The sequence below is a fragment of the Streptomyces sp. R818 genome, from assembly GCF_056172735.1.
The window spans coordinates 311,869-357,126 of the sequence record NZ_JAOCNE010000001.1 but is presented as its reverse complement, the minus strand read 5'-3'; the positions used below and the strand labels follow the sequence as shown (position 1 = coordinate 357,126).

General features: G+C 71.2%; 36 protein-coding genes, 2 pseudogenes and 2 riboswitches. Of the genes and pseudogenes, 25 read left to right on the top strand and 13 right to left on the bottom strand.

The features are described 5' to 3' along the window. A pseudogene (glgP, locus tag N5I75_RS01535) lies at positions 1–2,308 on the top strand (alpha-glucan family phosphorylase); the annotation flags it as partial. A 55-nt stretch (positions 2,309–2,363) separates the two neighbouring features. Here the strand turns inward: glgP and N5I75_RS01530 are convergent. The 5 genes from N5I75_RS01530 to glgX all read right to left on the bottom strand — a co-directional run bounded on the left by N5I75_RS01530 (position 2,364) and on the right by glgX (position 13,275). Next, a complete protein-coding gene (locus N5I75_RS01530) occupies positions 2,364–3,929 on the bottom strand; it encodes a M4 family metallopeptidase (protein WP_476673437.1) in 1,566 nt (521 codons plus the stop codon). 291 nt (positions 3,930–4,220) lie between these two features. Then, positions 4,221–6,305 (bottom strand): M4 family metallopeptidase, encoded by a 2,085-nt coding sequence (locus tag N5I75_RS01525; protein ID WP_476673435.1) that lies wholly within the window; start codon positions 6,303–6,305, stop codon positions 4,221–4,223. A gap of 648 nt (positions 6,306–6,953) precedes the next feature. Beyond that, positions 6,954–8,882 (bottom strand): ABC transporter ATP-binding protein, encoded by a 1,929-nt coding sequence (locus N5I75_RS01520; RefSeq protein ID WP_476673433.1) that lies wholly within the window; start codon positions 8,880–8,882, stop codon positions 6,954–6,956. After that, positions 8,879–10,705, bottom strand: a complete 1,827-nt coding sequence (locus tag N5I75_RS01515) for an ABC transporter ATP-binding protein (RefSeq protein ID WP_476673431.1) — start codon at positions 10,703–10,705, stop codon at positions 8,879–8,881. Before N5I75_RS01515 ends, N5I75_RS01520 begins: the two co-directional genes overlap by 4 nt. Before the next feature lie 272 nt (positions 10,706–10,977). Next, the gene (gene glgX / locus N5I75_RS01510) at positions 10,978–13,275 is read right to left on the bottom strand and encodes a glycogen debranching protein GlgX (protein WP_476673429.1); all 2,298 of its coding nucleotides are present in this window, start codon (positions 13,273–13,275) and stop codon (positions 10,978–10,980) included. 152 nt (positions 13,276–13,427) lie between these two features. On the opposite strand from glgX, the gene N5I75_RS01505 reads away from it, so the two are divergent. From N5I75_RS01505 to N5I75_RS01480, 6 genes are all read left to right on the top strand, one after another. Continuing rightward, the gene (locus N5I75_RS01505) at positions 13,428–14,648 is read left to right on the top strand and encodes a L,D-transpeptidase (protein WP_476673427.1); all 1,221 of its coding nucleotides are present in this window, start codon (positions 13,428–13,430) and stop codon (positions 14,646–14,648) included. Between the two features lie 167 nt (positions 14,649–14,815). Beyond that, on the top strand, positions 14,816–16,006 hold the full coding sequence (locus tag N5I75_RS01500; protein WP_476673425.1) for a L,D-transpeptidase: 1,191 nt from the start codon (positions 14,816–14,818) through the stop codon (positions 16,004–16,006). A 43-nt stretch (positions 16,007–16,049) separates the two neighbouring features. Then, on the top strand, positions 16,050–16,817 hold the full coding sequence (locus N5I75_RS01495; protein ID WP_476673423.1) for an enoyl-CoA hydratase/isomerase family protein: 768 nt from the start codon (positions 16,050–16,052) through the stop codon (positions 16,815–16,817). Positions 16,818–17,090: 273 nt separating this feature from the next. Next, positions 17,091–17,594 (top strand): ATP-binding protein, encoded by a 504-nt coding sequence (locus N5I75_RS01490; protein ID WP_476673421.1) that lies wholly within the window; start codon positions 17,091–17,093, stop codon positions 17,592–17,594. Between the two features lie 307 nt (positions 17,595–17,901). Next, entirely contained in the window at positions 17,902–18,690 is a 789-nt protein-coding gene (locus N5I75_RS01485) for a polysaccharide deacetylase family protein (RefSeq protein WP_476673419.1), read from the top strand. Then, on the top strand, positions 18,687–19,931 hold the full coding sequence (locus N5I75_RS01480; protein ID WP_476673417.1) for a YncE family protein: 1,245 nt from the start codon (positions 18,687–18,689) through the stop codon (positions 19,929–19,931). Before N5I75_RS01485 ends, N5I75_RS01480 begins: the two co-directional genes overlap by 4 nt. A 10-nt stretch (positions 19,932–19,941) precedes the next feature. On the opposite strand, the gene N5I75_RS01475 is transcribed toward N5I75_RS01480, so the two are convergent. Next, positions 19,942–20,580: a GNAT family N-acetyltransferase gene (locus N5I75_RS01475; RefSeq protein ID WP_476673415.1), complete on the bottom strand. Its 639-nt coding sequence runs from the start codon at positions 20,578–20,580 to the stop codon at positions 19,942–19,944. Positions 20,581–20,632: 52 nt separating this feature from the next. On the opposite strand from N5I75_RS01475, the gene N5I75_RS01470 reads away from it, so the two are divergent. From N5I75_RS01470 to N5I75_RS01460, 3 genes are all read left to right on the top strand, one after another. After that, on the top strand, positions 20,633–21,547 hold the full coding sequence (locus N5I75_RS01470) for a MerR family transcriptional regulator (protein WP_476673413.1): 915 nt from the start codon (positions 20,633–20,635) through the stop codon (positions 21,545–21,547). A gap of 57 nt (positions 21,548–21,604) precedes the next feature. Further along, on the top strand, positions 21,605–21,820 hold the full coding sequence (locus N5I75_RS01465) for an EF-hand domain-containing protein (RefSeq protein ID WP_476673411.1): 216 nt from the start codon (positions 21,605–21,607) through the stop codon (positions 21,818–21,820). Between the two features lie 133 nt (positions 21,821–21,953). Beyond that, entirely contained in the window at positions 21,954–22,640 is a 687-nt protein-coding gene (locus N5I75_RS01460; protein WP_476673409.1) for an NADPH-dependent F420 reductase, read from the top strand. 31 nt (positions 22,641–22,671) lie between these two features. On the opposite strand, the gene N5I75_RS01455 is transcribed toward N5I75_RS01460, so the two are convergent. Next, a complete protein-coding gene (locus N5I75_RS01455) occupies positions 22,672–23,223 on the bottom strand; it encodes a glycoside hydrolase family 25 protein (protein WP_476673407.1) in 552 nt (183 codons plus the stop codon). A 261-nt stretch (positions 23,224–23,484) separates the two neighbouring features. Here N5I75_RS01455 and N5I75_RS01450 point away from each other — a divergent pair, with 261 nt between their 5' ends. Beyond that, positions 23,485–24,435 carry a L,D-transpeptidase gene (locus N5I75_RS01450; protein ID WP_476673845.1) on the top strand — a complete coding sequence of 317 codons (951 nt, stop codon included), beginning with the start codon at positions 23,485–23,487 and terminating at the stop codon, positions 24,433–24,435. Between the two features lie 25 nt (positions 24,436–24,460). Here N5I75_RS01450 and N5I75_RS01445 read toward each other — a convergent pair whose 3' ends face one another. The 4 genes from N5I75_RS01445 to gcvT form a co-directional block, all read right to left on the bottom strand. Then, complete coding sequence (locus tag N5I75_RS01445; protein ID WP_476673405.1) at positions 24,461–25,831, bottom strand: L-serine ammonia-lyase; 1,371 nt, start codon at positions 25,829–25,831, stop codon at positions 24,461–24,463. A 159-nt stretch (positions 25,832–25,990) separates the two neighbouring features. Further along, positions 25,991–27,256: a serine hydroxymethyltransferase gene (gene glyA, locus N5I75_RS01440; RefSeq protein ID WP_476673403.1), complete on the bottom strand. Its 1,266-nt coding sequence runs from the start codon at positions 27,254–27,256 to the stop codon at positions 25,991–25,993. Between the two features lie 5 nt (positions 27,257–27,261). Then, positions 27,262–27,642, bottom strand: coding sequence for a glycine cleavage system protein GcvH (gcvH, locus tag N5I75_RS01435; protein WP_398209016.1), 381 nt, complete (start codon positions 27,640–27,642; stop codon positions 27,262–27,264). Between the two features lie 76 nt (positions 27,643–27,718). Continuing rightward, on the bottom strand, positions 27,719–28,843 hold the full coding sequence (gene gcvT, locus N5I75_RS01430) for a glycine cleavage system aminomethyltransferase GcvT (RefSeq protein WP_476673401.1): 1,125 nt from the start codon (positions 28,841–28,843) through the stop codon (positions 27,719–27,721). 52 nt (positions 28,844–28,895) lie between these two features. Then, a riboswitch (glycine riboswitch) is annotated at positions 28,896–29,014 on the bottom strand. After that, a riboswitch (glycine riboswitch) is annotated at positions 29,015–29,130 on the bottom strand. It lies immediately after the preceding riboswitch. A 162-nt stretch (positions 29,131–29,292) separates the two neighbouring features. On the opposite strand from gcvT, the gene N5I75_RS01425 reads away from it, so the two are divergent. The 12 genes from N5I75_RS01425 (at position 29,293) to N5I75_RS01370 (ending at position 43,293) form a co-directional block, all read left to right on the top strand. Continuing rightward, a complete protein-coding gene (locus N5I75_RS01425; protein ID WP_476673843.1) occupies positions 29,293–29,862 on the top strand; it encodes an AAA family ATPase in 570 nt (189 codons plus the stop codon). Between the two features lie 103 nt (positions 29,863–29,965). Then, positions 29,966–30,766, top strand: a complete 801-nt coding sequence (locus N5I75_RS01420; protein WP_476673399.1) for an enhanced serine sensitivity protein SseB — start codon at positions 29,966–29,968, stop codon at positions 30,764–30,766. Between the two features lie 120 nt (positions 30,767–30,886). After that, positions 30,887–31,696, top strand: a complete 810-nt coding sequence (locus N5I75_RS01415; protein WP_476673397.1) for an enhanced serine sensitivity protein SseB C-terminal domain-containing protein — start codon at positions 30,887–30,889, stop codon at positions 31,694–31,696. Positions 31,697–31,996: 300 nt separating this feature from the next. Then, the gene (locus N5I75_RS01410; protein WP_476673395.1) at positions 31,997–33,001 is read left to right on the top strand and encodes an ABC transporter permease; all 1,005 of its coding nucleotides are present in this window, start codon (positions 31,997–31,999) and stop codon (positions 32,999–33,001) included. A 114-nt stretch (positions 33,002–33,115) separates the two neighbouring features. After that, positions 33,116–34,885 carry an ABC transporter substrate-binding protein gene (locus N5I75_RS01405; RefSeq protein ID WP_476673393.1) on the top strand — a complete coding sequence of 590 codons (1,770 nt, stop codon included), beginning with the start codon at positions 33,116–33,118 and terminating at the stop codon, positions 34,883–34,885. A gap of 148 nt (positions 34,886–35,033) precedes the next feature. Further along, on the top strand, positions 35,034–36,035 hold the full coding sequence (locus N5I75_RS01400) for an ABC transporter permease (protein WP_476673391.1): 1,002 nt from the start codon (positions 35,034–35,036) through the stop codon (positions 36,033–36,035). After that, complete coding sequence (locus tag N5I75_RS01395) at positions 36,032–37,132, top strand: ABC transporter ATP-binding protein (protein ID WP_476673389.1); 1,101 nt, start codon at positions 36,032–36,034, stop codon at positions 37,130–37,132. The genes N5I75_RS01400 and N5I75_RS01395 overlap by 4 nt, the downstream gene beginning before the upstream one ends. Positions 37,133–37,152: 20 nt before the next feature. Next, positions 37,153–38,568 (top strand): ABC transporter ATP-binding protein, encoded by a 1,416-nt coding sequence (locus N5I75_RS01390; RefSeq protein ID WP_476673387.1) that lies wholly within the window; start codon positions 37,153–37,155, stop codon positions 38,566–38,568. Between the two features lie 533 nt (positions 38,569–39,101). After that, positions 39,102–40,496 carry a M1 family metallopeptidase gene (locus tag N5I75_RS01385; RefSeq protein ID WP_476673385.1) on the top strand — a complete coding sequence of 465 codons (1,395 nt, stop codon included), beginning with the start codon at positions 39,102–39,104 and terminating at the stop codon, positions 40,494–40,496. Between the two features lie 72 nt (positions 40,497–40,568). Beyond that, positions 40,569–41,240 (top strand): trimeric intracellular cation channel family protein, encoded by a 672-nt coding sequence (locus N5I75_RS01380; RefSeq protein WP_476673383.1) that lies wholly within the window; start codon positions 40,569–40,571, stop codon positions 41,238–41,240. Between the two features lie 82 nt (positions 41,241–41,322). Then, positions 41,323–42,195 carry a thioesterase family protein gene (locus tag N5I75_RS01375; protein ID WP_476673381.1) on the top strand — a complete coding sequence of 291 codons (873 nt, stop codon included), beginning with the start codon at positions 41,323–41,325 and terminating at the stop codon, positions 42,193–42,195. Positions 42,196–42,327: 132 nt separating this feature from the next. Next, on the top strand, positions 42,328–43,293 hold the full coding sequence (locus N5I75_RS01370) for a helix-turn-helix transcriptional regulator (protein WP_476673380.1): 966 nt from the start codon (positions 42,328–42,330) through the stop codon (positions 43,291–43,293). Here the strand turns inward: N5I75_RS01370 and N5I75_RS01365 are convergent. Continuing rightward, positions 43,265–43,768, bottom strand: a pseudogene (locus tag N5I75_RS01365) (alpha/beta fold hydrolase); the annotation flags it as partial. The gene N5I75_RS01370 and the pseudogene N5I75_RS01365 overlap by 29 nt on opposite strands. 128 nt (positions 43,769–43,896) lie before the next feature. Further along, on the bottom strand, positions 43,897–44,520 hold the full coding sequence (locus N5I75_RS01360) for a TetR family transcriptional regulator (protein ID WP_476673378.1): 624 nt from the start codon (positions 44,518–44,520) through the stop codon (positions 43,897–43,899). 115 nt (positions 44,521–44,635) lie between these two features. On the opposite strand from N5I75_RS01360, the gene N5I75_RS01355 reads away from it, so the two are divergent. Both N5I75_RS01355 and N5I75_RS01350 read left to right on the top strand, forming a co-directional pair. Then, complete coding sequence (locus tag N5I75_RS01355; protein ID WP_476673377.1) at positions 44,636–44,800, top strand: hypothetical protein; 165 nt, start codon at positions 44,636–44,638, stop codon at positions 44,798–44,800. A gap of 206 nt (positions 44,801–45,006) precedes the next feature. Beyond that, positions 45,007–45,225: a DUF4190 domain-containing protein gene (locus tag N5I75_RS01350; protein WP_476673841.1), complete on the top strand. Its 219-nt coding sequence runs from the start codon at positions 45,007–45,009 to the stop codon at positions 45,223–45,225. Positions 45,226–45,258 lie beyond the last annotated feature (33 nt).

Sequence of the window (45,258 nt, the reverse complement as noted above, 5' to 3'; positions counted from 1 at the left end):
CCCGCCGCCGTCGCCTACTTCTCGCCCGAGTTCGGCATCACGGCCGCGCTGCCGCAGTACTCCGGCGGCCTCGGCATCCTCGCGGGCGACCACCTCAAGGCCGCAAGCGATCTCGGGGGTGCCGCTGATCGGCGTAGGGCTGCTCTACCGGCACGGGTACTTCCGGCAGTCGCTGTCGAGGGACGGCTGGCAGCAGGAGACGTACCCCGTCACCGACCCGAACGAGCTGCCGTTGTCCTTACTCTGCGAGCCCGACGGCAGCCCCACCCACATCGCGCTCGCGCTGCCCGGCGGGCGCCGGCTGCTCGCGCGCGTGTGGCAGGCGCAGGTCGGCCGGGTGCCGCTGCTCCTCCTCGACTCCGACGTGGAGGAGAACGACGCGCACGAGCGCGAGGTGACCGACCGGCTCTACGGGGGCGGCAGCGAGCACCGGCTGCTCCAGGAGATGCTGCTCGGCATCGGCGGCGTACGGGCGGTGCGCGCGTACTGCCGTCTCACCGGGCACCCCGCGCCCGAGGTGTTCCACACCAACGAGGGGCACGCCGGGTTCCTCGGCGTGGAGCGCATCGCCGAACTGAGCGCCGACGGGCTGGACTTCGACGCCGCGATCGAGGCGGTCCGCGCCGGGACCGTCTTCACCACGCACACGCCCGTGCCCGCCGGGATCGACCGCTTCGACCGCGAGCTGGTCGCCCGGCACTTCGGCGGCGCCGCCGAACTTCCCGCGCTCGATGTGAACCGCATCCTCGGCCTCGGCATGGAGACGTACCCGGGCGGCGACCCGAACGTCTTCAACATGGCGGTGATGGGGCTCAGGCTCGCCCAGCGCGCCAACGGCGTCTCCACCCTGCACGGCTCGGTCAGCCGGGGCATGTTCGCGGGTCTGTGGCCCGGGTTCGACCCGGAGGAGGTGCCGATCGCCTCCGTGACGAACGGGGTGCACGCGCCGACCTGGGTCGCGCCCGAGGTCTACCGGCTCGGCGCCCGCCAGATCGGCGAGCGGCGCACCGAGGACGCCCTGTCGGTCGGCGGCTCGGACCGCTGGGACGCGGTCGGCGAGATCCCCGACCGGGACATCTGGGAGCTGCGGCGCGAGCTGCGCGGCCAGCTCGTGGAGGAGGTGCGCACCCGGCTCGCCGCGTCCTGGCGCCAGCGCGGCGCGTCCGGCGCCGAGCTGGGCTGGATCGACTCGGTCCTCGACCCGGACGTCCTCACCATCGGCTTCGCCCGGCGCGTCCCCTCGTACAAGCGGCTCACGCTGATGCTGCGCGACCCCGACCGGCTGATGCGGCTGCTGCTCGACGAGGAGCGGCCCGTGCAGATCGTCGTCGCGGGCAAGGCGCACCCGGCCGACGACAGCGGCAAGCGCCTCGTCCAGGAGCTGGTGCGGTTCACGGACGACCCGCGCGTGCGCCACCGCATCGTGTTCCTGCCCGACTACGGCATGGCGATGGCCCAGAAGCTCTACCCGGGCTGCGACATCTGGCTCAACAACCCGCTGCGGCCGCTGGAGGCGTGCGGCACGTCCGGGATGAAGGCGGCGCTCAACGGCTGCCTCAACCTCTCGGTCCTGGACGGCTGGTGGGACGAATGGTTCGAGCCGGACTTCGGCTGGGCCATCCCCACCGCCGACGGCACGGCCACCGACGAGCACCGCCGCGACGACCTGGAGGCCGCCGCGCTCTACGACCTCCTGGAGCGCCGGGTCGCGCCCCGCTTCTACGAGCGCGGGCCCGAGGGGCTGCCGGACCGCTGGATCGAGATGGTCCGCCAGACCCTGACCCACCTGGGTCCGAAGGTCCTCGCGGGCCGCATGGTCCGCGAGTACGTCGAGAAGCTGTACGCGCCCGCCGCCCGCGCCGACCGGGCGCTCACCCCGGACGCGGCCCGGGAGCTCGCGGCGTGGAAGGCGCGGGTCCGCGCGGCCTGGCCCCGGGTCGCCGTCGACCACGTCGAGGCGGAGACGGCCACGGCGGCGGAGCTGGGCGCGACCCTCTCCCTGCACGTCCGCGTCGCCCTCGGCGACCTCGGCCCCGAGGACGTGGAGGTGCAGGCGGTCGCGGGCCGCGTCGACGCCGAGGACCGCATCGCCGACGCCTACACGGTCCCGCTCAAACCGGTCGCGGGCCCCGACACGGAGAACCGCTGGTCCTACGAGGGCCCCCTCTCCCTGGACCGCACGGGCCCCTACGGCTACACGGTCCGCATCCTCCCGTCCCACCGCCTGCTGGCGTCGGCGGCGGAGGCGGGCCTTGTGGCGGTGCCGTCGGAGGCGGTGGGGGAGGGCGCAGGAGTGCTCATGCGGTGACACGCGACGGCGCCCGGACCGCGCGGGTCCGGGCGCCGTCGCGTGCAGGGCGGGGTTACTTGACGTTCACGGCCGTCCAGGCCGCGGCCACGGCCTTGTACTCGGCCGAGGAGGTGCCGTACAGGGCGCCGGCCGCGCTCAGGGTGGCGGTGCGGGCCTTCGCGTAGTTGGTGGTCGACGTGAAGTACGTCGTCAGGGCCTTGAACCAGATCTTCTCGGCCTTGGCGCGGCCGATGCCGGTGACGGTGGAGCCGTCGGAGGTGGGCGAGTCGTAGGAGACGCCGTTGATGGTCTTCTTTCCGCTGCCCTCGCTGAGCAGGTAGAAGAAGTGGTTGGCGATGCCCGAGGAGTAGTGGACGTCGACGTTGCCGGCGCCGGACTTCCAGGCGTCGAGCGAGGCGCCGTCCTTGCTGGGCTTGTCCATGTAGCGCAGCGGGGTGCCGTCGCCGTTGATGTTGATCTTCTCGCCGATGAGGTAGTCGCCCGGGTCGGACGCGTTGTTGGCGTAGAACTCGACCGAGGTGCCGAAGATGTCGGACGTCGCCTCGTTCAGGCCGCCGGACTCACCGCTGTAGACGAGGCCCGCGGTCGCCGAGGTGACGCCGTGGCTCATCTCGTGCGCGGCCACGTCGAGCGAGGTGAGCGGGTTCTTGTTGCCCGTGCCGTCGCCGTAGGTCATGCAGAAGCAGCTGTCGTCCCAGAACGCGTTGACGTAGGCGTTGCCGTAGTGGACGCGGGAGTAGGCGCCCTTGCCGTCGCCCTTGATGCCGTTGCGGCCCTGCACGTTCTTGTAGTAGTCCCAGGTCACCTGGGCGCCGTAGGCGGCGTCGACGCCGGCGGTCGCGGCGTCGGTGGTCGTGCCGTTGCCCCACACGTCGTCGGCGTCGGTGAACAGGGTGCCCTTGCCGGACGAGCCGTTCTTGAGGTTGTACGTGGAGTGGCCGCCGCGGGTCGCGTCCGTGAGGGAGTAGGTCGAGCCGGACTTGGTGGTGCCGATTGTGACGGTGCCGCTGTAGCGCGACTTGCCGGTGCCGGTCTGGACCGTGTCGAACTCGAAGATCTTCTTGCCGGTCGCCGCGTCGGTGACGACGTGCAGCTTGCTCGGCGTGCCGTCCTCGTGCGTACTGGCGACGACCTTCTCGTACGCGAGTCTCGGCGTGCCGCTCGCGGCCCAGACGACCTTGCGGGCGCCGGACGGGGCGGCCTTGAGGGTGGCGCCGGCGGTGGCCACGTCGAGGGACTTGGCGGTGGCGCGGGTGACGCCCTCGCGGACGCCGGACTTCGACTCGTGGACGACCAGGTCGCCGCCGAGGACGGGCAGCCCGTCGTAGGTCCGCTCGTAGCGGGTGTGGGTGGTGCCGTCGCGGTCCTTGACCACGTCGCGGACGACGAGCTTCTCCTTCGAGCCGAGCTTCAGCTCCTTCGCCGTCTCGGCGGTCTTCGCGCTCGCGTCCTGCACGAGACCGGCGCGGGCCGATGCGCTCAGGGCCAGGGGCGTGGCCGAGGGGGCCGCGGGCTGGGCGGCGGCGCCGGTGGCGGTGAACGTTCCGGCGACCAGGGCGCCGGCGGCGACGGCGGTGGCGAGGGAGAGAGCGGTGCGGCGGGATATGTGGGAGGTCACGAAGAAAGCTCCTTGCAAGCGAAGTGGGGGAGCGAGCTTTGCCGTGCAGATGGTGCGTGTGGTGCATGTGACGCTGTCGGTGCGGGGAAACTCTGGCAGTTGAGAGCTGTACATGTCATGTACGTGATCGCAGGTTGGCCGGAATTCGTTCGTTGAGCGAAAACTGACTCCCGTATTGCGAACAGCATGTGAACGGATTCGCGCGCGGGAAACAAGGAGGAAACGTGAACGGGCGCGCCGTCCCCGGGAGTTGATTCACCGGGGGCGGCGCGCCCAGACCGTGCGGCCCGTTTACGGGAACGTCAGCTTGAACTGGTTGATGTAGCCGGTGTCCGCCGCGCCGAGGTCCTTGACCTGGAGTTTCCAGGTGCCGTTGGCGGTCTCGGTGGAGGCGTTGACCGTGTACGTGGTCTGGATGTTCGGGGTCGGGTCGTACGTCGACGAGTGCAGCCGGTACGCCCTCCCGCTCGGGCCGATCAGGTCGACCTGGAGGTCACCGCTCCACGTGTGCACGATGTCGACGCCGACCTTCAGCGTGGACGGCGCGTTGCCGCTGATGCCGGAGACCGTGAGGGACGAACTGACCGCCGCGCCCGGGTAGTCCGGGATGTTGTAGTTGGCGTCGTTGGTGAACACCTTGCCGGTGCCCGGGTCGCCGCCGCCGGAGCGGGCGCCGACGTTGATCGCCGCGAACGCGTCCTGGACCGCCTTGTACTCGGTGGACGTCGTCCCGTACAGCTCACCGGCGGCCGCGAGGGCACCGGTGCGGGCGCCCGCGTAGTTGGTGGTCGAGGTGAACTTCGTGGTCAGCGCCTTGTACCAGATCAGCGCCGCCTTGTCGCGGCCGATGCCGGTGACGGGCAGGCCGTCGGAGGTCGGGGAGTCGTAGCTCGTCCCGTTGACGACCTTCGCGCCGCTGCCCTCGCTGAGCAGGTAGAAGAAGTGGTTGGCCGGGCCCGACGAGTAGTGCACGTCGACGCTGCCGATACCGGAGTACCAGGAGTCCTTCGACGCGCCGTCCTTGCTGGGCTTGTCCATGTAGCGCAGCGGGGTGCCGTTGCCGTTGATGTTGATCTTCTCGCCGACGAGGTAGTCGCCCGGGTCGGACGTGTTGTTGGCGTAGAACTCGACGGCCGCGGCGAAGATGTCGGAGGTCGCCTCGTTCAGACCGCCGGACTCACCGCTGTAGTTGAGGCCGGCGGTGTTCGAGGTGACGCCGTGCGTCATCTCGTGCGCGGCCACGTCCAGGGAGGTCAGCGGCTTGCTGTTGCCGCTGCCGTCGCCGTAGGTCATGCAGAAGCAGCTGTCGTCCCAGAACGCGTTCACGTAGTTGTTGCCGTAGTGGACCCGGCTGTACGCGCCGACGCCGTTGCCCTTGATGCCGCTGCGGCCGTGCACGTTCTTGTAGTAGTCCCAGGTCAGCGCCGCGCCGTAGTGCGCGTCGGCGGCGGCCGTCTCGGTGTTGCTCGCGCTGCCGTTGCCCCACACGTCGTCCGGGCCCGAGAAGAGGGTGCCGGTCCCCGAGGTGCCGCGGTTCAGGTTGTACGTCTTGTGGTTGCCGCGCGCGGTGTCGGTCAGCGTGTACGACGATCCGGACTGCGCGGTGCCGAGCGTGACGGTCCCGCTGTACTGGGTGTTGCCGGTGCCGTTCTCGATGCCCTGCCACTCGTGCAGCTTCTTGCCGGTCGCCGCGTCGGTGATGACGTGCAGCTCGTTCGGCGTGCCGTCCTCCTGGAGGCCGCCGACGACGGTCTCGTACGCGAGGGTGGGCTGCCCCTTGGCCGCGCCCTGGCCCAGCCAGACGACCTTGCGCGGCGCCCGGTCGGCCTCGGTCTTCTTCGAACCGTCGGCCCTGGCGAGGGTCAGCGCCTGCGACTCGGCCGCGGCCGGCTTCACGTCGGCCGTCGTGTCCACGCCCTTGAGCTGGGCCTTCGACGCCTTCGTGACGCCCTGCTCGGCGCCCGCCTTCGTCTTCTCGACGATCAAATCACCGCCCAGTACGGGCAGTCCCGCGTAGGTGCGCTCGTAGCGGGTGTGGGTCGTACCGTCCTGGTCCTGCAGCACGTCCCGGACGACGAGCTTCTCCTGGGCGCCCAGGCCGAGCTTCTTCGCGGTGTCGGCCTTCGCCTTGGTGGTGTTCGCCGCGCGCAGCAGCTCCGCGCGCTTGGCGGGGGAGAGCTTCGCGGGCAGGGCGCCCGGGTCGGCGCCGCGCGTGGCGTTCGCCGTGATGGCCGTCGCGGCCTGCGCCGTGTCCGCGCCCGCGCCGGCGGAGGCCGGGCCCGACTGGAACGCGACGGCCAGCAGGGCGGTGACGGCACCGACGGCCGCGGCTGCCGTGGCCCGGCGTCTGTGGGAGGTGGAGGAGGTGCTTCTCAACGCTGACTCCTTCTGCGCGGCCGCATGTGGGTGTGCGGCCAGTGAGGACCGGGCGGCGGGTGGCCGGCCGGGCAGAACGCAGTGCAGGCAGTGCGGGGCTAGCGGGCTAGCGGGGCTAGTGGGCTAGCGGTTAACTCGGCCTGGCCGCGATCTTGCTGTGGGGCAGCTGTGCGGTGGCCGAGGGGAAGAGTGGCAGGAGAACGCGGGTGCTGTCAGGAGCGCGTCAACAGGTTGGCCGGAAATGGTTCGGTGCGCGGGGGTGGTTGTTCGATATGCGGGGTGGGTGTGGGGCGCGGGCCCGGCGGGTTCGGGGGTGTGTTCGGGTGGGGCGGGGTCGTGGTGACCCTGGCTGGGATCGGCCTCCCGTGGCCGTAAATCGCCGGTCCGTGACGCACACCAGCCCCGGGGCTCCGCCCCGGCCCCCGCTCCTCAATCGCCGGAGGGGCTTAACACGCCCAGGGGCGCGCGGAACTGCGCGACGAGCCACGACGGCTCCGCACCCGGCGATGGCGCCCGGCCCGGGGCTCCGCCCCGCCCCCGCTCCTCAATCGCCGGAGGGGCTTAACACGCCCAGGGGCGCGGGGAACTGCGCGACCAGCCACGACGGCGCCGCACCCGGCAACGCTGCTCCGTCCCGGACCCCGCTCCTCAGTCGCCGGAGAGGCTATCGACCAGGCTCTCCCGCCACGCCCTGTGCAGCTCCGCGAACTGGCCCGTGCCTGCGATCAGTTCTGACGGGGGGCCGTCCTCCGCCACCCTCCCGTGTTCCATCACCAGGACCCGGTCCGCGATCTCCACCGTGGAGAGGCGGTGGGCGATCACCACCGCGGTGCGGCCGCGCAGGACCGTGTGCATGGCGCGCTGCACCGCGCGTTCGCCGGGGATGTCCAGGGAGCTGGTCGCCTCGTCCAGGATGAGGACCGCCGGGTCCGCGAGGAGCGCCCGCGCGAAGGCGACCAACTGGCGCTGGCCCGCCGAGATGCGGCCGCCGCGCTTGCGCACATCCGTGTCGTAGCCGTCGGGGAGCGCCGTGATGAAGTCGTGGGCGCCGATTGCCTTCGCGGCCTGTTCGATCTCCTCGCGGGTCGCTTCGGGGCGGCCGATCGCGATGTTCTCGGCGACCGTGCCGGAGAACAGGAACGCCTCCTGGGTCACCATGACGACCCCGCGCCGCAGCTCGGCGTGGGAGAGGTCGCGCAGGTCGACGCCGTCGAGGAGGACCCGCCCGTGCGAGGGGTCGTAGAAGCGGGCGAGGAGCTTGGCCAGGGTGGACTTGCCCGCGCCCGTCGAGCCGACCACGGCGACCGTCTGGCCGGCGGGCAGCACGAGGTCGAAGCGGGGGAGCACCTCGCCGCCCGTGCGGTAGCCGAACGAGACGTCGTCGAAGCGCACTTCGCGGCCGGGGCGGCCCTCGCGCGGGGCGGGCAGCGAGCGCGGCGACGCGGGCTCGGGCACCGACGGGGTCTGTTCGAGCAGGCCCGCGATCTTCTTGAGGGACGCGGCGGCCGATTCGTAGGAGTTGAGGAACATCGCCAGTCGGTCGATGGGGTCGTAGAGGCGGCGGATGTAGAGCACCGCCGCCGCCAGGACGCCGAGCGCGAGGGTGCCGCCCGCGACCCGGTAGGCGCCCCACAGGACCATGCCCGCGACCGCCGTGTTGGCGAGGAGGCGGGAGCCCACGACGTAGCGCGCCATCTCCAGGAGGGCCGTGCCGTTGGAGCGTTCGTGGCGGTGGTTGAGGACCGCGAAGTGGTCGTCGTTGGCCTGCTCGCGGCGGAACGCGCGGACCGGGCGGATGCCGTTCATCGTCTCGACGAACTTGACGATGACCGCCGCGATCGCCGAGGACCGCTGCCCGTACGCGCGCGCGGCGCGCCGCCGGTAGCTCTGGATGAGGAAGGACAGCGGGACGAAGGAGAGCGCGGCGACCGCGCCGATGCCGAGGTCGAGCCAGAGCAGCGTCACCGTGATGTACAGCGAGGCGAGCACGACGTTGACCAGCTCTTGCAGGCCCTCGGAGAGCAGTTCGCGCAGGCTCTCGACGTCCGTCGTGGCGCGGGAGATGACGCGGCCCGAGGTGTAGCGGTCGTGGAAGTCGACGCTGAGCGCCTGCGCGTGGCGGAAGATGCGGTCGCGCAGGTCGAGCAGGACGTTCTGGCTGACGCGGGCGGAGAACTGGATGTACGCGTACTGGAACGCGGCCGAGCAGCACGCGGTCAGCAGGAAGCCCGCGCCGACCGCGATCAGCGGCCCGTAGTCGTGGTCCCGGATCGCGGGCACCGCGCGGTCGATGGCGTAGGCGACGAGCAGCGGCCCGGACTGCACGGCCGCCTGCTGGAGCAGCAGCGCGAGGACGGTGAGCCAGACGCCGCGGTGGTGGGGTGACAGGAGCGAGCGCAGCAGACGGCCGGTCGCGCCCTTCGACGTGGGGAGGTCGTCCTGGTCGAAGGGGTCGGTGGCGGAGCGGGGGCGCACCGCCTCGTCCGGCGCGTCCGCCTCGTCCGGCGCGTTCGGCGCGTCCGGCTCGTCGGGGCCGCCCGGTTCCCTCGTCGCTTCGGTGTTCGTGGTCGTCGTCATGCGTGCGCCGTCTCTTCCCTGTCGCCCGCGGTCTCGCCCGACATCAGGTGCCGGTACTCCGCGCTGGTGCGCAGCAGTTCGTGGTGGGTGCCGACCGCGGTGACGCGGCCCTCGGAGAGCAGGGCGACCCGGTCGGCGAGCAGCACCGTGGAGGGGCGGTGCGCGACGACGAGGGCGGTGCTGTCCGCGAGGACCCGCCGCAGCGCCGCCTCGACGGCGGCCTCGGTGTGCACGTCGAGCGCGGACAGCGGGTCGTCCAGGATGAGGAAGCGGGGCTCGCCGACGACCGAGCGGGCGAGCGCGAGCCGCTGCCGCTGGCCGCCGGAGAGGCTCAGTCCCTGCTCGCCGACCTCGGTGTCGATCCCGTCCGGCAGGCGGCGTACGAAGTCGGCCTGGGCGACGCCGAGCGCCCGGTCCACCTGGTCTGCGGTGGCGTCGACGGCGCCCATAAGGACGTTCTCCGCGACCGTCGCGGAGAAGAGGGTCGGCTCCTCGAACGCCATCGAGACCAGGGTGCGCAGCTCCTCGCGCGGGATCGCGGTGATGTCGCGCCCGTCGAGCGTGACGCGGCCCGCCGTGACGTCGTACAGGCGCGGCACCAGCGCGGTCAGCGTCGTCTTGCCGCTGCCGGTCGCGCCGACCAGGGCCATGGTCTCGCCGGAGCGGACGTGCAGGTCGATGTGGCGGAGCGTCGGCTCGGAGTCCTCGGCGGCGTCCGGGTAGCGGAAGGCGACGCCCTCGAACCGCAGCCCGTCCGGGCCCTGTTCGCCGGCCCCGCCCCGGGCGTCCTCGGCGGGGCGCACGCGCGGGTCCTCCTCGGGCTCGTCCATGACCTCGAAGTAGCGGCGGGTCGCCGTCGCCGCCTCCTGGCTCATGGCGAGCAGGAAGCCGATGGACTCGATGGGCCAGCGCAGCGCGAGCGCCGTCGACAGGAACGCGACGAGCGTGCCCGCGGACAGGTCGCCGTCCGCGACCTGCACCGTGCCGATGACGAGGGCCGCGCCGAGCGCCACCTCGGGAAGCAGCGTGATCACGGCGAGGATGCCCGCGAGGAGGCGCGCCTTGACCAGCTCGGTGCCGCGCAGGGTGCGCGAGAGCTCCTTGAAGGCGCGGGCCTGGCTGCGGTGGCGGCCGAACCCCTTGATGATCCGGATGCCGAGCACCGACTCCTCGACGACCGTCGTTAGATCGCCGACCTGGTCCTGGGCGCGGCGCGACGCCTCCGCGTACCCGTGCTCGAACCGGTAGCAGACCGCTATCAGCGGCACGGCCGGGGCGAGCAGGACGAGGCCGAGGCCCCAGTCCTGCGCCACGAGCAGGGCGAGCCCGGCGGCGATCGTCACCCCGTTCACGATCAGGAACGTCAGCGGGAAGGCGAGGAACATCCGCACGACCATGAGGTCCGTCGTGGCGCGCGACAGCAACTGGCCCGACGCCCACCGGTCGTGGAAGGAGACCGGCAGCCGCTGGAGGTGCCGGTACAGGCCGGCGCGCATCGCCGCCTCGACGCCCGCGAGCGGCCGGGCCACCAGCCAGCGCCGCAGCCCGAACAGGAGCGCCTCCGCGACGCCGAGCGCGAGCAGCACGCCCGCGCCGAGCCACACGCCGCCCGGATCGCGGTCGGTGACCGGGCCGTCGACGATCCACTTCAGCACCAGCGGGAACACGAGCCCCAGACAGGACGCCACCACCGCTATCACCGCGGCGCTCGCCCAGCGGGCCCGCACCGGCCTTACGTACGGCCACAGGCGCAGCAAGGTTCGCGCCGCGCCGGGTCGACTTGTCCGGCCTTGATCCGTGGTAGCTGCATCCTTAGTCGCCATCAGGGGTGAGACTACGGTTCGCCACTGACATCGCCCAGTGAGTTTTCGACGCGGCTGGGGCCCGACCACTCCCCTCGCTTCAGCGTCCAGGTTTCGTCGTGACTGGTCGCGCAGTCCCCCGCGCCTTGGAACGCACCCCATGAAGCTGCGGCGAAGCCGCATGCTCCAGGGGCGCGGGGAACTGCGCGAGCAACCACGACGTGACCCGCACCCGCCGACGAACCCCACCCGGCAGACGCCCCGGCGACCCCCAAACCCGGCAGACGCAACGGCTACCCCCGCACCCGCAGCAACACCACCGTCCGCGCCCCCACCCCGATCGTCGCCCCCGCGTCATGCACCACCCCGGGCGCGGAACCCTGCTCCTCCACCCCCGTGTCGACGACCACCTCGTACCCGGCGCCGGCCCACGGCTCCCCGGGCAGGACGAACTCCCCGGCCTCGGCCCCCGCGTGCAGGATCACCAGGAAGCTGTCGTCGAGCACCCGCTCACCCCGCGCGTCCCGGCCGGGGATGTCCCGGCCCGACAGGTACATCCCGAGCGTCGCGGCCGGCGCGAACCAGTCGCCCTCCGTCATCTCCGTACCGCGCGACGTGAACCAGGCCAGGTCCCGCAGCCCGTCCGCCGACCGGGGCCGGCCCGAGAAGAAGGCGCGACGGCGGAGCACCGGATGCGCGTGGCGCAGGGCGATCAGCCGGGAGGTCAGATCGAACAGCGCCCGCCAGCCCGGCTGCTCCAGCAACGACCAGTCGACCCAGCTGATCTCGCTGTCCTGGCAGTACGCGTTGTTGTTGCCGCGCTGGGTGCGCCCGAACTCGTCCCCGGCGACCAGCATCGGCACCCCGGTCGACAGCAGCAGCGTCGTCAGCATGTTGCGCAACTGCCGCCGCCGCAGCGCCCGTACGGACTCCTCCTCGCTCTCCCCCTCCGTCCCGCAGTTCCAGGACCGGTTGTCGTTCGTCCCGTCCCGGTTGCCCTCCCCGTTCGCCTCGTTGTGCTTGCGGTCGTAGCTGACGAGGTCGCGCAGGGTGAAACCGTCGTGCGCGGTGATGAAGTTGACCGAGGCGTAGGGGCGCCGGCCGCCCCACGCGTACAGGTCGCTGGAGCCGGACAGGCGGTACCCGAGGTCCCGGACGTCGGGGAGCGCCCCGCGCCAGAAGTCCCGTACGGCGTTGCGGTAGCGGTCGTTCCACTCGGCCCAGAGCGGGGGGAACGCGCCGACCTGGTAACCGCCGTTGCCGACGTCCCACGGCTCCGCGATCAGCTTGACCCGGCGCAGGACCGGGTCCTGCGCGATGACCGCGAGGAACGGGGAGAGCATGTCGACGTCGTGCATGGAGCGGGCCAGCGCCGCCGCGAGGTCGAAGCGGAAGCCGTCGACGCCCATCTCCGTCACCCAGTACCGCAGGGAGTCGGTGATGAGGCGGAGGACCTGCGGCTGGACGACGTGCAGGGTGTTGCCGCACCCCGTGTAGTCGGCGTAGCGGCGGGCGTCGTCCTGGAGGCGGTAGTAGCCGCGGTTGTCGATCCCCTTGAGGGAGAGCATCGGGCCCATCTCGCCCGCCTCCGCCGTGTGGTTGTAGACCACGTCGAGGATGACCTCGATCCCGGCGTCGTGCAGCGCCCGCACCATCCGCCGGAACTCGCCGACCTGCTGTCCGGCCGTCCCGCTCGCCGCGTACGCCGCGTGCGGCGCGAAGTAGCCGATCGAGTTGTAGCCCCAGTAGTTCTTCATGCCCCTGCGCAACAGGTGGTCCTCGTGCGCGAACTGGTGCACCGGCAGCAGCTCCACCGCCGTCACCCCGAGCCGCGTCAGGTGCTCGATCGCCGCCGGGTGCGCGAGGCCCGCGTACGTGCCGCGCAGCTCCCGCGGTATCCCGGGGTGCTCGCGCGTGAAGCCGCGTACGTGCAGCTCGTAGATGACCGAGTCCGCCCAGGGTGTCTTCGGGCGGCGGTCGTCCTGCCACTCGTCGTCGGGCGCGTCGTCGTGGACCACGACGCCTTTGGGGACGTACGGGGCCGAGTCCCGGTCGTCGCGCACGGTGTCGGCCACGTGCTGCTGCGGCCAGTCGCGGACGTGCCCGTACACCTCGGGCGGCAACCTGAAGTCACCGTCGACGGCGCGCGCGTACGGGTCGAGGAGGAGTTTCGCCGGGTTCCAGCGGGCGCCGGTCCACGGGTCCCAGCGGCCGTGCACCCGGAACCCGTACCGCTGTCCGGGGCGGACGCCGGGGACGAAGCCGTGCCAGACCTCGTCGGTGGACTCGGCGAGCGGGGAGCGCCGCTCGCGTCCTTCGGCGTCGAAGAGGCACAGCTCGACGGATTCGGCGCCGCCCGCCCACAGGGCGAAGTTGGTCCCGGCGACGCCGTCGGGGCCGACCCGGTAGCGGGCGCCGAGGGGGACGGGCGCGCCGGGCCAGACCGGCTCCACGGGGGGAGTGCGCCCGCGCTCCCGCTCCGGGCGGTACGCGGAGGCGCGCACGGGTGGCCCGCCGTTGCCGTTCCGGCCGTTCGGCACACCGGTCCGCACGCCGGTCTGCACTGCCTCCTGCTCGGGTGCGCTCGACACCTGACAGCCTCCCGCGGCTCCATGAAGGATGGGCGGCGGGGCGCCGCCCGGCGTCCCTGCCGCGCATCGCCCCTGATCCCCTCCTGTCTGTTCTGCCCAGAGCACGGGTCGCACTCACGTTTCCCCGGCGGGGTGAGCGTCGTTGGCCCGGCGTGGACACAGCTGTGAGGCGCGCGCGGCGCGCAGGGGCGACACTGGCCGCCGTACTGGCATGGGCGGCACTGGCCGGCGGGCTCGCCGGATGCAAGGCGGGCGCGGTCTTCGGCAAGCCGCGCTCACCCGCGGAGCTGATCCGGGTCACCCCGGACGACCGGGGCAAGGAGGTGAGGACGGACACGCGGCTGATGGTCGAGGTCCCCACGGGCCGCCTCGAGTCGGTGAAGGTCGTCAAGGTGCAGGACGCGCAGGAGGAGCCGGTGCCGGGGCGCATCGAGGCGGGCGGCGCGCTCTGGCGTCCGACGGGGCCCGACGCGGACCGGCTCGCGCTCGCCGCGAAGTACACGGTCGACGCGGTCGCGGTCGACGGCGAAGGACGCCGCGTGGCCCGGCACACGACGTTCACGACGGCCGTGCCCGGCGAGCGCTTCATCGGCTACGTGACACCGGAGAACCGCGCCACGGTGGGCACCGGCATGATCGTGAAGCTGGACTTCAACCGGCGGATCGAGGACCGCGCGGCCGTCGAGCGCGCCGTGCAGGTCACCTCCGTGCCCCCGGTGGAGATCGCCCCGCACTGGTTCGGCCGGACGCGGCTCGACTTCCGGCCCGAGCGGTACTGGCGCCCCGGCACGAAGGTGACCGTCGCCCTCGACCTGCGGGACGTGGAGGCGGCGCCCGGCGCCTACGGCCTGCAGCGCAAGTCGTTCTCGTTCACCGTCGGGCGCAGCCAGGTCAGTCTGGTCGACGCGGCGAAACACACGATGGAGGTCCGCAGGGACGGCCGGCTCCTCGACACCCTGCCGATCACCGCGGGGGCGCCGGGCTCGACCACGTACAACGGCAGGATGGTCGTCAGCGAGATGCTCGACGTGACCCGCATGGACAGCCGCACGGTCGGCTTCGGCGGCGAGTACGACATCCCCGATGTGCCGCACGCGATCCGGCTCACCGACTCCGGCACGTTCCTGCACGGGAACTACTGGTCGGGCGGCGTCTTCGGGTCCAGCAACGTGAGCCACGGCTGTGTCGGTCTGCGCGATGTGAAGGGCGGCGGCGCGCTCACCCCGGCGGGCTGGTTCTTCGACCGCACCCTCATCGGCGACGTCGTCGAGGTGGTGCACAGCGCTGACAAGAAAGTGGCTGCTGACAACGGGCTCGGGGGCTGGAACATGGAATGGCAGGAGTGGAAGGACGGGGCCGCGGCGCGCTGGTAGCCGCGAAGGCGCTGAAAGGGGGTCGGCCGCCCGGGTGTTGGGACTAAACGGTGACATTAGCGGGGATCCGTTTTCCCAGGTCGGGCGGTTAATCTTGCGCAGTGCGCGCGCAGACGCGCAGGAGTGCGGGCCTTGGGACCGAGGCCGTGCGAGGGGAGAGAAACATCTTGAACGGGCGACGACCGATATCGGCGGCTCTGCTGGGGGCGGCACTGCTGCTTGTCACCGCGTGCGGTGGCGGGGGGGATACGGGGAACGAGGGCAAGGGGAAGTCCGACAAGGCCGCCGAGGCGAACAAGGCGTCGCAGGCCGTGGTGACCGTCGCGCCGAAGGACGGCGCCGGTGACGTCGCCACCAGCGGCGCGCTGAAGATAACCGCCGGCAACGGCAGGCTGACCGAGGTGAAGGTCGCCGACTCCAAGGGGAACGCGATAGCCGGGTCCATATCCGGCTCCACCACTTGGACCCCCGCGCACCACCTCGCCGCGTCGACGAAGTACCGGGTGCACGCGGTCGCGAAGGACAAGGACGGTCGCGAGTCGGCCAAGGACACCACCTTCACCACCCTCACCCCGAAGAACACCTTCGTCGGCATGTTCACCCCGGAGGACGGTTCGAAGGTCGGCGTCGGGATGCCGTTCTCGATCCGCTTCACCCGCGGTATCACCCACCCCGAGGACGTCGAGAAGGCCATCACGGTCAAGACGGAGCCCGCCGTCCCGGTCGAGCCGCACTGGTTCGGCAACGACCGCATCGACTTCCGCCCGGAGAAGTACTGGGCCTCGGGCACCAAGGTCACCGTCAAGCTCAACCTCGACGGCGTCGAGGGCCGCCCCGGCGTCTACGGCAAGCAGGTCCGCACGGTGAACTTCACCATCGGCCGCAGCCAGGTCTCCACGGTCGACGCGAAGACGCACATGATGACCGTCAGGCGCGACGGCAAGACCATCAAGAAGGTCCCGGTCACGACCGGCAAGGCGGGCTACGAGACCTGGAACGGCCAGATGGTCATGACCGAGAAGCTCGCGGTGACCCGGATGAACGGCGAGACCGTCGGCTACGGCGGCGAGTACGACATCAAGGACGTCCCGCACGCCATCCGCCTGACCACCTCGGGCACCTTCATCCACGGCAACTACTGGGGCGGCGACGCCTTCGGCAACTACAACGCCAGCCACGGCTGCGTCGGCCTGCGCGACGTGCGCGGCGGCTACGACAGCAAGGTCTCGGCGGCCTGGTTCTTCAACCAGTCGATGATCGGCGACGTGGTCGTGGTCAAGAACACCGGCGACAAGACGGTCGCGCCGGACAACGGGCTCAACGGCTGGAACATGAGCTGGGCGGAGTGGAAGAAGTAGGGGTGGCAGGGCCGCCCTTGTGAACGGCCGCTAACCTGCGGCCATGACCGTACACCTGGAAATCGCCGACGGGGTGGGCACGATCCGCCTCGACCGACCGCCGATGAACGCCCTGGACGTCGCCGTCCAGGACCGCATCAGGGAACTTGCAGCAGAGGCCACGGCCCGCACCGAGGTGCGGGCCGTCGTCGTCCGCGGCAGCGAGAAGGTCTTCGCGGCCGGTGCGGACATCAAGGAGATGCAGGCCATGGACCACGCGGCCATGGTCGGCCGGGCGCGGGGTCTTCAGGACGCGTTCAGCGCGGTGGCCCGCATCCCGAAGCCCGTCGTCGCCGCCGTCACGGGGTACGCGCTCGGCGGCGGCTGCGAGCTGGCGCTCTGCGCCGACTTCCGGATCGCCGCCGACAACGCCAAGCTCGGCCAGCCGGAGATCCTGCTCGGTCTGATCCCGGGCGCGGGCGGCACCCAGCGCCTGGCCCGCCTGATCGGCCCGTCCAAGGCCAAGGACCTGATCTTCACGGGCCGGCAGGTGAAGGCCGACGAGGCGCTGGCCCTCGGCCTCGTGGACCGTGTCGTCCCGGCCGGCGAGGTCTTCTCCGCCGCGCACGCGTGGGCGGCCCGGCTCGCCAAGGGGCCGGCGATCGCGCTGCGCGCGGCCAAGGAATCCATCGACGCGGGTCTGGAGACGGACCTGGAGACCGGGCTCGCCATCGAACGGACCTGGTTCGCAGGGCTGTTCGCCACCGAGGACCGGGCGACCGGTATGCGCAGCTTTGTGGAGGAAGGTCCCGGCAAGGCAAAGTTCGCCTGAGGCGCTCCGGTCAACGCGCGGGAGGGTTCGCGGACTTCGCCCCGTCCCTCGTTGGAGCGCATTATGCGGACCTTAAGAGAAGCATAAGCGCACCCCGCTGGTGACGATCAAGAGCCGGTCGCGCACGATAAGTCATCGCAGGTCGGACGGCGTGTCGTCATCCTTTAAGTGACTCTGGCATATGCCAAAACGGCCCCCGGAATGAGGCATTCCGGGGGGCTTATTCAGCCGGAACGACCCCAAGGCCCCGACTCTGCGGCCATCATGGAGGGCATGGCGGGGCTAGAGGGTGTCGAACATCCGCGGAAGCACGGGAGTGCGACGGCGGCGCGCTGGTCTCCCGCGGTCGAGGACGAATACGCGCTGCGCGCCTTCGAGCTGTTCGGGAACCCGACCGAGGCGGAGGTGCCCCTGCCGTCGCGCCCCGAATCCGCGGCGACCGCCCGCCGCCTCGCCCAGGTCGTGATCCTGCGCCAGTGGGGCCTCTCCCTGAAGATGACCGAGGACGCCGTCCTGCTCGTCTCCGAACTCGTGGGCAACGCGGTGCGGCACACCGGCGCCCGCGTCTTCGGCCTGCGCATGCTGCGCCGCCGCGGCTGGATCCGCGTGGAGGTGCGCGACCCCTCGCGCGGCCTGCCGTGTCTGATGCCGGTGCAGCCGCTGGACGTCTCCGGGCGCGGCCTCTACCTCGTCGACAAGCTCTCCGATCGCTGGGGTGTGGACCTGCTGCCGCGCGGCAAGACCACCTGGTTCGAGATGCGGGTCGCCGACCGCTGAGCCCGCCCCGCCCGTGGACGCACGAAAGCCCCCGTTCTCGCCGTTGTACGGCGCCGCGGGGGCTTTCGTGTGGTGCGCCGCGAACAGTGGGGGGTGTAGTCCGCGGCGTCTGACGACGACCTGGCCCGGGTCAATGGGGGTCGTGTCACCGATCATGACAGATGGGCCGTCGAGGTCCAAATGAATCCATGGTGATGTAAGCCACCGGCCTCGCAAATGAAGAACAAGTACAGCCGGTATCCAGTAATCGTTAAGGCTGTCGGGTCGGTAAGCGGATTTTGTCCGCTATCCCCCTTAAATGGGCGGGGTGACCCACGGAGAACCGCCGGCCCGGCCGCATCCACGCCGCTCGGCCCTGCGCGCCGGCGCCGGGCTCGCGGCCGCCCTCACCGCCGGCTGCGCCGCCGAGCGGCAGCCGCCCGCCCCCGCCCCGGCCCCGCACTCCGCGAGCCCGCGGCCCGCGCGCGCCGCGCCCGCCCCGCGCCGCCTGCCGGGACAGCCCGTCCAGATCGACCACGGGCCGCGCACCGGCGGCCGCGTCGCCCTCACCTTCCACGGGCAGGGCGACCCGGCCATCGCCCGCGCCGTCCTGGCCGAGGCCGAACGGGCCCGTGCCCGCGTCACCGTCCTCGCCGTGGGCACCTGGCTCGACGACCACCCGTCCGTCGCCCGGCGCGTCCTCGACGGCGGCCACGACCTCGGCAACCACACCCTGCACCACCGCACCGTCAACGAGATGTCCGAGGCCGACGCCTACGCCGAGATCACCGGCTGCGCCGACCGCCTGCGCCGCCTCACCGGGTCCGTCGGCACCTGGTTCCGCCCGTCGCGCGCCCAGCGGGCGACCCCGCTCGTCGCCCGCCTCGCCCAGCGCGCGGGCTACCCGCACGTCCTGTCCTACGACGTCGACTCCCTCGACTACACCTCGCCGGGCGCCGCCGCCGTCGTCTCCAACGTCTCCTCCGCCGCGCGCGCCGGATCGGTCGTCAGCCTGCACTTCGGCTACCGGGACACCGTCGCCGCCCTGCCGCCCCTCCTGGACCACCTCGACCGTCGCGGCCTGACCGCGGTGACCTGCACGGAGCTGCTCACGTGAACCTCACCCCGTCCCGAACCCCGAAGACCGGGCGGCGCACCGGCGCGCTGCTCGCCGCCGCGACCGTCGCCCTCGCCGCGCTCGCCGGGTGCGCCGGCCAGGAGAGCGCGGACCGCGCCACCCAGGGCGCGGTCAAGCCCGCCGGACAGCAGCCGCCGGTCAAGTCGGCGGAGCCCGTCGCCTCGGCGTCGCCCACGCGCCAGGCCGAGCGGGGGCTGCCCGGGATGCCGCCCGTGCTGGACCCCAAGGACGTGTACGCGGCGGACCGGGCCGGCAACCTGTCGCCGGTGGTCAAGGACTTCCCCTCCCGGATCTACGTGCCGAACACCGAGTCCGACACCGTCACCGTCATCGACCCCAAGACGTACAAGGTCCTCCGGACGATCCCGGTCGGGCACCAGCCGCAGCACGTCGTCCCGTCCTGGGATCTCAAGACCTTGTGGGTCAACAACAACCGCGGGCACACGCTGACCCCGATCGACCCGAAGACGGGGAAGGCGGGCAAGCCGGTCGACGTGCACGACCCGTACAACCTGTACTTCACGCCCGACGGCAAGTACGCCGTCGTGATGGCCTCGCTCGACCGGCAGCTCGTCTTCCGCGACCCGCACACCATGCAGGTCAAGCACACCGAGCCGGTCAGCTGCTACGGCGTCAACCACGCCGACTTCTCCACCGACGGCCGCTACTTCATCGTGAGCTGCGAGTTCAGCGGCGAACTGCTGAAGGTCGACACGGCCCGGATGAAGGTCGTCGCCCAGCAGAAGCTGCCGTTCCAGGGGGCGATGCCGCAGGACGTCAAGATCTCGCCCGACGGGAAGAAGTTCTACGTCGCCGACATGATGGCCGACGGCATGTGGATCCTGGACGGGAACACCTTCTCCAAGCCGAAGCTCCTGAAGACCGGCAAGGGCACGCACGGCCTCTACGTCAGCCGCGACTCCCGGGAGATGTACGTCTCCAACCGCGGCGAGGGCACCGTCTCCGTCTTCGACTTCGCCCAGGACCGGGTGACCAAGAAGTGGAAGCTCCCGCAGGGCGGCAGCCCCGACATGGGCGGCGTCTCGGCGGACGGCAACACGCTGTGGCTGTCGGGGCGCTACGACTCCGAGGTCTACGCGATCGACACGCGCACCGGCGCCCAGGTCGCGCGTGTCCCCGTCGGCCGGGGCCCGCACGGCCTGGCCGTCTATCCGCAGCCGGGCCGCTACTCGCTCGGCCACACCGGCATCTTCCGCTGAGCCGCCCGGGCTACGGGGCGAGCATGAGCGCCTCGGACCCCACCGGGCGGTAACCCGCCGCCTGGAACACCCGCACACTGCGCGCGTTGCCCGGCGACTGCTGCGACCAGACGACGTCGTCGGTGGTCAAGTGCCGGGCGGCGACCGCCAGTCGCCGGCCGAGTCCGCGGTGGCGCACGCCCTCGTCGACCTCGATCGCGGCCTCCGTCCGGCCGCCGATCCCGCGCCCGAGCACGAGGACCCCGGCGCCGTCCGCCGTCTCCCACACCCGTACCTCGTCGCGGTGGGTGAGGGCGCGGACGACCCGGGGGTGTCCGCGGTCGCGGATCTCGCGCAGTTCGTACGGGGGCGGGCCCGGGAGCGCCGACGCCGCCGTCAGCAGGTCGATGGTGTCGTGGCGGCGGCCCGTGCGGTCCAGGAACGCGGCGAGGAACCGGGCGTTCATCGACGCGGCGAGGGGATCGCAGCCCGTCGCGGCCAGCGCTTCGCGCACCCATGTCTCGGGCTCGTCGGTGAAGACGACGGTGTGCGCCGTGAACGCGAGCACCCCCGCGTCCCGCGCGCACATCTGCGGCACGACCGTGACCGAGCCGTCCGGCGCGGGGAACACCCCCTTCGCCGCCGCGTCCAGGATCTCCCGCAGTTTCATTCGCGTCCTCCCGCTTGAGTCTCCACCCACTGGAGGGCCCAGACTCCCCGACATGAACGACGACGGCCCTCCACTGCTGACCATCGGACAGCTGGCCCGCCGCACCGGTCTCACGGTGCGCACCATCCGCTTCTGGTCCGACGAGGGTGTCCTGCACCCCGCGGCCCGCAGCGACGGCGGCCACCGACTGTACGACGCGGAGTCCGTGGCCCGCCTGGAATTGATCCGCACCCTGCGCGAGCTGGGGCTCGGCCTCGACGACGTGCGCACGGTGGTGTCCGGCGAGAAGGACATCGCCGCCGTCGCCGCCGCGCACGTGGCGGCGCTCGACGCGCAGATCCGGGTGCTGCGGGTGAACCGGGCCGTCCTGTCGACCGTCGCGAAACGCAACTCGACCACCGAGGAGACGGCCCTGATGAACCGCCTCGCACGGCTCTCCGCCGCTGAACGCAAGCAGATCATCGACGACTTCATGGAGGAGACGTTCGGCGGCCTGGACGCCGCCGACCCCGACATCCGGGGCCGCGTCCGGGTCATGGTGCCCGACCTGCCCGACGACCCGACCGGCGCCCAGGTCGACGCCTGGGTGGAGCTGGCCGAGCTGATGCAGGACGCCGCCTTCCGCGCGCACATGCGCCGGATGATCGAGTTCAACAGCGCGGACCGCGGCCCGGACGTGCCACCGGGCAGCTCCCTGTGGTTCATGAGCCGTCTGGTGGGGCTCGCGGGGGAGGCCATGGAGCGCGGGGTGGCGTCCGGGTCCGGCGAGGCGGACGAGGTGCTGCGCGGCCTGCTCGGCGACGCCGACCGGGCCGAGGCCCTGGAGCGGCTCGAAGCCGCAGCCCACCACGACGTGGCGCGCTTCCGCGATCTGGTCTCCCTGGTGCGCGGCCTCGAACCGACGCGCAGGCCCGACAAGGAGTTCGCCTGGGTGGTCGCCGCACTGCGCGCTCATCCCGCCGGATAATCTGACCCCGTCAGAACGGCAGTACGCGAGAGCGGTACGTAAACGAGGGGTGGTCCGGTGGCGGACATCGAGGAAGCACGCAAGGCGTTCGATCGGTTCGACGCGGACGGCGACGGCTTCATCACGGCGGCCGAGTACAAGAGCGCCATGGCGCAGATGGGCGACTTCAACGTCACCGAGGCGGTGGCCGAGGCCCTCATCGCCCGGCAGGACGCCAACGGCGACAAGGTGCTCTCCTTCGACGAGTTCTGGGCCAACCTGAACAAGGCCTGACCGCCGCCGTTCCACGCCCTCCGCCGGGGCGGGGCCCCAACCGGGTCCCCGCCCCGGCGGACGTGTCTCCGCTCCCTGGGCGCGCCGCAGGAATAGCCTCGAACGCGGGGAAGTTGGCACCGCATGTATGCACATGCATGGAACTCTCGAAGGGCCTGACATGAAGATCGGCATCATCGGCGCGGGCAACATCGGCGGAAACCTCACCCGGCGCTTCACCGCCGTCGGCCACGACGTCCACGTGGCCAACTCGCGCGGTCCGCACACCCTCACGGAGCTCGCCGAGGAGACCGGGGCGACGCCCGCCACCATCGAGGACGCGGTGCGCGGGGCGGAGGTCGTGGTCGTCACGGTGCCGCTGAAGGCCGTACCCGACCTGCCCGACGGGTTCCTCAAGGGGGCCGCCGACGGCGTCACCGTCCTCGACACCGGCAACTACTACCCGCAGCAGCGCGACGGGAAGATCGCCGAGATCGAGGAGGGGCTGACCGAGAGCCGCTGGACGGAGCGGCAGATCGGCCACCAGGTGGTCAAGGTCTTCAACGGCACCTACGCCCAGGACATCCTCGACAAGCCGCGCCCGTCCGGCGACCCCCAGCGCGTCGCCCTGCCGATCTCGGGCGACGACAAGGTGGCCAAGCAGGTCGTCACCGCGCTGCTCGACGAGATCGGCTTCGACACCGTCGACGCCGGCGGCCAGGACGAGTCGTGGCGCCAGCAGCCCGGCACCCCCGTCTACGGCCTCGCCGCCGACGCCATCGCCGTCCGCAAGGCGCTGGACGCGGCCTCCCCGGAGCGCACCGCGGAGTGGCGCGCCTGAGCCACCGCGCGGCCGTCCCCCCTCGGCAGGCTCAGGGTGTGGCCCATTCGCGCAGCGCCGCCTTGCTCGCGAAGTCGCCCACGTTCTTGTCGAGGGGGTTGTCGGTGTACTGGTGGAAGCGCCAGTCCGCCTGGATGCGCGGCTTCCCCGACGTCACGTAGTCGGCTATCCAGAGGCCGTCGCCCGCGTACGACGTCGTGTCGATGTTCAGCCAGAAGTTCCGGTTGCAGTAGAGGAGGACCCGGTGGTCCGGGCGCAGCCGCTTCACCTCGCGGATGAACTTGTCCTTCTCCCCGTTGCTCGCGTGCGTGCCGTTGCCGGTCGTCTCCCAGTCCACGGCCAGGACGTCGCCCGCCTTCTCCGGCGCCTTGCTCACGAAGTACTCGGCCTGCGCCGTCAGGTTCCCCGGCCACAGGAAGTGGTAGAAGCCGACGACACAGCCCGCGTCCCGGGCCCGCTTCGTCTGCGCCGCGAGCCGCGGGTTGACGTAACTGCGGCCCTCCGTCGCCTTGATGAAGACGAACGAGACGCCTTCCGTACTGAACGTGGACTGGTACGAGCTGACGTCGATGCCACGGATCATGGCGAGCCTCCTGCTCGGTGGGCAGCGCGGTGTGGGGGCGGCATGGTTGTCATACCCACCGTTCCCGCGCGGGCACCGTCGCCCGCCGCCCCGTGTCCCGTCCAGGATCGTTTGTCGGACCCCAGTCTTGGAACACGCTTTACACGGGGACGTGCAACTGACAGGGCCGCCTCCGCTGTCTGACAGGGAGGCGGAAAGGCGACCAGGAGAGTGGGGCAGTTCGTGGGACGGCGCAAGGGCGGCGGAATAGGCATCGCGCTCATGACGGTGGTGGCGCTCGCGGGCGTGAGCGCCTGCGGCGGGAACAGCGGCGACGAGGCGAGCGGGGACAACGGGAAGGCGTCGGACAAGCCGAGCGCGAGCGCGAAGCCCTCGCCGACGAAGCCCAAGGGCCCGCCGATGCTCCTGGAGACGATCACGCCGCAGACCGACGCGACGGTCGGTGTGGCCATGCCGGTCTCCGTGGTGTTCACCAACCCCGTGGCGGAGAAGGCGCGCGCCACCGTCGAGAAGCACATGAAGGTGAGCGCCTCGCAGCCGGTCGAGGGCGCCTGGCACTGGTTCGGCGACAAGCGCGCCGACTGGCGGCCCAAGGAGTACTGGCCCTCGGGGACGACCGTGAAGGTCGAGGCCGACATGAAGGACGTGAGCAACGGCAACGGGCGCTACGGCGTCCGCACCTACACCCACACCTTCAAGGTCGGCGACGACGTCCGCGCCGACGTCTCCGTCACCGGGCACACCCTGAAGGTCACCAAGAACGGCCAGGCGGTGCGCACCCTGTCGATCAACGCGGGCAGCGCCGAGTACCCGACGTGGAACGGCACGATGGCCGTCATCGACAAGCAGGAGAAGGTCCACATGACCTCCTGCTCCGTCGGCATCAGCTGCAACAAGGGCGACGCCAACTACTACGACCTGACGCTGCCCTGGGACGTCCACCTCACGCAGTCCGGCACCTACGTCCACTACTCCACCGGCGACCCGAACCCGGGCAGCGGCAGCGCCCGCGGCTCGCACGGCTGCGTCCACCTGTCGATGTCCGACGCCAAGTGGTTCTACCAGCAGGTCAAGCAGGGCGACCCGGTCACCATCACGGGCTCCCCGCGCGCCAAGGCCCCGGCCGACAACGGCTACGCGTCGTTCAACCTGAGCTGGGACCAGTGGCTCGCGGGCAGCGGCTCGGGCGAGGGAACGACCGCCACCCTGTGAGCCGCTGCTGATCCGCGCGGCGGGTTCAGCACTCGATGATGTTCACCGCGAGCCCGCCGCGCGCCGTCTCCTTGTACTTCACGGACATGTCCGCGCCGGTCTCCTTCATGGTCTTGATGACCTTGTCGAGGGAGACCTTGTGGGAGCCGTCGCCGCGCATCGCCATCTTGGCGGCGGTGACGGCCTTCACGGCGGCCATGCCGTTGCGCTCGATGCAGGGGATCTGGACGAGGCCGCCGACCGGGTCGCAGGTCAGGCCCAGGTTGTGCTCCATGCCGATCTCGGCCGCGTTCTCCACCTGCTCCGGGGAGCCGCCGAGGACCTCGGCGAGCGCGCCCGCCGCCATCGAGCAGGCCGAGCCGACCTCGCCCTGGCAGCCGACCTCGGCGCCGGAGATCGAGGCGTTCTCCTTGAAGAGCATGCCGATCGCGCCGGCCGAGAGCAGGAAGCGGACCACGCCCTCCTCGTCCGCGCCGGGCACGAAGTTCACGTAGTAGTGCAGGACCGCCGGGATGATGCCCGCCGCGCCGTTCGTCGGGGCCGTGACGACCCGGCCGCCCGCCGCGTTCTCCTCGTTCACCGCCATCGCGTACAGGGTGATCCACTCCATGGCGTGGGCCAGCGGCTCGCCCTCGGCGCGCAGCTTGCGGGCCGAGCCCGCCGCCCGGCGCCGGACCTTCAGGCCGCCCGGCAGGATGCCCTCGCGGGACATGCCGCGCGCCACGCACGCCTGCATCACGCGCCACAGTTCGAGCAGCCCGGCCCGGATCTCGTCCTCGGTGCGCCAGGCCTTCTCGTTGTCCAGCATCAGCGCCGGGATGGACAGGCCCGTCTCGCGGGTGAGGCGGAGCAGCTCGTCGCCGGTGCGGAAGGGGTACTTCAGGACCGTGTCGTCCGGCACGACCGGGTTCTCGCCCGCGACGGCGTCCTCGTCGACCACGAAGCCGCCGCCGACCGAGTAGTAGGTCTTGGTGAGCAGCTCCGCGCCGTCGGTGTCGTGGGCCCACAGGCGCATGCCGTTGGCGTGGTAGGGCAGGGCCTCACGGCGGTGCAGGACCAGGTCGTCGTCGAAGGAGAAGGCGATGTCGTGCACGCCGAGCAGGTTGATCCGCCCGGAGGACTTGATCTCCTCCACGCGCTCGTCGGCGTGCTCGACGTCGACGGTCCGGGGCGACTCGCCCTCCAGACCGAGCAGCACCGCCTTCGGCGTGCCGTGGCCGTGTCCGGTGGCGCCGAGCGAGCCGTACAGCTCCGCGCGTATCGAGGCGGTGTGGGCCAGCAGGCCCTCGTTCTTCAGGCGGCGGGCGAACATCCGCGCCGCGCGCATGGGGCCGACCGTGTGGGAGCTGGACGGGCCGATGCCGATCGAGAACAGGTCGAAGACCGAGATGGCCACGGGGGAACTCCAAAGATGGTTGGTAGACGCCGTTGTCTGCCGGGGCACGGGGCGGGGCACCGTGCCCGCTGAACCCTTGTGGGTCCAGTGTGCGCGATGCCCCGTAAGGACGTATGTACGAAAGGGTACGTAATAGGTTACGTATTCCCGGCGGAACCGTTACAGGCCGGGGTAGAGCGGGTGCTTGTCGGCCAGAGCGGTCACGCGGGCCTTGAGCGCGGCCGCGTCGTAGGACGGCTTGAGCGCCTCGGCGATCACGTCGGCGACCTCGCGGAAGTCCTCGGCGGTGAAGCCGCGGGTGGCGAGCGCGGGCGTGCCGATGCGCAGGCCCGAGGTGACCATCGGCGGGCGCGGGTCGTTCGGGACGGCGTTGCGGTTGACCGTGATGCCGACCTCGTGGAGGCGGTCCTCGGCCTGCTGCCCGTCCAGCTCGGAGTCGCGCAGGTCGACCAGGACCAGGTGCACGTCCGTGCCGCCGGAGAGCACGTTCACGCCGTGGGCGCGGGCGTCCTCCGAGGTCAGGCGCTCGGCGAGGATCTGGGCGCCCTCGATCGTGCGCCGCTGGCGCTCCTTGAAGTCCTCGCTCGCCGCGACCTTGAAGGAGACCGCCTTGGCCGCGATCACGTGCTCCAGGGGGCCGCCCTGGAAGCCGGGGAAGACGGACGAGTTCAGCTTCTTCGCGAAGTCCTGCTTGGCGAGGATGATGCCGCCGCGCGGGCCGCCCAGCGTCTTGTGCGTCGTGGAGGTGACGACGTCGGCGTGCGGGACCGGGTTCGGGTGCAGCCCGGCCGCGACCAGGCCCGCGAAGTGCGCCATGTCGACCCAGAGGTACGCCTCGACCTCGTCGGCGATACGGCGGAACTCGGCGAAGTCGAGCTGGCGCGGGTACGCCGACCAGCCCGCGATGATCACCTTCGGGCGGTGCTCCTTGGCGAGCCGCTCGACCTCGGCCATGTCGACCAGGCCGTTGTCGTCGACGTGGTACGGGACCACGTTGAACTGCTTGCCGGAGAAGTTCAGGCGCATCCCGTGCGTGAGGTGGCCGCCGTGCGCCAGGTCCAGGCCGAGGATCGTGTCGCCGGGCTTGGCGAGCGCGAAGAGGGCCGCCTGGTTCGCGGAGGCGCCCGAGTGCGGCTGCACGTTGGCGTACTCGGCGCCGAACAGCTCCTTGACCCGGTCGATCGCGATCTGCTCGGTGACGTCGACGTGCTCGCAGCCGCCGTAGTAGCGGCGGCCGGGGTAGCCCTCCGCGTACTTGTTGGTGAGGACCGAGCCCTGCGCCTCCATGACGGCGACGGGGGCGAAGTTCTCCGACGCGATCATCTCAAGGGTCGACTGCTGGCGGTGCAGCTCGGCGTCGAGGGCCTTGGCGACCTCGGGGTCGAGCGTGTGCAGGGACTCGTTCAGTACGGACTTGTCGGTCATATGGGTCAGCTCCCGGAGAACTCGGTGTACTCGTCGGCGGTGAGCAGGTCCTTCGGCTCGTCCGAGACGCGGACCTTGAACAGCCAGCCGCCCTCGAAGGGGGCCGAGTTCACCAGGGACGGGTCGTCGACGACGTCCGGGTTGGCCTCGGTGACCTCGCCCGAGACGGGCGAGTACAGGTCGGAGACCGACTTGGTGGACTCCAGCTCACCGCAGGTCTCGCCCGCGGTGATGGTGTCGCCGACCTCGGGGAGCTGGACGAAGACGATGTCACCGAGCGCGTTGGCCGCGTGCTCCGTGATGCCGACCGTGGCGACGCCGTCCTCGACGGCCGACAGCCACTCGTGCTCCTTGCTGTAACGCAGCTGCTGGGGGTTGTTGCTCATGAGGCGAATTCTCCTGTACGCGGGAGGGTGCGGGTGACGGTGGGGCGAGCGCTCGGCGGGTTGCGCAGCCGGACTCTTACTTCTGGCGCTTGTAGAACGGCAGCGCCACGACCTCGTACGGCTCGTGCGTACCACGGATGTCCACGCCCACGCCCGGCGTGCCCGGCCCGGCGTGCGCGGCGTCCACGTACGCCATGGCGATCGGCTTGCCCAGGGTCGGGGACGGGGCGCCGGAGGTGACCTCGCCGATCACCTGTCCTTCGTGCACGACCGGCATGCCCGCGCGCGGGACCCGGCGGCCCTCGGCGACGAGGCCGACGAGCTTGCGGGGCGGGGCGGTCTCGGCGCGCTCCGCGGCGGCGGCGAGCGCCTCCCGGCCCACGAAGTCGCCCTCCTTCTCGAACTTCACGACCCGGCCGAGGCCCGCGTCGAACGGCGTCAGCTCGGTGGTCAGCTCGTGCCCGTACAGCGGCATGCCCGCTTCCAGGCGCAGCGTGTCGCGGCAGGACAGGCCGCAGGGGATGAGGCCGTACTCGGCGCCCGCCTCGGTCAGCGCCTGCCACAGCTTCTCCGCGTCGGCGGGGGCGACGAACAGCTCGAAGCCGTCCTCGCCGGTGTAGCCGGTCCGGGCGATGAGCGCCTGCACGCCCGCGACGGTGCCGGGCAGGCCCGCGTAGTACTTGAGCCCGTCGAGGTCGGCGTCCGTGACGGATGTCACGATGGCGGGGGAGTGCGGGCCCTGGACGGCGAGCAGCGCGTAGGCGTCGCGGTCGTCGCGGACCTCGGCGTCGAACCCTTCGGCGCGCTCGGTGAGGGCGTCGAGGACGATCTGCGCGTTGCCCGCGTTGGCGACGACCATGTACTCGGTCTCCGCGAGGCGGTAGACGATCAGGTCGTCGAGGATGCCGCCGTCGGCGCGGCAGATCATGGTGTAGCGGGCGCGGCCGACGCCGACCGTGGCGATGTTGCCGACGAGGGCGTAGGCGAGCAGCTCGGCCGCCTGCGGGCCGGTCACCGTGATCTCGCCCATGTGGGACAGGTCGAAGAGACCGGCCTTCGTCCGTACGGCGTTGTGCTCGTCGCGCTCGCTGGCGTAGCGCAGCGGCATGTCCCAGCCGGCGAAGTCGGTCATGGTCGCGCCCAGCGAGCGGTGCAGGGCGTCGAGCGCGGTCGTGCGGGGCGTCTGCGGGGTATCGGTCATGGCGTGCTCCCGGGCGTGAACGGCGGTGGCGAGGGGTCCCCCGTGGCGGAGGTCCTCCCCATCTGTCATCGGAACCTGAGAGGTTCGCCCCGACCCCGCGTACCGGAGGTCATGGCTTGCACCTTGGGTGGGACCGCCGTACGTCTGGGGCGGCCCGCTTTTCAGATGTGCCTCGCCCGCGCGGTACGGGGCCTGAGAGATTCAAGGGAGGGACTTGCTCCTTCGGCGTCCGGGCACCCGTCCTACATGGGGGCTGGTGGTTCCCGGAACTCTCCCGCGCGGATTCAAGCGGCCGGTATGCGGTTGTGTGGGTCTGGCGCGCACATCATCGCACGAGCGCGGAACGGGGAAACCCGGCGGCGGGCATTACCTTCTCTTTACACTTGCCGGGCAGATACGGCGTGACCGGAACGGGGAGGACGATCACGGTGCGGATCCCGCGACAGCGCATGGTCCGGGACCTACGCGGGCGGAGCGGCAGGACACCGCGGCGCATCCGGTTCGCGGCAGGTGACCTCGTGGTGCTCTCCGGGCTGCCGGGCAGCGGCAAGTCCACGCTGATGCGCCGGGCCGTCACGGTCGTGCGCGTCGACTCCCAGGACACCAGGGAGCGCTGGGCCGCCCGCCTCCCGCGCTTCCTGCCGTACGCGGTCTACCGCCCGCTGGTCCGCGTCGCCCACTATCTGGGCCTGCGGCGGGCGATGCGCTCGGGGGCCAGCGTCGTCGTGCACGACTGCGGCACCCAGGCGTGGGTGCGGCGCTGGGTGATCCGGACGGCCAGACGCCGCGGCGCCGCCGTCCACCTGGTCCTCCTCGACGTGCCGCCGCCGCTGGCCCTGCAGGGGCAGCTCGCGCGCGGCCGGGGCGTCTCCCGGTACGCCTTCGCCCGCCACCGCCGGGCCGTCGGCGCCCTGGTGACCTCGACGGAGCGCGGCGAGCTGCCGACGGGCATCGAGTCGGCGGTGCTCCTGGACCGGGCCGCGACGGACGCCCTCGGCGGGATCACGTTCCGGGGGTAACCCCTGCGGGCGCACTCGTCCCGGGCCGGGCCGCGACGGACACCCTCGGCTCCATCACGTTCCGCGAGGGACCCTCGCGGTGCAGGCGTTATCGTCGGCGGCTATGGAACACCCGGCATTTCACGAGGACGCGCGCTTCCACGAGGAGGCGCACCCGCACCCCCAGCCCACCCGGAGCTGGCCGGCCAACGAGCTGGAGGAGGTCCTCGCCGCCGCGCTCGGTGTCGAGGGGGCGGGACCGCGCATCGTCGAGGTACTCGGCCGCAGCCCGGTCTGGATACCCCTGCCGCAGGGCGGCTCCCCCGAGAGCCGCGACCTCGACCTGCCCACGTTCGAGCTGGGCGGCCAGGCCTACGTGCCGGTCTTCAGCTCCGAGGAGCAGTTCATGCAGGTCACCGGCGGCCGGATGAGCTGCACCGTGGCCCCGGCCGTGGAGTTCGCGCGTGGCCTTCCCGCCCAGGTCGGCATCGCGCTGAACCCGGACGGCGCCGTCGGCATACCCCTGCCGCCGCCCGCCGTCGCCGAACTGGCCCGCAGCGGCCGCACCCCGCTCGACGGCCCCTCCACCGGCGGCCGCGTCGTGCTCTCCGAGCCGGACTGGCAGGACGACCCGGTGGATTTCCTGGCCGCCGTCCGCGAGGAGTTCGACGCGGCGGGCACCGTGCTCGGCGCCCACCGCGCCCTCGCCGTCGTCGAGGACACCGCACCCTCCCTGTTCATCGGCGTCCGGCTCACCCAGTGGGAGGGCGCCGCCCGCGACCTGCCGCTCGACGCCCTGGGCCGCGCGCTCGGCCGGGTCCCGGCGCCCTGGCCGGTCAACCTCGTCTTCCTGGACGTCACCCAGGACCCGGTCGCCGACTTCCTGCGTACACGCGTACGTCCGTTCTACGAACGCCACCCGTGAACACCGTCCGTCAAGTCGGTGCCGGCTCCGCCGCTTAAGCTGGTTTCATGACCTGACCGGACGGCGCTCGGCCTTCCGGTCACGGGCGGAACACGGACGTTCACGAAGGGGCGGTTACGGGTGAGTGCGTCGGGCACGGCCGCGGCCGGACAGGTCGAGCACATGCTGCGCCAGGTGACCCCCGGGCGCTACGACGCGTACGAGGCGCTCCTCTCGGCGCTCGCCGCAGGCCAGGTCTGGATGCTGCTCTGGCACGGGCAGGCCGGCTCCCCGGACGCCCAGTACGGGAACATGGACGTGGACGGCTTCTCGTACGCGCCCTGCGTCACCTCGGCCCAGGAGCTCTCCGCCTCCGGCTGGTCCCGCGCCTACGAGGTGGTCAGCGGCGTCGACGCGGCCCGCACGCTCTACCCCGACCACTACGGCCTCTGGCTCAACCCGCACGCCCCGGGCGGCGGCGTCGGCGTGCCCTGGCTCGACCTGCGCCGGATCGCGGGCGGCCTGGACCGGCAGCCCGCCGGGCCGCTGCGGCTGAGCGAGCCCACCCTCGAACTCCCGCAGTTCTACGCGCTGCTCGCGCAGAACGCGCACCGCACCACCGCCGTCCGCGCGCTGCGCCGCGCCTGGGTGCAGCCCGCGATCGGCGCCCCCTACCTGGCGATCGGTCTCGACGTGTACGACACGTCGCCCGCGTCGGTGGACGCGGTGCGGGCGATGATGCAGCAGTCCGTCGCGGCGGTCCCGGACGGCCTGCCGGTCTCCACGGTCGCGATGTCCGACGCGTACGACCCGGTCGCGATGTGGCTGCGGGCGAACGCGCGGCCGTTCTACGACCGCGAGGCGCATGTCGCCCCCGCTGGACAGGCAGGTCAGGCTGGTCAGGCCGGGGCGGGTTACGGGTATCCGCCCCCTTATGGGGCGTCGTACTAACTGCCGCACGCCTATCGGCAGTTGTGGGCCCAATGTCCGAACTGGCGCCACTTAGACCCCAACTGACCGCTGTTCGCACGTCGTTCACAGGCGTCCGGATAACGGAACACCCCTGACCGCATCACGGTTAGGCATCCTTTCCCCGTCAAGTCTGGCAACAGATCGCACACAGGTTGAAGACTCCCGCAGCAGGGGGTTTCGGCTCTGTGTACGAGCCCCTGTGTACGACGGACTGAACCACGCCGCTACAGCGGCAAGTGCGGGCCGGTCACCGCCGGTTGAGAAGGGGTCCTTGCCACGATGACGGCACCATTGCACGACACGACCGCGGAAGCGGAACCGACCGCCCCGGTCGACGCTGCCGCGAGCGCCCCAGGCCGCAAGGTCGAGGGCCGGTCGCTGAAGCAGATCGCCTGGAACCGCCTCAAGCGGGACAAGGTCGCCCTCGCCGGTGGCATCGTTGTCGTCTTCCTGATCCTGGTGGCGGTGTTCGCGCCGCTCATCGTGAGCCTGCTCGGCCACCCGCCGAACGAGTTCCACCAGGACAAGCTCGACCCCCTGACGAACCTGCCGCAGGGCGCCCTCGGCGGCGTCAGCGGCGACTTCCTCTTCGGCCTCGAGCCGAACAAGGGCCGCGACGTCTTCAGCCGCATCGTCTACGGCGCCCGCATCTCGCTGCTCGTCGCCTTCCTCGCGGCGATCGTCGCGGTGGCGCTCGGCACGCTCTTCGGCATCATCGCGGGCTACTTCGGCGGCTGGGTCGACGCCGTCATCAGCCGCGTCATGGACGTACTGCTCTCGTTCCCGCAGCTGCTCTTCATCATCTCCCTGGTCTCCGTGCTCCCGGACGACCTGCTCGGCCTGACCGGCAGCGGCGTGCGCATCGCCCTCCTGATCGTGGTCATCGGCTTCTTCGGCTGGCCCTACGTCGGCCGTATCGTCCGCGGCCAGACGCTCTCCCTGCGCGAGCGCGAGTACGTGGAGGCGGCCCGCTCGCTCGGCGGCGGCTCGCGCCACATCCTCTTCCGCGAGCTGCTGCCCAACCTGGTCGCGCCGATCGTCGTCTACATGACCCTGATGATCCCCACGAACATCCTCACGGAGGCGGCCTTGAGCTTCCTCGGTGCCGGTGTCCGGCCGCCCACCGCGTCCTGGGGCGGCATGCTCCGCGACGCGCTCGAGACGTACGAGCACGACCCGATGTTCATGGTCTTCCCGGGCGTCACGATCTTCATCACCGTCCTCGCGTTCAACCTCTTCGGCGACGGGCTGCGTGACGCGCTCGACCCGAAGGGGTCCCGGTAAGACCACAGGCCCGAACCGGCCTGCAACGAACTGCCCCTGCCGCATCGTCAGGTGGCTCGACTCCCTGGTTCTCCGGCCCCGGCCCGGAACCGCGATCTCGGAGGTTACGAGAAAATGTCCACAAGTTCCTCGAAACGACGGCTCGCCGCCGGCGCCGCCCTCGTCGTCGCGGCGCTCGTGTCGACCACGGCGTGCGGTGGCGGTGACGGCGACTCCAAGGACTCGTCGAAGGGCGCCGGGTACGACGCCGCGTACAACAAGGTCGCCAACGCCTCCACGAAGAAGGGAGGCACGCTGAAGATGGTCGGCAAGCAGGACCTGGACTCCGCCGACCCGCAGCGCGCCTACTACGGCATGTCGTGGGACTTCATGCGCTTCTACACGCGTCAGCTCGTGACGTTCGCGCCGAAGCCCGGTGCCGCCTCCACCGAGCTGGTGGGCGACCTCGCCACCTCCACCGCCAAGGTCTCCGACGGCGGCAAGACCTACACGTACACCCTGCGTGACGGCGTCACGTGGGAGGACGGCTCGCCGGTCACCGCGCAGGACGTCAAGTACGGCATCGAGCGCATCTGGGCGACGGAGACCATCACCGGTGGCCCGCAGTACCTGAAGCAGACCCTGGACCCCAAGGGCGAGTACAAGGGCCCCTACAAGGACAAGTCCAAGGACAAGCTCGGCCTGAAGGCCATCGAGACGCCGGACGCGAAGACCATCGTCTTCAAGCTTCCCAAGCCCAACGGTGACTTCGAGCAGTTCCTCGCCATGCCCTCCGGCTCCCCGGTGAAGCAGGAGAAGGACACGGCGACCAAGTACACCCAGCGTCCGTTCTCCAACGGCCCGTACAAGTTCGAGTCGTACAAGGCCAACAAGAAGATCGTCCTTGTCCGCAACGACAAGTGGAACAAGGCCTCGGACCCGGTCCGCGCCGCGCTCCCCGACAAGGTCGACGTGACGATCTCCGCCAACCTGGAGGAGAACGACAAGCGCCTGATGGAAGGCGACTACGACGTCGACCTGAACGGCACCGGCATGACCCAGTCGGGCCGTGTCACCGCCGTCCAGGACCACCGCGACAGCGTCGACAACATGCGGACCTCCTTCGTCCGCTACGTCGCCCTGATCCACACCGCCAAGCCGTTCGACAACGTCCACTGCCGCAAGGCCGTGTTCTACGCGACCGACTTCGCGGGCCTGCAGCAGACCCGCGGCGGCGAGCTGGCCGGTGGCGAGATCGCCAACTCCACCCTGCCGGTCTCCATCAAGGGCCACTCGAAGTACGACCCGTACGGTGTCCTCGCCCGCAAGGGCAAGCCGGACGTCGCCAAGGCCAAGGCCGAGCTGAAGGAGTGCGGCAAGCCCGCCGGCTTCTCCACCAAGATCACCGCCCGTAACAACAACCCGGGCGAGGTCGACACCGCCGAGGCGCTGCAGGAGCAGCTCTCCAAGGTCGGCATCAAGGTCGAGGTCGCCTCCCTCGACGGCGCCGAGACCTCCGCGATCACCGGCTCGCCGAAGGTCGTCAAGGAGCGCGGCTACGGCATGACGATGAGCGGCTGGGGCCCGGACTTCCCGTCCGGCCAGGGCTTCGGCCAGCCGCTGTGGGACAGCCGGTTCCTCTCGGACACGGGTAACTACAACGAGTCCCAGATCAAGGACCCGAAGGTCGACGCCCTCTTCGACAAGGCGATCGCCGAGACCGACCCCGAGAAGGCCGGCAAGATCTACGAGGAGCTGGACCACCGGATCCTCGACCAGGCCGACTGGATGCCCTTCATCTACGAGAAGAACATCACCTGGCGTGGCCCGCGTCTGACCAACGCCTACATGTCCGACGCCTACAACGGCCGCTACGACTACGTCTCCCTCGGCGTCGTCAAGTAACACCCCCTCCGGGCAGCGGAGCTCGCCTCCGCTGCCCGGATCTGGACCTCCGCCGCCGAAACCCGCCAGTCCGAAGGGCAGGTGATGGCCCCGGGCGCCGAACGGGAACCCCCACAAGGGGTTCCCGGCAGGTGCCGGGCCGCGCACAGTGCTTGCTTATCTCATCCGGCGCCTGTTCGCCGTTGTCATCATGGTGCTCGTCGTGCTGCTCGCGACGTTCACCATCTTCTTCATGCTGCCCAAATGGGCGGGTCAGGACGTGGCCGTCCTCTTCGCCGGCAAGGCAACCGGAGCCGAGCAGCTCGCCGGTATCCGGATCAAGCTCGGCCTGGACGACCCCGTGCTCGTCCAGTTCTGGGACTTCGTCAAGGGCATCCCGATGGGCCGCGACTACGTCAACGGCGCCGACGTGACCCACTGCTCCGCCCCCTGCTTCGGCTACTCCTTCCGTACGGAGGCGCCGGTCTGGGACACCCTCAAGGACGCGCTCCCCGTCACCCTGGCGCTCGCCGCCGGTGCCTGCGTCCTGTGGCTGGTCGCCGGTGTCGCCACCGGTGTGCTCTCCGCCCTCAAGCGCGGCACCCTCTGGGACCGCGCCGCCATGACGATCGCCCTCGGCGGCGTCTCCCTCCCGGTCTTCTTCACCGGCATGGTCGCGATGGGCATCTTCGTCCACAGCCTCGGCTGGGTGCACATCGCCGACAGCCTCTCCACCGACGACTCCATCGGGGTCTGGTTCGAGACGCTGATCCTGCCGTGGATTGTGCTCGCCTTCCTCAACGCGGCGATGTACGCGCGTCTCACCCGGGCCACCATGCTGGAGATCCTGGGCGAGGACTACATCCGCACCGCCCGCTCCAAGGGCCTCGGCGAGTCGACCGTCATCACCCGGCACGCGCTGCGCTCCGCGATGACCCCGATCCTCACCGTCTTCGGACTCGACCTCGGCGTCCTCCTCGGCGGCGCCGTGCTCACCGAGTCCACCTTCAACCTGCCGGGTCTCGGCCTCGCGGCGGTCCAGGCCATCAGCAACAAGGACCTGCCCGTGATCCTCGGCGTGACGCTCTTCGCGGCTCTCGCGATCGCCGTCGCCAACCTCGTCGTGGACCTTCTGTACGCAGTCATCGACCCGCGAGTGAGGCTGGGATGACCGACCTGAACAAGACCGGGGCGGCGGTCGGTGAACCCACCGACACCACCTCGGCCGCTCCCAAGGCCTTCCTCGAGGTCCGCGACCTCAAGGTGCACTTCCCGACCGACGACGGCCTGGTCAAGTCCGTCGACGGCCTCTCCTTCACCCTGGAGAAGGGCAAGACGCTCGGCATCGTCGGCGAGTCGGGGTCCGGCAAGTCCGTCACCTCGCTCGGCATCCTCGGCCTGCACACGGCGGGCCAGTACGGCCGCCGCAAGGCGCAGATCAGCGGCGAGATCTGGCTGGACGGCACCGAGCTGCTCTCCGCGGACCCGGACAAGGTCCGCAAGCTGCGCGGGCGCGACATGGCGATGATCTTCCAGGACCCGCTCTCCGCGCTGCACCCGTACTACACGATCGGCAAGCAGATCGTGGAGGCGTACCGCGTCCACCACGACGTCGACAAGAAGACGGCCCGCAAGCGCGCCATCGAGATGCTCGACCGCGTCGGCATCCCGCAGCCCGACAAGCGCGTGGACGCCTACCCGCACGAGTTCTCCGGCGGTATGCGCCAGCGCGCGATGATCGCCATGGCGCTCGTCAACAACCCCGAACTGCTGATCGCCGACGAGCCGACCACGGCCCTCGACGTGACCGTGCAGGCGCAGATCCTCGACCTGATCCGGGACCTGCAGAAGGAGTTCGGCTCCGCCGTCATCATGATCACGCACGACCTCGGCGTCGTCGCGGAGATGGCCGACGAGCTGCTCGTCATGTACGGCGGCCGGTGCGTCGAGCGGGGCTCGGCGACCCAGGTCTTCTCCACGCCCCAGCACCCGTACACCTGGGGCCTGCTCGGCTCGATGCCGCGCATCGACCGCGAGCAGACCGACCGGCTCACCCCGGTCAAGGGCTCCCCGCCCAGCCTCATCAACCTGCCGACCGGCTGCGCCTTCAACCCGCGCTGCCCGTACGCGGACATCCCCAAGGACAACATCACCCGTCGCGAGCGCCCGGAACTCCAGCAGATCGACTCCGGTCACTGGTCGGCCTGCCACATGTCGGCCGAGCAGCGGGAGCGGATCTGGACCGAAGAGATTGCGCCGAGCCTGTGACGGACGCCAAAGGACCCGAGATGACGATCCCTCAGCAGACGACTGACGCGCCGGCCACCTCGCCGGACCCCGCCAAGGGTGAGCCGCTGCTCAAGGTCGAGGGCCTGGTCAAGCACTTCCCCATCAAGAAGGGCCTGCTCAAGCGGCAGGTCGCGGCCGTGCAGGCGGTCGACGGGCTGACCTTCGACGTCCGCGCGGGGGAGACCCTCGGCGTCGTCGGCGAGTCCGGCTGCGGCAAGTCGACGATGGGCCGCCTCATCACCCGCCTCCTGGAGCCCACCGCCGGGCGCGTGGAGTTCGAGGGCGAGGACATCACGCACCTCGGCGTGCGCGGTATGCGGCCGCTCCGCCGCGACGTGCAGATGATCTTCCAGGACCCGTACTCGTCGCTGAACCCGCGCCACAACATCGGCACGATCGTCGGCGCCCCGTTCCGCCTCCAGGGCGTGAAGCCGGAGGGCGGCGTCCGCCAGGCGGTCCAGGACCTGCTGGAACGCGTGGGCCTCAACCCCGAGCACTACAACCGCTACCCGCACGAGTTCTCCGGCGGCCAGCGCCAGCGCATCGGCATCGCCCGGGCGCTGGCCCTGAAGCCGAAGCTCGTGGTCGCGGACGAGCCGGTCTCGGCCCTTGACGTCTCGATTCAGGCCCAGGTGGTGAACCTCCTGGACGACCTCCAGGAGGAGCTGGGCCTCACCTACGTGATCATCGCCCACGACCTCTCGGTCATCCGGCACGTCTCGGACCGCATCGCGGTGATGTACCTGGGCAAGATCGTCGAACTGGCGGACAGGGACGACCTCTACTCGACCCCCATGCACCCGTACACCAAGGCGCTGCTCTCGGCGGTGCCGGTGCCGGACCCGAAGCGCCGGGGCGCCAAGAGCGAGCGCATCCTGCTGCGCGGCGACGTCCCCTCGCCCATCGACCCGCCGGCCGGGTGCCGCTTCCACACGCGCTGCTGGAAGGCGACGGAGATCTGCGCCACGAAGGAGCCCCCGCTCCTCCAGCTCGGCACAGGCCACCAGGTCGCCTGCCACCACCCGGAGAACGCCCCGGACCAGGCCCCGCAGGACACGAAGCTCCTCTCGGCGGCGAAGGAGGCGATCGACGTGGTGACGGTCCCGGCCCCGGGGGAGCCTGTTCCTGCGGAGCCTGCCGCGTCGGAGGCTGCTCCGGTGGAGTCCGCTTCGGTGGAGTCCACCCCGGTGGAGCCCGCTCCGGTGGAGTCTGTCGCGTCGGAGCCCGCCGCGGCCAAGTCTGTCCCGGAGGAGCCCGCCCCGGCGGAGCCTGCTGCCGCGCCGGTGGACGAGGAGCCGGCGAAGCCTGCTGCGGCGGAGGAGCCTGAGCCCGAGCGGGAGTCGGAGTCGGAGCCGGCGAAGCCTGCCGCTGCTGCGGAGGCCCCGGAGGCCCCGGAGGCGCCGAAGGAGAAGTAGCGGCCCGGGGGCGGGCCCAGCCCCGCCCCCGCCATGGGCGGTACTCCGTATTCGGGCTGCGCCCCCGCCCTGGGTGGGGGCGCAGCCCGGATCTGGCACCCGCCCCACCCCTGCTCGCCCCTTGGGCTCCGCCCCGCCTCGGGCGATCTGCCTCCCCGAGGCTTCATCCGGGGAACCCCCAGGGCGGCAGGGTGGGCAAGGCGGCCCCCCCAGCGCCGGGCGCCCGCAGCAGCAGGCACTCGCAGAGGCGGAGCGGCACCTCAGCGCCGGGCAACCGCGACAGGAGGCCTCCGCTGCAAGGCGGCACCCCAGCGCCGGGTGACCGCCCAGCAGGGACCCGCAGACGCCCCGCCCAGAAGCGTCCCAGCGCCGGGCAATCGCAGCAGCAGGCACCCGCGCACAACCCCGCCCATAGCGCGCCCCCCGAACCGGAACCCGTCCCAAATGGCCCGGCGGGGTCATATACACCCCACCCCCCGAACGGCACTGTTCCGTTGTCAACAGACACCGGCACACGTTCGAAGGGAACGCCCATGGCTCTCTCCCGTTCGGCACGCCTGGCCGCCCTCACCGTCGCGGCCGCCTCCTTCACCCTGGTCGCCGCCGCCCCGGCCCCCACCCCCGGCGCCCCCGGCATCGGCGACACCTACTTCCCGTACCTCGGCAACGGCGGCTACGACGCCCGCCACTACACCCTGGACGTCGCCTACAACCCCGACACCGACCGCTTGGACGGCCGCACGACCCTCACCGCCCACGCCACCCAGAGCCTCTCCTCCTTCAACCTGGACCTCCAGAAACTCACGGTCACCGCGATCCAGGTGGACGGCAGACGCGCCGACTTCACCCGCACCGGCGACGAGACAGTCGTCACCCCGCGCGACGCGATACGCAAGAACAGCACCTTCGACGTCACCGTCGACTACAACGGCATCCCCGAACCCCTCACCGGCCCGATCGTCTTCGGCTCCGACTACGGCTGGATGAAGACCCCCGACGGAGTCTTCGTCGCCTGCGAACCGAACGCCGCCTCCACCTGGTTCCCGTCCAGCGACCACCCCGCGGACAAGGCCACGTACGACATCCGTATCAAGGCCCCCAAGGGCCTCACCGGCGTCTCGAACGGCCGCCTGGTCGCCACGTACGACACGAAGGACGGCCAGACCGTCCACCACTGGCGCGAGTCGAAGCCGATGGCGACCTACCTGGCCACCGCCAGCATCGGCAAGTTCGACGTGCGAACGGGCCGCACCCCGGCCGGCACCCCCATCTACGTGGCGATCGACCCCGTCCTAGCGAACAGCAACACCGTCGACGTGTACGCCGTCACCGCCGAGGCCACCGACTACTGGTCCGAGGTCTTCGGCCCGTACCCCTTCGAGGAGACGGGCGCGGTTGTCGACGACATGCCGCAGGCCGGCTTCTCCCTGGAGACGCAGACGAAACCGAGCTACTCAGCGGTCCGCAACGAGACGACGATCGTCCACGAGCTGGCCCACCAGTGGTTCGGCGACTCCGTCTCGGTCGAGCGCTGGAAGCACATCTGGCTCAACGAGGGCTTCGCCACGTACGCCCAGTGGCTGTGGTCGGAGCACAAGGGCATCCGTTCGGCCCACGACTCCTTCCAGGCCGCCTACGACGCGCGCCCCGCCGACTCCGCGTTCTGGGACATCGTCGTCGCGGATCCGCAGCGCGACACGATGTTCGCCTCGGCCGTCTACCAGCGCGGCGCGATGACCCTGCAGCAGCTCCGCGAGTACATCGGCGACAAGGCGTTCTTCAAGCTGCTCCCGGCCTGGGTCAAGCAGAACCGGTACGCCAACGCGACGACCGACGACTTCAAGAAGCTCGCGGAGCGGATCGGCGGCAAGAACCTGGACGCCCTCTTCGACACGTGGCTGTACCAGCCGGACAAGCCGGTGCTGTAAGCCTGCGCCGTGGGCCCGCTCCGTGAGCCTGCGCTGTAAGCCCGCGCCGTAACGATCCGCCAGAATCATCGGGTGCTCCAGAACCTGTTCACCCCCTCCGTCCAGCACTGGCTCGACCTCATCGGCATCTTCGTCTTCGCCATCTCCGGCGCGCTGATGGCCGTACGCAAGAACTGGGACGTCTTCGGCATCGGCGTCCTGGCCGAGGTCACCGCGCTGGGCGGAGGGCTGCTCCGCGACCTGATCATCGGGGCCGTGCCCCCGGCCGCCTTCACCGATCTCGGCTACTTCTCGACGCCGCTGATCGCCGCGGCGCTGGTCTTCTTCCTGCACCCGGAGGTCGAGCGGACCCAGACCGCGGTGAACGTCTTCGACGCGGCGGGCCTCGGCCTGTTCGCGGTCACGGGCACGACGAAGGCGTACGACTTCGGGCTCGGCCTCACCGCGTCCGCCGCGCTCGGCGTCGCGACGGCGGTCGGCGGGGGAGTGCTGCGCGACATCATCGCCAACGAGGTCCCGTCCCTGGTCCGCTGGGACCGCGACCTCTACGCCGTGCCCGCGATGGTCGGCGCCGTCATCGTCGTCGTCTGCATCAACTACGACGCGCTGAACGCGTACACCAGCTCCCTCGCGGTCCTCACCGCGTTCGTCCTGCGCCTGCTGGCGATGCGCTTCCACTGGCGCGCGCCGAGGGCGTGGAACCGCAGGTCGGCGGCGGTGGACGTGACGGAGGAGACGCCGTAGCGGAGACGGGACGGCGACGGCGTAACGCAGCCTTCACAGTCAGAAGCTACCGCTTAGTAGCTTCCTGTTGTACGTTCAATCCATGGCAGAAGCAGCATCCTCGGCGGCGCCCACGAAGGCCCGCATCGGCGACAGCGAGTTCGACCGCGACACCGCCGTCACCCGCCGCGCACCCGGTGTCTACGACATCGACCTCTCCGCCGGCTGGACGATCATCAACGCCGTCAACGGCGGCTACCTGCTGGCCGTCCTCGGCCGCGCCCTCGCCGATGCCCTGCCGCACAGCGACCCGTTCACCATCTCGGCGCACTACCTGACGGCGTCGGCGCCGGGCCCCGCCGTGATCCGCACCGACGTCGTCCGCACCGGCCGCACCCTCTCCACCGGCCAGGCCTCCCTCTTCCAGTACGCCGAGGACGGCACCGAGGTCGAGCGCATCCGCGTCCTCGCCTCCTACGGCGACCTGGACGCGCTCCCCGACGACGTCCGCACCAGCGCGGAGATGCCGGCGATCCCGCCCATCGACCAGTGCTTCGGCACGAACGACGCCCCCGAGGGCGCCCCGCCGGTCCCCGGCAGCTCCGCGATCACCGACCGCCTCGACCTCAAGCTGGACCCGGCCACGCTCGGCTGGGCGCTCGGCGCCCCGTCCGGCAAGGGCGAGATGCGCGCCTGGTTCGCCCTGGCCGACGGCCGCGACGCGGACCCGCTCTCCCTCCTCCTGGCGGTCGACGCCCTGCCCCCGACCGCCTTCGAGATGGGCCTGAAGGGCTGGGTCCCGACAGTGGAGCTGACGGTCCACATCCGCACCCGCCCGGCCCCCGGCCCCCTCCGCGTCGCGATCACGACCCGCAACCTGGCGGGCGGCTTCCTGGAGGAGGACGCGGAGGTCTGGGACAGCGAGGACAGACTGGTGGCCCAGTCCCGCCAGTTGGCAAGGGTGCGGCTGAGCTGAACCTTCGGGGGGCCGCACGGAGTGCGCCCCGCAGGGGCGCGGGGAACTGCGCGACCAGCCACGACGAGTCCGCACCCGGCAACGGCGCCAGCCAGGCAGACGCTCCCCGAGGGCCCACGCCAGACTGACCCGGTGAAATCCGACCGCCTGCTCTCCATCCTGCTCCTGCTGCAGACCAGGGGCCGAGTCCCGGCTCACGAACTGGCCACCCGGCTGGAAGTCTCCGTCCGCACGATCTACCGGGACGTAGACGCGCTGAGCACCGCAGGCGTCCCGGTCTACGCGGAACGCGGCAGGACAGGCGGCATCACCCTCCTCCAGGGCTACCGCACGGACGTGACAGGCCTGACCGCCGACGAGTCCCGCGCCCTGTTCATCGCGGCAGCGCGCGGCACCCACGAGGCCCTGGGCCTGGACGCGGCGATCGGCTCGGCCCTGCGCAAGGTCATGGCCGCGCTCCCCGCACCGCACCGCCCTGCGGCGGAGCTGACCGCACGCCGCATCCTCGTCGAGTCGTCCCGCTGGATGGGCCCGCCCGCACGAGAGGTGGACGTCAGCGCGTTGCGGGACGCGGTCTTCACCGACCGCCGCCTGCGCATCCGCTACCGGCACAGCGGCGCCGACGCCCTCCGCACGTACACCGTCGACCCCTACGGCCTCGTCTGCAAGGCGGGCGTCTGGTACCTGGTCGCCGACCGCAGGTCCGTGCCCCGCCTGTTCCGCGCGGACCGGATGCACGCGGCGACGCCGACGCAGGCGCCGGTCAGAAGGCGTCCGGGCGTCGAACTGGCGGACGTGTGGGCGGCCCTGAAGCGCGAGGTCGAGGAGCGCCCCGCCGCCGTCGAGGTCACGGCCCGGGTCCGCCGCCCCCGCCTCGACCTGTTCCTGCGGATGTGCGGCACCTCCCTCACCGCACCCCCCGAGGACGACGGCACCGGCGACTGGATCACGGTCCGCCTCGGCTACGAGGCCCTGGGCGCGGTCCGCTCCCTGGCCCCGTTCGCCGCGGACGTGGAGGTCCTCGAACCGCCGGAGGCCCGCGCCGAACTGGCCCGCTGCGCCGCCGCGATCACCGCTCTGTACGCAGGAACCGGCTGAGCGCGGCCGTGAGTTCGGCGGGCGCGTCCTCCTGGACGAGGTGCCCGGCGCCGTCGATGATCCGCATCTCGGCACCGGGGACCGCCGCGACCAGCTCATGCCCGCGCGCGACCGGAATCCAGGTGTCCTCGGCGCCCCAGCACACGAGCACGGGGACGGGCACCTCCCCGTACCGCCCCTGGATCTCGTCGGTGAACCGCTGGTCGTTCCGCTCGATCTGCCGGTAGAAGGCGTCCTTGCCCGCCTCCGTCAGCCATGGCGCGACGAGCCGCGCGTGCGTGTCCGGGTGCAGACCGCGGTGGCTCGCCGAGCTGATGTAGCGGTGCACGAGCGCCTCGTGCAGCTCGTCCGGCAACCGCCGGAACACGTCCGCGTTCTCGGAGATCAGCCGGTACGTGGCCGTGCCCCACGGCGCGAGGGCCACCGGATCGACCAGGGCGAGCCGGGAGTACGCGGCGCCGTGCAGCAGGTGGGCCGGAGGGACCGGCGTAGCGGCGGTCGAGGTGCCAGTCGGTGTGCGGCTCCGCTGCGGTCATGACCGTAAGGCTATTGGCTCATGACGCCACCGGCCAGCCCCCGGCCAGTCCCTGGCCGGTGCTCGGCTCAGGCCCCGTCCAGCCAGTGCCGACGCCCCAGGCTCACGAGCCGCAACTGCCGCTCCGCGACCCCCGCCACCCGGGCGTGGTCCTCGGCGGGCGCGGTCAGGAAGGCGGACGCGGTCGCCACCATGTGGTCGACGTACAGACCCGCGAGCATCAGCAGATCGTCCCGGCTCCACCCGGCGGACTCGGGGTCGAGGCTGAGCGCCGCGCTCACCTCCTCGGCGAACTGCGCGAGCTGAGCCCCTATCGCGTCGCTGACCCGCTGCACACCACCGTGGCGCTCGCGCGCGATGAACCGTACGTGGGCCGGGTGGGCGCGCACGTGCGCGGCGATCAACTCGACGGTGCGGGCGATGCGTTCGTCGCTGTCCCAGGTCGCCTTCAGCAGCTCGGAGACGACCGTGTGCAGGCTGCCGAGCGCCTGCTCGACCAGCGCGACACCGAGGTCGGCCGTGCTGTCGAAGTGCCGGTAGAACGCGGTCGGCGCCACTCCCACGGAGCGCGTGACCTCCCGCAGGCCCAGGCTGCTGAGGCTCTGCTCCTCCAGGAGTTCGAGCGCCGCGTCGAGGAGGGCCTGCCGGGTCTTCTGCTTCTGCGCCTGCCGGATGCCGAGGGTGTGACTCATGTCATCCAGTTAACAACTGTTCTCCGTGATTGGGAACCGGCGGGCGGGTTACCCTAGAGGTCAGTGAACAGTTGTAAGCCAAAAGCATGCGTACATCACGTCTGAGAGGTTTCCCGTGCTGTTCCTAGTAGCGGCCCTGTTGCTGCTGGGCTTCGCGCTCGGCACCGTGGCCCACGCCCCGCTTTCCTTCACGCTGGTCGCCGCCGCCGTGATCGGCGCATGGCTGGCCGTCTTCGCGCTCCGCGAGCGCCACGGCCGCCGCCACCGCCACCAGCACTGAACCGCGCAGAAGCAGTCAGCAGAGGGGGTACCACCATGCAGCTCACCGCACCGGACCGGACGCAGGAGAAGCACGAGGCGCACGAGGCACACGAGGCACACGAGAAGCGCGAGGCCGTGAGGACTGCCGAGGTGAACGACGCCGACGTGGCCGAGGCGCAGAAAGCGGCACCCGCCCGTCCCACCGGCCGCCGCGACACCGACGGCATGGCCGTCGCCTCGTTCGTCCTCGGCCTCATCGGCCTGCTCGTCCTGAACGTCTTCCTCGGCCCCATCGCGATCGCCCTCGCCGGCATCGCCCTGTGGCGCGGCACCGCCCGCCGCGGCCGCGCCCTGCTCGGCCTGGGCCTCGGCGTCGCCGACCTCGTCGTCCTCTTCGCGTTCGTCGCCGCCGACAACACGCTGTCCTGGAGCATCACGGGCTGACGGCAAGGCCCACGGTCAAGGCCCTGGGCCGGG

Bases quoted from the DNA above. Each gene is read 5' to 3' on its own strand.
- N5I75_RS01470 (WP_476673413.1), top strand. From the start codon at position 20,633: ATGAACGACGACGGCCCTCCACTGCTGACCATCGGACAGCTGGCCCGC.
- glyA (WP_476673403.1), bottom strand. From the start codon at position 27,256: ATGACCGACAAGTCCGTACTGAACGAGTCCCTGCACACGCTCGACCCC.
- N5I75_RS01390 (WP_476673387.1), top strand. From the start codon at position 37,153: ATGACGATCCCTCAGCAGACGACTGACGCGCCGGCCACCTCGCCGGAC.
- N5I75_RS01495 (WP_476673423.1), top strand. From the start codon at position 16,050: ATGACCGTACACCTGGAAATCGCCGACGGGGTGGGCACGATCCGCCTC.
- N5I75_RS01455 (WP_476673407.1), bottom strand. From the start codon at position 23,223: ATGATCCGTGGCATCGACGTCAGCTCGTACCAGTCCACGTTCAGTACG.
- N5I75_RS01490 (WP_476673421.1), top strand. From the start codon at position 17,091: ATGGCGGGGCTAGAGGGTGTCGAACATCCGCGGAAGCACGGGAGTGCG.
- N5I75_RS01515 (WP_476673431.1), bottom strand. From the start codon at position 10,705: ATGGCGACTAAGGATGCAGCTACCACGGATCAAGGCCGGACAAGTCGA.
- N5I75_RS01350 (WP_476673841.1), top strand. From the start codon at position 45,007: ATGGCCGTCGCCTCGTTCGTCCTCGGCCTCATCGGCCTGCTCGTCCTG.
- N5I75_RS01410 (WP_476673395.1), top strand. From the start codon at position 31,997: ATGACGGCACCATTGCACGACACGACCGCGGAAGCGGAACCGACCGCC.
- N5I75_RS01395 (WP_476673389.1), top strand. From the start codon at position 36,032: ATGACCGACCTGAACAAGACCGGGGCGGCGGTCGGTGAACCCACCGAC.
- N5I75_RS01405 (WP_476673393.1), top strand. From the start codon at position 33,116: ATGTCCACAAGTTCCTCGAAACGACGGCTCGCCGCCGGCGCCGCCCTC.
- N5I75_RS01475 (WP_476673415.1), bottom strand. From the start codon at position 20,580: ATGAAACTGCGGGAGATCCTGGACGCGGCGGCGAAGGGGGTGTTCCCC.
- N5I75_RS01520 (WP_476673433.1), bottom strand. From the start codon at position 8,882: ATGACGACGACCACGAACACCGAAGCGACGAGGGAACCGGGCGGCCCC.
- N5I75_RS01460 (WP_476673409.1), top strand. From the start codon at position 21,954: ATGCATGGAACTCTCGAAGGGCCTGACATGAAGATCGGCATCATCGGC.
- N5I75_RS01425 (WP_476673843.1), top strand. From the start codon at position 29,293: ATGGTCCGGGACCTACGCGGGCGGAGCGGCAGGACACCGCGGCGCATC.
- N5I75_RS01450 (WP_476673845.1), top strand. From the start codon at position 23,485: ATGACGGTGGTGGCGCTCGCGGGCGTGAGCGCCTGCGGCGGGAACAGC.
- gcvH (WP_398209016.1), bottom strand. From the start codon at position 27,642: ATGAGCAACAACCCCCAGCAGCTGCGTTACAGCAAGGAGCACGAGTGG.
- gcvT (WP_476673401.1), bottom strand. From the start codon at position 28,843: ATGACCGATACCCCGCAGACGCCCCGCACGACCGCGCTCGACGCCCTG.
- N5I75_RS01385 (WP_476673385.1), top strand. From the start codon at position 39,102: ATGGCTCTCTCCCGTTCGGCACGCCTGGCCGCCCTCACCGTCGCGGCC.
- N5I75_RS01375 (WP_476673381.1), top strand. From the start codon at position 41,323: ATGGCAGAAGCAGCATCCTCGGCGGCGCCCACGAAGGCCCGCATCGGC.
- N5I75_RS01360 (WP_476673378.1), bottom strand. From the start codon at position 44,520: ATGAGTCACACCCTCGGCATCCGGCAGGCGCAGAAGCAGAAGACCCGG.
- N5I75_RS01420 (WP_476673399.1), top strand. From the start codon at position 29,966: ATGGAACACCCGGCATTTCACGAGGACGCGCGCTTCCACGAGGAGGCG.